This is a genomic window from Sphingorhabdus sp., assembly GCF_044338195.1.
GTDB lineage: Bacteria > Pseudomonadota > Alphaproteobacteria > Sphingomonadales > Sphingomonadaceae > Sphingorhabdus_B.
Genome location: NZ_JBIIMC010000015.1, coordinates 1 through 52,578, shown reverse-complemented (window position 1 = coordinate 52,578; position 52,578 = coordinate 1). Strand labels below are relative to the sequence as shown.

General features: G+C 55.4%; 51 protein-coding genes and 2 tRNA genes. 36 read left to right on the top strand and 17 right to left on the bottom strand.

Features of this window, described 5'->3' with window-relative positions:
- The first annotated feature begins 248 nt into the window (after window positions 1-248).
- Genes ACIQZK_RS06205 through ACIQZK_RS06190 form a run of 4 tightly spaced genes read left to right on the top strand, consistent with a single transcriptional unit; the run spans window position 249 to window position 3,090 of the window.
- Window positions 249-662, top strand: a complete 414-nt coding sequence (locus ACIQZK_RS06205; protein WP_397575370.1) for a ketosteroid isomerase-related protein — start codon at window positions 249-251, stop codon at window positions 660-662.
- On the top strand, window positions 659-1,249 hold the full coding sequence (locus ACIQZK_RS06200) for a GNAT family N-acetyltransferase (RefSeq protein WP_397575369.1): 591 nt from the start codon (window positions 659-661) through the stop codon (window positions 1,247-1,249). Before ACIQZK_RS06205 ends, ACIQZK_RS06200 begins: the two co-directional genes overlap by 4 nt.
- Window positions 1,246-2,151 (top strand): carbon-nitrogen hydrolase family protein, encoded by a 906-nt coding sequence (locus ACIQZK_RS06195; protein ID WP_397575368.1) that lies wholly within the window; start codon window positions 1,246-1,248, stop codon window positions 2,149-2,151. Before ACIQZK_RS06200 ends, ACIQZK_RS06195 begins: the two co-directional genes overlap by 4 nt.
- A gap of 39 nt (window positions 2,152-2,190) precedes the next feature.
- Entirely contained in the window at window positions 2,191-3,090 is a 900-nt protein-coding gene (locus ACIQZK_RS06190) for an EamA family transporter (RefSeq protein WP_397575367.1), read from the top strand.
- Here ACIQZK_RS06190 and ACIQZK_RS06185 read toward each other — a convergent pair.
- Window positions 3,066-3,530 carry a DUF3237 domain-containing protein gene (locus ACIQZK_RS06185; protein WP_397575366.1) on the bottom strand — a complete coding sequence of 155 codons (465 nt, stop codon included), beginning with the start codon at window positions 3,528-3,530 and terminating at the stop codon, window positions 3,066-3,068. The genes ACIQZK_RS06190 and ACIQZK_RS06185 overlap by 25 nt on opposite strands.
- Window positions 3,531-3,585: 55 nt before the next feature.
- Here ACIQZK_RS06185 and ACIQZK_RS06180 point away from each other — a divergent pair, with 55 nt between their 5' ends.
- Window positions 3,586-4,947 (top strand): SRPBCC family protein, encoded by a 1,362-nt coding sequence (locus ACIQZK_RS06180; protein WP_397575365.1) that lies wholly within the window; start codon window positions 3,586-3,588, stop codon window positions 4,945-4,947.
- A gap of 55 nt (window positions 4,948-5,002) precedes the next feature.
- Complete coding sequence (locus ACIQZK_RS06175; RefSeq protein ID WP_397575364.1) at window positions 5,003-6,565, top strand: sodium:solute symporter; 1,563 nt, start codon at window positions 5,003-5,005, stop codon at window positions 6,563-6,565.
- Here the strand turns inward: ACIQZK_RS06175 and ACIQZK_RS06170 are convergent.
- The 6 genes from ACIQZK_RS06170 to secE form a co-directional block, all read right to left on the bottom strand.
- Window positions 6,528-7,781 carry an exo-beta-N-acetylmuramidase NamZ domain-containing protein gene (locus ACIQZK_RS06170; protein WP_397575363.1) on the bottom strand — a complete coding sequence of 418 codons (1,254 nt, stop codon included), beginning with the start codon at window positions 7,779-7,781 and terminating at the stop codon, window positions 6,528-6,530. The two genes, ACIQZK_RS06175 and ACIQZK_RS06170, sit on opposite strands and share 38 nt — an antisense overlap.
- Before the next feature lie 103 nt (window positions 7,782-7,884).
- Window positions 7,885-8,580 carry a 50S ribosomal protein L1 gene (gene rplA, locus ACIQZK_RS06165; protein WP_183939706.1) on the bottom strand — a complete coding sequence of 232 codons (696 nt, stop codon included), beginning with the start codon at window positions 8,578-8,580 and terminating at the stop codon, window positions 7,885-7,887.
- Window positions 8,581-8,584: 4 nt separating this feature from the next.
- A complete protein-coding gene (gene rplK, locus ACIQZK_RS06160; RefSeq protein WP_397575362.1) occupies window positions 8,585-9,016 on the bottom strand; it encodes a 50S ribosomal protein L11 in 432 nt (143 codons plus the stop codon).
- A gap of 172 nt (window positions 9,017-9,188) precedes the next feature.
- Window positions 9,189-10,121, bottom strand: a complete 933-nt coding sequence (locus ACIQZK_RS06155; protein ID WP_397575361.1) for an acyl-CoA thioesterase — start codon at window positions 10,119-10,121, stop codon at window positions 9,189-9,191.
- A gap of 28 nt (window positions 10,122-10,149) precedes the next feature.
- A complete protein-coding gene (gene nusG / locus ACIQZK_RS06150) occupies window positions 10,150-10,686 on the bottom strand; it encodes a transcription termination/antitermination protein NusG (protein ID WP_183939713.1) in 537 nt (178 codons plus the stop codon).
- Between the two features lie 43 nt (window positions 10,687-10,729).
- A complete protein-coding gene (gene secE, locus ACIQZK_RS06145) occupies window positions 10,730-10,930 on the bottom strand; it encodes a preprotein translocase subunit SecE (protein ID WP_324479568.1) in 201 nt (66 codons plus the stop codon).
- Window positions 10,931-11,159: 229 nt separating this feature from the next.
- On the opposite strand from secE, the gene ACIQZK_RS06140 reads away from it, so the two are divergent.
- Both ACIQZK_RS06140 and ACIQZK_RS06135 read left to right on the top strand, forming a co-directional pair.
- Window positions 11,160-12,065: a DUF808 domain-containing protein gene (locus ACIQZK_RS06140; RefSeq protein WP_397575360.1), complete on the top strand. Its 906-nt coding sequence runs from the start codon at window positions 11,160-11,162 to the stop codon at window positions 12,063-12,065.
- A gap of 74 nt (window positions 12,066-12,139) precedes the next feature.
- On the top strand, window positions 12,140-12,526 hold the full coding sequence (locus ACIQZK_RS06135; protein ID WP_397575359.1) for a hypothetical protein: 387 nt from the start codon (window positions 12,140-12,142) through the stop codon (window positions 12,524-12,526).
- A 15-nt stretch (window positions 12,527-12,541) separates the two neighbouring features.
- Here ACIQZK_RS06135 and ACIQZK_RS06130 read toward each other — a convergent pair.
- The 3 genes from ACIQZK_RS06130 to ACIQZK_RS06120 all read right to left on the bottom strand — a co-directional run bounded on the left by ACIQZK_RS06130 (window position 12,542) and on the right by ACIQZK_RS06120 (window position 14,948).
- Window positions 12,542-12,617, bottom strand: a tRNA-Trp gene (locus tag ACIQZK_RS06130).
- 105 nt (window positions 12,618-12,722) lie between these two features.
- The gene (locus tag ACIQZK_RS06125) at window positions 12,723-14,096 is read right to left on the bottom strand and encodes a glutamate--cysteine ligase (RefSeq protein WP_397575358.1); all 1,374 of its coding nucleotides are present in this window, start codon (window positions 14,094-14,096) and stop codon (window positions 12,723-12,725) included.
- Between the two features lie 108 nt (window positions 14,097-14,204).
- Entirely contained in the window at window positions 14,205-14,948 is a 744-nt protein-coding gene (locus tag ACIQZK_RS06120) for a 16S rRNA (uracil(1498)-N(3))-methyltransferase (RefSeq protein ID WP_397575357.1), read from the bottom strand.
- An 84-nt stretch (window positions 14,949-15,032) separates the two neighbouring features.
- On the opposite strand from ACIQZK_RS06120, the gene ubiA reads away from it, so the two are divergent.
- Complete coding sequence (gene ubiA / locus ACIQZK_RS06115; RefSeq protein WP_397575356.1) at window positions 15,033-15,944, top strand: 4-hydroxybenzoate octaprenyltransferase; 912 nt, start codon at window positions 15,033-15,035, stop codon at window positions 15,942-15,944.
- Window positions 15,945-15,956: 12 nt separating this feature from the next.
- On the top strand, window positions 15,957-16,976 hold the full coding sequence (locus tag ACIQZK_RS06110) for an aldo/keto reductase (RefSeq protein WP_397575355.1): 1,020 nt from the start codon (window positions 15,957-15,959) through the stop codon (window positions 16,974-16,976).
- Between the two features lie 272 nt (window positions 16,977-17,248).
- Here ACIQZK_RS06110 and ACIQZK_RS06105 read toward each other — a convergent pair whose 3' ends face one another.
- The 4 genes from ACIQZK_RS06105 to ACIQZK_RS06090 all read right to left on the bottom strand — a co-directional run bounded on the left by ACIQZK_RS06105 (window position 17,249) and on the right by ACIQZK_RS06090 (window position 22,248).
- Window positions 17,249-17,536, bottom strand: coding sequence for a hypothetical protein (locus tag ACIQZK_RS06105; RefSeq protein ID WP_397575354.1), 288 nt, complete (start codon window positions 17,534-17,536; stop codon window positions 17,249-17,251).
- Between the two features lie 104 nt (window positions 17,537-17,640).
- Complete coding sequence (locus tag ACIQZK_RS06100; protein WP_397575353.1) at window positions 17,641-18,054, bottom strand: tol-pal system YbgF family protein; 414 nt, start codon at window positions 18,052-18,054, stop codon at window positions 17,641-17,643.
- 583 nt (window positions 18,055-18,637) lie between these two features.
- The gene (locus ACIQZK_RS06095; protein ID WP_397575352.1) at window positions 18,638-20,101 is read right to left on the bottom strand and encodes a Ppx/GppA family phosphatase; all 1,464 of its coding nucleotides are present in this window, start codon (window positions 20,099-20,101) and stop codon (window positions 18,638-18,640) included.
- A complete protein-coding gene (locus ACIQZK_RS06090; protein WP_397575351.1) occupies window positions 20,098-22,248 on the bottom strand; it encodes an RNA degradosome polyphosphate kinase in 2,151 nt (716 codons plus the stop codon). Before ACIQZK_RS06090 ends, ACIQZK_RS06095 begins: the two co-directional genes overlap by 4 nt.
- A 266-nt stretch (window positions 22,249-22,514) precedes the next feature.
- Between ACIQZK_RS06090 and ACIQZK_RS06085 the strand changes: the two genes are divergently transcribed.
- From ACIQZK_RS06085 to ACIQZK_RS06070, 4 genes are all read left to right on the top strand, one after another.
- Window positions 22,515-22,952, top strand: coding sequence for a hotdog fold thioesterase (locus tag ACIQZK_RS06085; RefSeq protein WP_183939740.1), 438 nt, complete (start codon window positions 22,515-22,517; stop codon window positions 22,950-22,952).
- Between the two features lie 78 nt (window positions 22,953-23,030).
- The gene (locus ACIQZK_RS06080) at window positions 23,031-24,266 is read left to right on the top strand and encodes an alpha/beta fold hydrolase (RefSeq protein WP_397575350.1); all 1,236 of its coding nucleotides are present in this window, start codon (window positions 23,031-23,033) and stop codon (window positions 24,264-24,266) included.
- Window positions 24,267-24,343: 77 nt separating this feature from the next.
- Window positions 24,344-25,432, top strand: coding sequence for a 4-hydroxyphenylpyruvate dioxygenase (hppD, locus tag ACIQZK_RS06075; protein ID WP_397575349.1), 1,089 nt, complete (start codon window positions 24,344-24,346; stop codon window positions 25,430-25,432).
- Complete coding sequence (locus ACIQZK_RS06070; protein ID WP_397575348.1) at window positions 25,429-25,980, top strand: VOC family protein; 552 nt, start codon at window positions 25,429-25,431, stop codon at window positions 25,978-25,980. Before hppD ends, ACIQZK_RS06070 begins: the two co-directional genes overlap by 4 nt.
- Window positions 25,981-26,031: 51 nt before the next feature.
- On the opposite strand, the gene ACIQZK_RS06065 is transcribed toward ACIQZK_RS06070, so the two are convergent.
- Window positions 26,032-26,118, bottom strand: a tRNA-Leu gene (locus ACIQZK_RS06065).
- A gap of 202 nt (window positions 26,119-26,320) precedes the next feature.
- Here ACIQZK_RS06065 and ACIQZK_RS06060 point away from each other — a divergent pair.
- The 3 genes from ACIQZK_RS06060 to ACIQZK_RS06050 all read left to right on the top strand — a co-directional run bounded on the left by ACIQZK_RS06060 (window position 26,321) and on the right by ACIQZK_RS06050 (window position 29,845).
- Window positions 26,321-26,797, top strand: coding sequence for a heme-binding protein (locus ACIQZK_RS06060; protein ID WP_397575347.1), 477 nt, complete (start codon window positions 26,321-26,323; stop codon window positions 26,795-26,797).
- A 751-nt stretch (window positions 26,798-27,548) separates the two neighbouring features.
- On the top strand, window positions 27,549-28,814 hold the full coding sequence (locus ACIQZK_RS06055) for a hypothetical protein (protein ID WP_397575346.1): 1,266 nt from the start codon (window positions 27,549-27,551) through the stop codon (window positions 28,812-28,814).
- A gap of 251 nt (window positions 28,815-29,065) precedes the next feature.
- On the top strand, window positions 29,066-29,845 hold the full coding sequence (locus tag ACIQZK_RS06050) for a metallophosphoesterase family protein (protein ID WP_397575345.1): 780 nt from the start codon (window positions 29,066-29,068) through the stop codon (window positions 29,843-29,845).
- Window positions 29,846-29,985: 140 nt separating this feature from the next.
- On the opposite strand, the gene ACIQZK_RS06045 is transcribed toward ACIQZK_RS06050, so the two are convergent.
- The gene (locus tag ACIQZK_RS06045) at window positions 29,986-30,234 is read right to left on the bottom strand and encodes a hypothetical protein (RefSeq protein ID WP_397575344.1); all 249 of its coding nucleotides are present in this window, start codon (window positions 30,232-30,234) and stop codon (window positions 29,986-29,988) included.
- A gap of 130 nt (window positions 30,235-30,364) precedes the next feature.
- Window positions 30,365-30,790 (bottom strand): hypothetical protein, encoded by a 426-nt coding sequence (locus ACIQZK_RS06040; RefSeq protein ID WP_397575343.1) that lies wholly within the window; start codon window positions 30,788-30,790, stop codon window positions 30,365-30,367.
- A 386-nt stretch (window positions 30,791-31,176) separates the two neighbouring features.
- Between ACIQZK_RS06040 and ACIQZK_RS06035 the strand changes: the two genes are divergently transcribed.
- From ACIQZK_RS06035 to ACIQZK_RS05945, 19 genes are all read left to right on the top strand, one after another.
- A complete protein-coding gene (locus ACIQZK_RS06035) occupies window positions 31,177-31,668 on the top strand; it encodes a transcription termination/antitermination protein NusG (protein ID WP_397575342.1) in 492 nt (163 codons plus the stop codon).
- Entirely contained in the window at window positions 31,665-32,771 is a 1,107-nt protein-coding gene (locus tag ACIQZK_RS06030) for a glycosyltransferase family 4 protein (protein ID WP_397575341.1), read from the top strand. Before ACIQZK_RS06035 ends, ACIQZK_RS06030 begins: the two co-directional genes overlap by 4 nt.
- Window positions 32,772-33,029: 258 nt before the next feature.
- Entirely contained in the window at window positions 33,030-34,481 is a 1,452-nt protein-coding gene (locus ACIQZK_RS06025; protein ID WP_397575340.1) for an O-antigen ligase family protein, read from the top strand.
- Window positions 34,482-34,571: 90 nt separating this feature from the next.
- A complete protein-coding gene (locus ACIQZK_RS06020; RefSeq protein WP_397575339.1) occupies window positions 34,572-35,312 on the top strand; it encodes a polysaccharide biosynthesis/export family protein in 741 nt (246 codons plus the stop codon).
- 17 nt (window positions 35,313-35,329) lie between these two features.
- Window positions 35,330-37,582, top strand: a complete 2,253-nt coding sequence (locus tag ACIQZK_RS06015; protein ID WP_397575338.1) for a GumC family protein — start codon at window positions 35,330-35,332, stop codon at window positions 37,580-37,582.
- Window positions 37,583-37,833: 251 nt separating this feature from the next.
- Complete coding sequence (locus tag ACIQZK_RS06010; RefSeq protein WP_397575337.1) at window positions 37,834-39,135, top strand: oligosaccharide flippase family protein; 1,302 nt, start codon at window positions 37,834-37,836, stop codon at window positions 39,133-39,135.
- Window positions 39,136-39,254: 119 nt separating this feature from the next.
- Entirely contained in the window at window positions 39,255-40,499 is a 1,245-nt protein-coding gene (locus ACIQZK_RS06005) for a glycosyltransferase family 4 protein (RefSeq protein ID WP_397575336.1), read from the top strand.
- The gene (locus ACIQZK_RS06000) at window positions 40,492-41,676 is read left to right on the top strand and encodes an O-antigen ligase family protein (RefSeq protein WP_397575335.1); all 1,185 of its coding nucleotides are present in this window, start codon (window positions 40,492-40,494) and stop codon (window positions 41,674-41,676) included. Before ACIQZK_RS06005 ends, ACIQZK_RS06000 begins: the two co-directional genes overlap by 8 nt.
- Window positions 41,677-42,621 (top strand): hypothetical protein, encoded by a 945-nt coding sequence (locus tag ACIQZK_RS05995; protein WP_397575334.1) that lies wholly within the window; start codon window positions 41,677-41,679, stop codon window positions 42,619-42,621.
- A 45-nt stretch (window positions 42,622-42,666) separates the two neighbouring features.
- Window positions 42,667-43,839 carry a glycosyltransferase family 4 protein gene (locus tag ACIQZK_RS05990; RefSeq protein ID WP_397575333.1) on the top strand — a complete coding sequence of 391 codons (1,173 nt, stop codon included), beginning with the start codon at window positions 42,667-42,669 and terminating at the stop codon, window positions 43,837-43,839.
- 314 nt (window positions 43,840-44,153) lie between these two features.
- A complete protein-coding gene (locus ACIQZK_RS05985) occupies window positions 44,154-45,326 on the top strand; it encodes a glycosyltransferase (RefSeq protein ID WP_397575332.1) in 1,173 nt (390 codons plus the stop codon).
- Between the two features lie 51 nt (window positions 45,327-45,377).
- Window positions 45,378-45,914 (top strand): WcaF family extracellular polysaccharide biosynthesis acetyltransferase, encoded by a 537-nt coding sequence (locus ACIQZK_RS05980; RefSeq protein ID WP_397575331.1) that lies wholly within the window; start codon window positions 45,378-45,380, stop codon window positions 45,912-45,914.
- Window positions 45,915-46,177: 263 nt separating this feature from the next.
- Window positions 46,178-46,924 (top strand): glycosyltransferase family 2 protein, encoded by a 747-nt coding sequence (locus ACIQZK_RS05975; protein ID WP_397575330.1) that lies wholly within the window; start codon window positions 46,178-46,180, stop codon window positions 46,922-46,924.
- A gap of 10 nt (window positions 46,925-46,934) precedes the next feature.
- Complete coding sequence (locus ACIQZK_RS05970; protein WP_397575329.1) at window positions 46,935-47,177, top strand: GDP-mannose 4,6-dehydratase; 243 nt, start codon at window positions 46,935-46,937, stop codon at window positions 47,175-47,177.
- A gap of 59 nt (window positions 47,178-47,236) precedes the next feature.
- Entirely contained in the window at window positions 47,237-48,085 is an 849-nt protein-coding gene (locus tag ACIQZK_RS05965; RefSeq protein WP_397575328.1) for a hypothetical protein, read from the top strand.
- Between the two features lie 518 nt (window positions 48,086-48,603).
- Window positions 48,604-49,482, top strand: coding sequence for an FkbM family methyltransferase (locus tag ACIQZK_RS05960; RefSeq protein ID WP_397575327.1), 879 nt, complete (start codon window positions 48,604-48,606; stop codon window positions 49,480-49,482).
- Between the two features lie 518 nt (window positions 49,483-50,000).
- Window positions 50,001-51,122 carry a GDP-mannose 4,6-dehydratase gene (gene gmd, locus ACIQZK_RS05955; RefSeq protein ID WP_397575371.1) on the top strand — a complete coding sequence of 374 codons (1,122 nt, stop codon included), beginning with the start codon at window positions 50,001-50,003 and terminating at the stop codon, window positions 51,120-51,122.
- Between the two features lie 5 nt (window positions 51,123-51,127).
- The gene (locus ACIQZK_RS05950; RefSeq protein ID WP_397575326.1) at window positions 51,128-52,084 is read left to right on the top strand and encodes a GDP-L-fucose synthase family protein; all 957 of its coding nucleotides are present in this window, start codon (window positions 51,128-51,130) and stop codon (window positions 52,082-52,084) included.
- An 89-nt stretch (window positions 52,085-52,173) separates the two neighbouring features.
- Window positions 52,174-52,578, top strand: a 405-nt coding sequence (locus ACIQZK_RS05945; protein WP_397575325.1) for a sugar phosphate nucleotidyltransferase, incomplete at its 3' end; no start/stop codon positions are given.

Below are 52,578 nucleotides of genomic sequence, written 5' to 3'. Positions count from 1 at the left end.
ATTAAGAACGGCAAATTCCGTTCACCAACTGTCTCGGACGGTTGCCGGTGGAGCCGTCGCCCCACCGAACGAGGCGGGCATTAGCAGGGTTGGGCGCAGAGTCAAGGGCGGCCGCCGCTTTGATCGCTGTCGGCCGGAACCGCGTTTCAAAATCCTATGAAAGTCTGGACAATTTATCTTACTGGACAATCCTTGCTGCGCTGACTTAATCGATATCCAATTCATCAGGTTAAAGGACACAATGATACATGCCCGACACGCGTGAAAAAACGGCGGCGCTGATTGGCGCATATTATGCTGCATTCAATGCCATGGATGTTGAAGGCATCTTGGCATGCCTGGATGACAATGTGGCGCATGATATCAATCAAGGGGACCGTGAAACCGGCAAGCTGGCCTTTCGCGCCTTTCTGGGTCGGATGGATCATGCCTATAGTGAACAGCTGCGTGACATTGTGATTATGACCAGCGAAGACGGCCGGCGCGCGGCGGCGGAATTCATCGTCGACGGCATTTACAAGGTTGCTGACGAAGGCTTTCCTGCAGCGCATGGCCAGAGCTACAGCTTGCCAGCGGGTGGTTTCTTTGAGGTTGCAGACGGAAAAATCACACGCGTCTCGGTTTACTATAATCTTGCCGACTGGATCGCGCAGGTTTCATGACCGTAGACGTCCGTTCCTTGACGGATCCCGAGCAGCGCTGGGCCGCCATTCCGGCGCTGTCTGATTTGCGGATTCAGGTTTTTCTTAGCTGGCCCTATCTCTATGACGGCAGCGCAGAGTATGAAGCCAGTTATCTGGCCGAATTTGTGCGCGAACCGGGATCGGTGCTTGTCGTCGCCCGGGACGGGGACTTAATCATCGGTGCGGCTACGGCGTCTCCATTGGCGGGACAAAAGCCGGACATCCAGAATCCCTTCTGTGACCAAGGAATGGATGTTGCGCAGATATTCTATTTCGGGGAATCGGTTCTGCTGCCGCAATATCAGGGGCAAGGCATTGGGCACCAGTTTTTCGACGCGCGTGAAGACGCAGCGCGCGCCGCAGGGGCGAGGCAAACCGCCTTTTGTGCGGTGATCCGTCCTGACAATCATCCGATGCGGCCCGACGCACCACGCGATTTGCACCCGTTCTGGCGTGCTCGTGGCTATGCACCGGTGCCCGGTTTGACCGGAACGCTTGAGTGGCAGGATCTGGGCGACGATTTCGAAAGCGCGCATACCATGCAATTCTGGATGCGTGACCTGTGACTGCGTCGGTCCGTATTGCGGCGGCCCAATATCCCATCGGAGAACCCGATAGCTTTGCCAGTTGGCAAGCGAAAGTCGGGCAGTGGGTGGGCGATGCCGCGGCGCAAGGCGCACAGATTTTGGTGTTTCCCGAATATGCGGCGATGGAATTGGCCGCAATCGACAAGGCGACCGCAAGCGATTTGCATGCTTCGTTGCGGGCCGTGGTTGCACTGGGGCCGCGAATTGACGCCCATTATGCGGATCTCGCCCGGCAATTTGGGGTTATCCTGCTCGGCGGAACCCGTCCCTTTGGCCAAGAAGATGGGCAGATTGTAAACAGGGCGACCCTCTATATGCCGGACGGGCAAACGGCGTATCAGGACAAGATTATGATGACCCGGTTCGAACGTGAATCCTGGGACATTAAAGGCGGAAAAAGCCTACGGGTTTTTCGCACATCTTTGGGAATGCTGGGCATTTCTACCTGCTATGATATCGAATTCCCGATGATCGCGCGTGCGCAGGCACAAGCTGGCGCGCAGGCCATTCTCTGCCCGTCGTGCACAGACAGCTTGCAAGGCTATCACCGCGTTCGGATTGGGGCACAGGCGCGGGCATTGGAAAACCAAATTTTTGTGGCGCAGGCACCGACCGTTGGCATGGCCCCATGGTCGCCGGCGCTGGACGAAAATTATGGTGCGGCAGCGCTGTTCGTTCCGCCTGATGGCGATAGTCCGGACGATGGCGTTGTGGCGATAGGGACCGAAGGGCAGGGGGCGTGGGTCGTTGCAGACGCTGATCTTGCGCGCGTGAACCGCTGGCGCACCGAAGGGGCCGTGCGTCCCTTTGCGCATTGGCCCGAACAATATTGCGGCGCAATTGCCAGCGATCTGCCGGTAGAAGTTGTGCCGCTGGATTAACTGTTCGCAAAAACGGGCTGAGCGGTTAGGGGGACTTTTATGCCACAAAACGCCGCCTTACCACGCCTGCACCTTCTGCTCGCGATCGCAGTGATGGCGGTGTGGGGAACGAATTTTGTCGTCATCAAATTGGCGTTGGCCCATTTGCCGCCTTTGTGGCTTGCGACACTGCGTTTTACGTGTGCATTTTTGCCTGCGGCATTCTTCCTAAAACGCCCTGCGGTGCCTTTGTCCAATCTTGCGGCCTACGGCGTATTGATCGGGGCCGGGCAGTTCGGCCTGCTGTTTTTGGCGATGAAAGGCGATATTACGCCGGGTCTCGCGTCGCTGGTCGTTCAGATCCAGGTCTTCTTTACCATTGCCCTATCCATGCGCCTGACGGGGGAGAGGGTGCGCACATTCCAATGGGCTGCACTTGTGTTAGCGACAAGCGGGCTGGCCGTCATTCTGACCCATTCGGATGGCAGCGCGACGCCATTGGGATTGATGCTCGTCGTAACGGCTGCGTTTTGCTGGTCGAGTGGCAATATGGTCTCGCGCGCCGCGGGTAAGGTCGACATGCTTGCTTATGTGGTCTGGGCCAGTATCTTTGCCGTGCCGCCACTGTTCACCCTCGCCTTGTTATTTGAAGGCCCGTCGGCCTTGATTGCGGGCGTGCATGCAGCAACGGCGACGACCTGGGCAGCGGTGGTCTGGCAAGCGGTTGGCAACACCATGTTCGGCTATGGGATTTGGGGATGGCTTTTGGCGCGGCATCCTGCGGCAACCGTTGCGCCTATGGCGTTGCTGGTACCAATATTCGGGATGGGGGCATCGGCCTTGTTCTTGAACGAGCCATTACAGAGCTGGAAATTGCTTGCCGCTGCGTTGGTCATGGGCGGGTTGGCGTTAAGCCTTTTATGGCCGAGATTTTTTCAACCTACTTCGAAAATCGAATAGACCGGACCCGCAGCGGTTTGTTCGCCGGTGCCGACCGCGATGACATTGTTAAGCCAGCTATAGCGGCTATCACCACATTCGAATTTTGCGACGACTGCCAGTGAATATTCGTGGCGCTCCAGCAATGCGCCTTTCCGGAACCGGGACATTGCTTCGGCTTCGGCCAGAAAACGGCCCTGATAATTGAGGTAAACCAAAGCCCCGTCGTTGGTTTGCAGCGTTAGGCGAACGTCGATTACCATCACGCCATCTTCGCGGTTGACGACCCAATCATTTCCGCCCGGCAGCACCGTGCCATTCAGCCGCTCGCCAGCAAAGTGACCGCCGGTGACGGGGGCAATGCGGCGCAGGCCGGCGGGGGTTTGGCCAATGCTGATCATCCCTGCAAAATCAACGGTCAGCGTCATGGTGATGAGGTGGTGGTGCGGTAAATTGTTCATTGCACAGTTGCTACCATGACGGCAGGATGGCGCAAGACATATAAGGGAGAGAGTTTTGGACAACATAATTGCGCGCCGCCCAGGTCCATCGGTTCAGCAAGTATTCGACAGCGACCGTAATCCAGCGCCTGCGGTCATGCGCGTGGAATCACCCGCCATTGGGCAAAGCAGTGATGATGTTTCTATTGCGCGTTACTTCGCCAAAGATTGGCATGATCGCGAAGTCGAGCAGGTTTGGCGCAAGACATGGCAACTGGCATGCAGGCTGGAGCATATCCCGAATGTTGGCGACCATATTGTGTATGACATCGTGCATGACTCGCTCATTGTCGTGCGAACAGGTCCTGACGAGATCAAAGCCTATATCAATTCATGCCTGCATCGCGGAACGATGCTCCGCACCGAAGGCGGGTGCGTTAAGCAGTTTCGTTGCCCCTTCCACGGCTGGACTTGGAAGCTGGATGGCGCATTATCTGTTATTCCGGGCCAATGGGACTTCCCGCATGTTGATAAGGACAAGATGAACCTTCCCGAAGCGCGCGTGGGCACATGGGGCGGATTTGTTTTCATTAATTTTGATGCCGATGCCGAACCACTTGAAACCTATCTCGAAAATCTGCCCGAGCATTTTGCCTCATTCAATCTGGAAGACCGCTATGTCGCGGCGCATGTTGCCAAGATTATGCCATGCAACTGGAAACTGGCGATGGAGGCTTTTGTCGAAGCGTACCATGTACCGTTCGCGCATGGACAGGTGCTGAGCTATTATGGGGACAGCAACACCCAATATGACGTTTGGCCCGGTGTGCGCCACGTCAGCCGGATGATCAGTGTTCAGGGCGTCGCCAGCCCATCAAAGCCCGCAACCACGGCTGAACAAACCATAGAGGAAATGCGCCGCGACGTGCCCTTTTTTGCGGGCAAGCCCATTGAAGTGGGCGCGGGTGAAACGGCGCGGGGCAAGCTTGCCGAACGTGCGCGCGAGAAGATTTCGCGCTCGATTGGCCGCGACATGTCCGCCCTATCGGACTCAGAATCGCTCGACCTGATCGAATATATGCTTTTCCCCAATATGGTGCCGTGGGGCGGGCAGGCGTTGCCCATCACCTACCGCTTTCGTCCTAACGGCGACGATCCCGAAAGCTCGATCATGGAAATCATGTTTCTGTTTTCCAAAGCCCCCGACGGATCGCATCCCGAACCTGCAAAAATGACCATGCTGGGACTGGATCAGAAATGGGCCGACGCACCGGAGCTTGGTTCGGCCGCGATGGTTGCTGATCAGGACACCGACAATCTGAAGCGGATCCAAAAAGGTCTGCGTGCGTCGAAGAAACCGGGTGTGACATTGGCGCGCTATCAGGAAAGCCGCATACGCCATTACCACGAAACGCTGGATGCATATATGGCGCGGTAGCGCATTTGAACAAACAGGCATGTTCCGCTAATGGCTCAGCCTTGGGGGAGCATTCATGCCATTAGCATTCACCGTTTATGACTGGGGCATATTGCTTGCCTATGTCGCATTGCTGGCATTTGCGGGCTATCAGGCGACACGGCGGACCAAAACGGCGGATGACTATTTTCTCGCCGGGCATCATGCGCCGGTCTGGCTGGTTGCGGTGTCCGTTCTGTCGACGATGCAGTCGGCGGCAACATTCCTCGGCGCCCCTGATAACAGCTATCGCGGCGATTATAGCTATCTCACAAGCAACTTCGCCGCGATCATCGCTGCCTTTATCGTCGCACGTTTCCTGATCCCGCGATTCTATGCAATCGGTGCGACCACGGTATATGAATTGCTGGAGGCCCGTTTCGACGCTACCGCAAGACGCGCGGCAGCGGGTATGTATCTCGTCGGCCGGATCTTGGCGAGCGGTGCGCGGTTGTATCTTGCCGCTATTGCGGTTTCGATGATCATCTTCCTTGATGTCGAGCCGCAACATATCGTTATCGCGTCGGCGGTCCTCGTCGTCTTCGGTGTTGTGTTCACACTGTTCGGCGGGCTGAATGCCGTTATCTGGAGCGACCTGGTGCAGGTCGTGCTCTACCTCGGCGGTGCGGTGCTGGTGCTCATCTTTTTGCTCGTGAAAATTCCCGCACCTGCCCCGGAAATTTGGGACGCGCTTCAATCTGCACCGGACGGAATGGACAAACTCCGTTTGTTTGACTGGTCGCTGGACTTTACCAAGCCGTTTACCGTGTGGGCGATCCTGACCGGGTTGGTGCTGCTCAATATCGGCAATGCTGGCCTCGATCAGGACACGACGCAGCGCTTTTTGGCATGCGAAAATGCACAATCGGGCAAACGCGCTTTGTATGCGAGCATGTGGGCGGCAATCCCTGTGGTGGCTTTATTCATGGCGATAGGGTCGCTGCTCCACATCTTCTACAACCGCCCCGACCTGATGGGCGTGAGCGTTGGCGCTACCAATGCGTTCGCAGGCGAAAAAATCACGGTCTTCATGTCGTTCATTCTGTCTGAAGTCCCACCCGGCTTGCGCGGGCTGGTAACCGTAGGCGTGATCGCGGCAGCGGCGATCAATTCCGGACTGATTTCGATGTCAGCGGTGGTTGTGAACGATTTTTATCGGCCTTGGCTGGAACGGCGTGGTGCACCGTCCAACGAGCAGCATTATGTCAACGCCGGCCGCGCGGCGATGATATTGCTCGCATGTGCGCTGTTCGCGATGTCGATATTGTGTTTCTATTGGCAGCATTACAGCGACACGCCTTTGCTCGAATTTGTACTCGGCGTGATGGTCTTTGCGTATTCGGGCTTGCTGGGCGTCTATGGCACCGTGGTGTTTACAACGCGTGGGGCGACATGGTCGGTGATCGCCGCGCTGCTGGCTGGCTTTGTCACGATCCTGCTGCAACAGCATTATGTTGTGGACAGTCTTGGTCTGCCAACGGCGTGGAAGGCGCTGGCCTTCCCATGGCAGCTATGTATCGGGACGGCGGTCGCATTTGCTGTTTGCTGCGCGGGCAGGGATATCAAGGATAGATCAGATACCGCGCCCGTAGCTGCATAAAAGCATCAAGCCCCGCCTGCCACTGAGCCTCAATCTCGCTGACGGCTTTTCCGTCCAAAATGCCTTTACGGACTGTGTCGGTTCCTGCCAGCTGATCAAAAAAGCTTGGAGTGCCGGAGCGGAATTCAAACGTGTCCGGGTACATGCCGTGGACTGCCTTCACCACAGCGATACCGGTGCGGAATGGCTGGAATGTTTTGCTGTTGGTGGGGATGACCCAAACGCCGTGACACTGCTGCCCGGCATATTTGGAAAAATCCGGCGTAAAGGAAATGGACGCGAAAGTGACCCCCGGCAATCCCATTGCATTTAATCGATCCGCCAGCGCCGCGCCATCGATGAAAGGCGCGCCGATATATTCGAACGGTTTTTCGCTGCCCCGTCCTTCGGAGATGTTGGTGCCCTCAAACAAGGCCGTGCCGGGATATACTGCGGCTGTTTGGGGTGTCCGCATATTGGGCGAAGGCGGCACCCAAGGCAAATCCCAAGCGACATAGGGCGCCAAGCCGCGATTCCAGCCGTGCATGGGAATAACGCGCAGGCGCGTGCGCAGCTTTTCTTCGCCGACGAACATCTGCGCGAGCTCACCGAATGTCATGCCGTGGCGAACCGGCATGGCAAAGCTTCCCACGAAAGAGGCAAATGCAGGTTCGAGGACTGGTCCCTCTATCATCACCCCGGCTTGCGGGTTGGGACGATCCAGCACGATGACTTCGGCTCCGGATTTCTCCGCGGCGCGCAGCATGAACAGCAATGTCGAGGAATATGTGTAAAAACGCGTGCCGACGTCCTGCAGATCGACCAGCACAATATCAATGCCGTGCATCATCTTGTCAGTCGGCATCTTGGTTTCGCCATAGAGGCTGTGGACCGGCAAGCCGGATTTGGGATCGATGCCCGAGGCCACCTTTTCACCGGCTTGCGCCTCGCCACGCACGCCATGTTCCGGGCTGAAAAGCGCGACGAGATTGATAGCGGGATGCGCGCGCAACAGATCGACGTCGCTGATGCCCTTGCGATCAACGCCGGTCTGGTTGGTCAACAGCGCGACCCGCTTTCCCTTGAGCAACGCCAGTTGGTCGGAAAGCAAAACTTCGATCCCGGGGGTGATATGCCTGATGGGAACGGCGATCGATTTGACGAGGCTTGGGGCTTTTGGCTGAACCGGCGCAGTCGCAACGGCGGCCAGTGGAAGCAACGCAATAATAAAGGTCAAAAATAATCGCATGATGAAGGCTATTGGATAACGGCATCAGCCGCAAAGAAAAAGGGCCGGAGGTTTCCCTCCAGCCCTTTTGATATTCGTTTGATGTCGTGGCTTAAGCGCCAGCGACGTCCGCCAGATTGATCTTGAGGCCTGGGCCCATTGACGAGCTGACCGCAACGCGGCGGACATATTTGCCCTTTGATCCGCTTGGCTTGTTCTTGATGACGGCGTCAATCAACGCATCGAAGTTCTTGCGCAGGTCAGCGTCGGAGAAGCTCTTCTTGCCGATGCCGCTGTGGATGATGCCCTGCTTTTCAACGCGGAACTCAACCTGACCGGCCTTTGCAGCCTTTACAGCTTCAGCAACGTCCATGGTGACTGTGCCGAGCTTCGGGTTTGGCATCAGGCCCTTTGGACCCAAGGTCTTACCCAAGCGGCCAACGATGCCCATCATGTCCGGCGTTGCGATAACGCGGTCATAATCAAGGTTACCGGCCAACATGTCTTCCATCAAGTCTTCGGCGCCGACTTTGTCTGCACCAGCAGCGGTTGCTGCAGTAGCCTTATCGCCACGAGCGAAGACGGCGACCTTCATTTCCTTGCCGGTACCGGCTGGAAGCGAAACCATGCCGCGAACCATTTGGTCAGCATGACGTGGGTCAACGCCCAGGTTCATGGCAACTTCGATGGTTTCGTCAAACTTGGCAGTTGCCAATTCCTTGATCAGCTTCAGCGCTTCATCAACGCCGTAGAGCTTGTCGGCATCCAAGTGCGCGAGCGATTTTGCTTTTTTGGTCAGCTTGGCCATCGGATCAGCCCTCCACTACTTCGAGGCCCATGGCGGTAGCCGAGCCTGCGATGATTTTTACTGCTGCGTCCATGTCGTTCGCATTGAGGTCGGCCATCTTGATGGTTGCGACTTCTTCCAACTGCGCACGTGTAATTTTACCAGCGCTGACCTTGCCTGGTTCTTTCGAACCTGACTTGAGGCCAAGAACCTTCTTGATGAGGTAGGTCGCTGGTGGCGACTTCATCGCAAAGGTGAAGCTCTTGTCTGCGAACACAGTGATCTTCGTTGGAATCGGTGTGCCCTTTTCCATGTCAGCGGTCGCAGCGTTGAACTGCTTGCAGAATTCCATGATGTTTACGCCGCGCTGACCCAATGCTGGGCCGATTGGCGGGGATGGGGTGGCTGAACCCGCAGGAACCTGCAGGCCGATATAGCCGTCAATTTTCTTTGCCATGAATGGCGTCCTTTCATTCTATCGCCGCACTGCCCTACAAGAGCGAAAACGGGTCAAATTAAGTGGTCCAACAGACATCAAATGATGTCCTCCCACACGGAATCACGTCGCTATTGCGCCGGGAAGCGGTGCCACTATCCGCAATGCGGGCATAATGCAAGCCTTTGCGCGGTTACGCCGGCGGTGTGAGCCGCAGCAGACCTTCCTGAACGACGGATGCGACCAACGTGCCATCCTCGCTATAAATCCAGCCATGGTTGATGCCGCGGCTGCCCCCGGTCCAGTCGCTGTCCATGACATACACGAACCACTGGTCGACCTGAACATCGTTATGGAACCACATGGCATGGTCCAGGCTGGTTGAAAACAGGCCGGGCGTCACCCAATGCAGTCCATGTGGGAGCATCGCGGATGACAGCAGCCCCATATCGGACGCAAATGATAGCAGTGCGCGGTGCATCAACTGGTCGCCCTCAATCGGCGCACGCAAGCGGAACCATTGATAATGGCTGGTGGCCTTGGCATCAGCGGCGGGCCGAAAGCTGCGGAGCTCAAATGGCCGCGGATGTGCCATGCGCTCAAGCATATTGTCCGGTATATCGGGATTGCGCGCCATGGCGTCCGAATAATCCCAACATTTTTCGGGTGGCAGCACGTCAGGCATCGGCACTTGATGTGAAAAGCCTGTTTCAGGCTTCTGGAAAGAGGCGGTCAGGTTGAAAATAACCTTGCCTTCTTGCCGGACGACGACCCGACGGTTGGAAAATGCGCGGCCATCAAAATCACGGTGGACGCGAAAATGCAGCGGCAGGGCTTCGCTGCCGCCACGCAAGAAATAGGCATGCAGCGAATGGACTTGTTTGTCCGGGTCCACGGTGCGCGCCGCGGCCATCATGGCTTGCGCAATGATCTGCCCGCCGAAAATGCGATCGCGCGATGCACGAGAGAATGCCGGAAAGGTGAATTCGTCGGGTTCGTCTGCGGCCGAAAAGTCGAACAAGCGCACAAGGCCACGAACCAGCTTGTCAGCAGGTATCGCGCCGAATGCCGCGTTCGCCTTTTCGATGCGTGCCTGTATCTGTTCAGGCGAGAGTGCGGCGGTCACAGGAAAGAAAGATAGCCAGCGAAGGCCATCACTTCATCAATTCGACTTCTTCGAAATCCAGTTCGACCGGTGTCGCGCGGCCAAAGATGCTGACGGATACCTTCACGCGGTTCTTGTCGAAATCGAGTTCTTCGACCGCACCGTTGAAGCTTGCGAATGGACCGCCCAGTACCTTGACCTGATCGCCGATTTCGTAGTCGACCGAAACGCGCTTCTTCGGCGCAGCTTCCATTTCCTGCTTCGTGTTCAAAATGCGCGCTGCTTCGGCTTCGCTGATTGGCTGCGGCTTGTTACCCGCGCCCAGAAAGCCCGTTACCTTGGCTGTGTTCTTGACCAAGTGATAAACGTCGTCGTTCATGTTCAGCTTGGCAAGGACATAACCCGGGAAGAACTTGCGTTCCGCCTTGATCTTCTTGCCACGGCGCACTTCAGTGACTTGCTCGGTCGGAACCTCGACAGCTTCTACGAGCTGGGAGAGGCCAATACGCTCCGCTTCAGCAAGGATCTGGTCGCGGACTTTGTTTTCAAAACCCGAATAAGCGTGAATGATGTACCAGCGTGCCATAATATCTCTTCTTTTCCTCAAAACTCTTTCGAGTGACCGCAGCTTAGCCTTCGGCTAGCGCGAGTAATCCCTTTACGATTGCGGCGAATACCGCGTCGACGCCCAAAAAGAAGACGGCCAAGATGATCGTCATGATCAATACCATGATCGCGGTCTGCACGGTTTCCTGCCTCGAGGGCCATACTACCTTGCCGATTTCGGTCCGTACCTGACGGATGAATTCACCGGGGCTTGTCTTTGCCATATCGTTTCTTCCTGTTCGATCCCGAGGATAGCCGCCAGCGCTCCGACCGGCGGGTCGAGAGCGATATAGGTTCCGATTTCGGAAAGACTAGGCCTTTAGCGATGGATTCGGTGCGAGGCAAGTCCGTTTAGGAAAGCGAAGGCGTCGGGCATAGGATATCAAACGGCCTTGAACTGTTAAGGTTTTTGGCTATCCCTCAACGCTTCATCACATCAGGGGATTTGTCCACATGCCATCCGGTCTTGCCGCCTTACTCGACGACATTGCGACAATTGCCAAAGTTGCGGCCGCATCTGTAGACGATGTCGCCGCTGCCGCTGGCAAGGCAGGCAGCAAGGCCGCGGGTGTGGTTATCGACGATACGGCGGTTACCCCGCAATATGTCACTGGGTTTACGCCGGACCGCGAACTGCCGATAATTTGGCGCATTGCGAAGGGGTCATTCTTCAACAAGCTAGTCATTATTTTGCCGGTTGCGTTGTTGTTAAGCCTGTTCCTGCCATGGGCCATTACGCCGATCCTCATGTTAGGTGGCGCGTATCTATGTTTCGAAGGCGCCGAAAAAGTTTGGGAAAAACTGGTTCCGCATGAGGAAGAGAGTTTGGTCGAAGAACTCGCTGAATTGACCAGCACCGAACATGAACAAAATATGGTGAAAGGCGCGGTGCGTACCGACTTCATTCTGTCAGCCGAAATCATGGCGATTGCGCTGAACGAAGTCAAAAGCATGGCCGAAACGTCGATCTGGCTTGAGGCTGGCGTTCTGGCCTTTGTCGCGATTGCCATCACGATTGCGGTGTACGGCGTCGTCGGCGTAATTGTGAAAATGGACGACATCGGCCTGCACATGGCGCAGCGTGAAAATGGCGGATCGCAGGCCATTGGCCGCGGCCTGGTGAAGGCGATGCCAAAGTTGCTCGCCGCCTTATCAACCATCGGCACCGCGGCAATGCTGTGGGTCGGCGGACAAATCATCGTCCACGGTTTTGGCGTGCACCCGGCGGAGTTTTTCGGCCTGCATGAAGGCGCTTTGGCATGGGTTGCGGATGCCGCATTATGCGGTGTCGTGGGGCTCGCCATTGGCGCCGTGATTGTCTTGGCCCATCACATGATCCCGAAGCGTAAGGCGCATTAAAGGCAGCGGATGCTTTGTCCATCACGCTTTGGCCATAACCTGTTGCTTTACGGATGATGACACGGAGGAAGTGTATGCAGTCTATCCACATCCAGCGCCTTATCGCTTTGCCCTATTTTGTTTTGGGCGGTTGGTGCTTGTTTGCACCGCATATGGTTGAACGGATGACAATCAATCCGGAGTACCAACATTTAAGCGCGACCAGCGCGCTCTTTATTGGCTGTTTCGGCGCACAAGCTGTTTTGGGCGGCCTGTTCATTTGGTTTAGCCGCTTTACCCGCGCAGCGTTTGTTGCTTACGCCATCGCGTTGCTGCCCTTCTTCGGCTTCAACTATTATTTTGTATATGAATTGCCCATTTTAAACCGCTGGATGGCATTGGATTTCGGATCGAATGCCGCGATGTTTATTTTGAGTATCTGGGGATGGCGGATGAAGATCCGCGAAGAGGCCAACGTATAGACGACGCCAATAAAATGGCAGGAGTTGGGGGACTCGAACCCACGACCCTCGGTTTTGGAGACCGATGCTCTACCAACTGAGCTAAACTCCTGCACCCCGCTTTTCAGCGAAGAGATGCGCCCTTAACGCCGATATGCGAACGGGGCAAGTCTGCTTTCGCACACCCGCCCCGTTCTTGCATGATATTGTCGGAAATTTAGAAGCTCATCTCGTCATACACGCGGGAAATGTCACCGGCCCATTCGCCGTGATATTTGTCGAGCATTTGTTCCGCCACGGTTTTGCCGCTGGCAACGATTTCACGCAGCGGGTCCAGAAAGCCGGTTTCATTGTCGCCACTGGCATTCAGGCAGTTGCGTGCAGCAAGCCCTGATGATGAGATATCAAGAATGCGTCCTGCCAAATCGAGCAACTTGCCACCGCCGGGTATCGCTGCGTTCAGGCCCTGCGCTGGCACTGCACTGCGCAGCGTTTCGCGTTCTTCCATCGTCCAGTGCTTTACCTCGTCCCAGGCAGCGTCAAGCGCGTCTTGATCGTAGAGCAAGCCGACCCAGAATGCGGGCAGCGCACAGATGCGGTTCCATGGACCACCATCCGCGCCGCGCATTTCCAGGAAGCTTTTCAAGCGCACTTCGGGGAAGGCGGTCGACATATGGTCTTCCCAATCGGAAACCGTCGGCTTTTCGCCCGGCAGTACCGAAAGTTCGCCCTTCAAAAAGTCGCGGAAATCGAGCCCCGATGCGTCGATATATTTGCCGTCGCGGTAGACGAAATACATCGGCACCTTCAGCATATAGTCGACATATTGTTCATATCCGAAGTTCTCATCGAATACGAACGGCAGCATGCCCGTGCGCTGGGGATCGGTGTCGGACCAGATGTGGCTGCGATAGGAGAGGAAGCCGTTTGGCTTGCCTTCCAAGAACGGCGAGTTTGCGAACAACGCGGTCGCCAGCGGCTGAAGCGCGAGCGAGGTGCGGAACTTGTGGGCCATGTCGGCTTCGCTTGAATAATCAAGATTGACCTGAATCGTGCAGGTGCGCAGCATCATGTCGAGGCCCATGCTGCCCACACGCGGCATATGGCGCAGCATGATGTCATAGCGACCTTTGGGCATGATCGGCAATTCCGCCCGCGTCTTGTCGGGCCAAAGCCCAAGGCCCAAGAAGCTGGTGTTGGTCTTGTCACCAATGGCTTTCACTTGCTTCAAATGGCGTCCGGTTTCCGCGCATGTTTGATGCAGGTTTTCAAGCGGGGCGCCTGACAGTTCCAGCTGCCCTGCGGGTTCAAGGCTGACGGCGCCATCGGTGCCGGTCATGGCGATAACCTTGCCGTTTTCGTAAACAGGTTCCCAGCCAAATTCGGTCATGGCCATCAACAAATCGCGAATGCCGCCTGGTTCGTCATAAGACGGCGCATGATGGTCCGTCCGGTTATAGACGAATTTTTCATGTTCGGTGCCAATGCGCCAGCGGTCCTTAGGCTTTTCGCCCTTGGCAATCGCGGCGATGAGTTGATCGCGCGTTTCAATGACGGGATCTTCGCGGTCCGAAACAGTTTTTGTGCTCATGCGCGCGGTTTAGAAATGTAGCGGCTATATTGCCAGAAAATTCCGTCAGCACGGTCACGGGGCATTGACGGTGATCGCAAAGCGTTACGCGTGCAGCATCACGGGCTATTAAGCCGTCCAATCGCCATTTTGGGACATCCACACAGAAATCGCGGCAACCGCGGCGGTATCGGCGCGCAGGATGCGCGGGCCCAATGACACTGGCCGCGCAGAAGGGTGCGCGCGAATTGCGGCATTCTCACTATCGGTAAATCCGCCCTCTGGTCCAATCAGGACAGCGCCGGGGCCGGGACGGATCGCGTCCGAAAACGGCTCACCGCCGCGCTCGTCGCAGAAATATAGGGTCCGGTCGGCTGGCCATTGGCCCAGCAGTGCGTCGATGCGCGCAAGCGGGTCAATTACGGGTAAGGCGGTCCGCTCGCATTGTTCTGCCGCCTCAATCATATGCGCGCGCAGGCGGTCTTCTTTCACCTTGTCGACAACACAGCGCGTCGTCAGCACAGGCACAAATCGGGCAACGCCAAGCTCGCAGGCTTTTTCGGCGATCCAGTCAAACCGGTCCTTTTTGATGAGCGCCTGACAAATCCAAAGGTCGGGGGTGAATTCGCGGTCGCGCAATTTGGCGTCCACGGTCAAAACAAGGTCGCGTTTGTGCGTTTCGGTGACGGTTGCCAAATATTCGCCCGAAACATCATCGAACAATTTGACGGGTGCGCCCTCTTTCAAACGCATCACGCCGATCAGATAATGGGCGCTGTTGCCGCTGATGTTTAAAGTCGCGCCTTCGGCCAACGGCTGTTCGACAAACAGCCGCGGCGTTGATTTTGGGGGCCAGGCGGGTGTTGCGGGCATGAAGTGTGCATAACCACAAAACTCCGCGCCGTCATCTGCCAACTTCCAGATGACGAACGGGATAAATTTTGGCAGGGCACTCCTATGACCACGCAACTTGTGCCCGACAGCGAATATACCGGCATTATGAATCTGCTCCCGGCAAAGCTGCGGGGCTTTGCGTTGCTGGCACGTTTTGACCGGCCGATCGGCTGGTGGCTATTATTTTGGCCATGCGTGTTTGGCTTGGCGCTATCGGGCGGGCTGATTGCGCGTTGGGATTTGGCGTTGTGGATGTTGCTTGGCGCAATTGCGATGCGCGGCGCGGGCTGCGTCTATAATGATATCATTGATCGTGACTTGGATGCGCAGGTTGCGCGCACGGCAAACCGCCCGCTGGCCAGCGGGTTGATTTCACGCAAGGCGGCATGGGCGTGGCTGATGATATTGGCGCTGGTGGGTTTGATTGTGCTGCTGCAGCTGAACCTGAATGCCCAGCTTTTGGCTTTGGGAAGCCTACTGCTGGTCGCGGCCTATCCATTTATGAAACGCATCACATGGTGGCCGCAGCTTTGGCTTGGGCTGGTGTTCAGCTGGGGCGCTTTGGTCGGCTGGGTCGCGATTGCGGGGCAGGCCGATGTAGCGATGTTCTGGCTGTACGCCGGCACGATATTCTGGGTTGTGGGCTATGACACGATCTATGCCATGCAGGACCGCGAAGATGACGCGCTGGTGGGGATTAAATCGAGCGCATTGCGCTTGGGTGGCAGCGTGCGGGCAGGCGTGGCCATATTCTATCTCCTTGCGCTTTTCGGCTGGGGCATGGCCATATGGAGCGTTCGGCCCGAAAAGCAGGCATTGATTGCGCTTGTTCCCGTCGCCTTTCATTTGGTTATGCAAGTGGTTTCATTGCAGGCCGATGGCAGCAATGCCCTTGGCCATTTCAGGTCGAACCGCATGACGGGTTTACTCGCGGCGCTGGCATTTTTGGTCGTGGGTGCGGCCGGACAATATTAGGGGGAGAAGAATATGGAACATCGTCGTATTGGTAAAAGTGCCGTTTACGTCTCGGATATCTGCATGGGGACGATGACATTCGGCTCGCAAACCGATGAAGCACAGGCGCACCGCATACTCGACCGCTGTTTGGACGCTGGCATCAACTTTTTCGACACCGCCGAAGGCTATCCCGTGCCGCCGGATATCAAATGGGTCGGCCGGACAGAGGACATTGTTGGCCGCTGGATGAAGGGTAAAAACCGCGACGCCATCATCATGGCAACGAAGGTTTCGGGCCCAAGCCATACATGGTTCAAATCGCCAAAGCGCGGCGGGATGACCGCGCTTGATCGCCACAACATCGTTACGGCGGTTGAGGAAAGCCTGCGCCGTTTGCAGACCGATTATATCGATTTGTACCAGACGCATTGGCCAGACCATGGCACCGCCTATGATGAAACGATGGAAGCCCTCGACGATCTGGTGCGCGCCGGAAAAGTTCGTGTTTTGGGTTGTTCGAACGAAACAAGCTATGGCCTCATGAAGTCGCTCGCGACATCGGAGCGTCTGGGCACGGCGCGCTATCACAGTATCCAGAACAACTTTTCCATCAACAACCGCCGGTTCGAAGATGAACTGAAACAAGTCTGCCGTCAGGAAGGCGTATCGCTGCTTCCCTATTCGCCATTGGGCGGCGGCGTCTTGTCGGGCAAATATCTCGATGGCGCGCGGCCAGAAGGCGCACGTTTCTCACGCTATCTGGAAATGGCGGGCGCGCGTCAGGCCGAAATGGCGCAACGCTTTGCCGGCCCCCGCGCGCTGGAAAGCACGATGCGGATCGTGGAAATTGCCAAGGAAGCGGGCATGTCGCCGGTGACGCTGGCGACCGCTTGGTCAAAGCAACATGACTTTGTCGCATCGACGATTGTGGGCGTCAGCACTGAGGATCAGCTGGACGATATTTTCGCGGCGATTGACCTGAAACTCAGCGACGACGTGATGACCGCCATTCACAAGGTGACGAAGGAAATACTTTACCCGATGGGGTGAGGGTAAGCCCGTCTGGCCATGTCTCAAACAAGCTTTCTTGAAGACCCTGTTCGCCGCCCTGAATGTGTTGGTCATCCTGAAAGTGTTCGTCATCCTGAACTTGTTTCAGGATAACACATCAACGTCGCATGTTATCCTGAAACAAGTTCAGGATGACGAGGGGGGGTGTTTGTTCGGGGATGACGCATGTGTCACCGTCATTCTGAAGGTGAACGTCATTGCCTACAGGGAATTCCCCACTGCAACTCCCAATTCGTCACCGAAGTGCCGGTTCATTTAACCGGTGCAATTTTTTCACTAACAACGACCCAGCCATTAGCCTTTTTAACGTAACATCTCTGAGATCCAGCGAATTCACTTCTTACAAGTATTATGCAAGTTTCTTCAAGACCTTCGAGTGTAACTGCGACTTGATAGGCTTTGACGTCCTCAATTGATGATCTTTCTGCGGCGGCTTGACGAGCAAAGGAGTCTTCAATGATTGTATCATATTTCGATAAATCCGTTTCGTCATTTCGGTGGCATGCGGTCAGGATTGACGTAGCGCTAACAATGCTCATTAATCTCAATAATTGAGATCTGTTGTATCGCATAGAAATTTCCCAAAAAATCAAAATCCTGCAATTTCGGTGCAATTACCGTAATTCCCAATCCTAATTCTGAATTATTCATCTAACAGATCAGCGATCGACATTGGACCAAGTCGTTTTCTTGCCTCGATTGCTTCGATATTAACTTCAGGGTTTTCCTCGATTGCTCTGCCAAACCAATAGCGCGCCACGTCAAGATCGTCGAGATTCTCATAGCACTGAGCTAAGCGAATGCCAAGATAGCCCGCGTCAAGCGATGGGTCTCCATCTGCCATGAACAAGTAAATTCGAATGGCATCTTTTGTTCTACCATCTTTAATTAGCATGGATGCTAACACTTCGAGTCTGTTAAAATCATACATATTGTCGCTCATGGTTTTATCGGAACATGAATATTTGGATCGATGCTGCCTGGAGCATTCTCTAGGAATTACGGTGACCGGCACCACTGCTTGCGAGACGACTTCGTAATTTACGGGCTTTTTCATTTATCGGCGCTTCCGCAATTCCTGTATAATCAGCGCAAAGCAGAGAGGTAGTCCAATACCCGAAATAACAAGAGCGCCCATTAAAATAGGTATCAATGGAGGATGTAACGAAATCTTATCTGAAAAAAAGCTTATAGAACAGAGGCATATGATCAAAACTGTCAAAAATGCCACAGCTGCTATTCTAAGTTTTTTCATCGAATTACGGTGACAGTGCACTTAATTTTCCCCCCGCCGCGCCATCATGCCGCCGTCCTCGCTTGAACAAAGCGGAATCCCCGTTCCAATCGGGTGTCTGGTTGATTTCCAGCAATGTCCTGCATAACCACCCGACGCCTCCATTCCTGAAAAATCCACGACGGCGTGTTTTCTGCGCAGTTCGCGTGATCGTGGTTTAGCCGAGCGTAAAATTAAAGATGAAGGCGTTAATATTGCTTTAAAAATGCCCCGTTCGATACGGTTCAGGATGACCAGTCAGGCTTACCCTTCTTCGTGCATTTGTGGCTTTGTGCGAGATACATTGGCGCAGCGTTTGGTTTTGGCGGGGCGTTGCGCTCGCGCGCTAGCGGCGAGGGGGCATCCCCTAACCCAAAATCTCCGCCTGCGCGTAGCCCAAAGCTTCCCCCAGTGCCTGCAACCGGCGCTGGACGCTGTTGGACTGAAGCCGCACGGCGGAGCCGGTCAGGTGCAGGCGTAATGTCGCGCCGTCGCCGTCAATCCGGCTGTCGGCCAGCGCGCCGCCGGTGCCGCCATCAAGCCGGTGCGCGAGACGGATGGCGAGGCCCCAGATCACCGCTTGTGCGAGTGCGCCGGGTGTGGCCAAGGCCGTGAGCATTTCGGGCAAGGTCCGCTTTCCGGCATGTACCGTCCACAGCGCCGCGGCTATCACCGCGCGGTCGCTTGCGTTCACGCCGGGCCAGCTGCCGTCCAGTGCCAGATCGAGCGCATGGTCCGCGCGATATTCGGGGTTTACGTTCCACACGCTGTCGGACAGCAAACAGGCCGCCCGGCACAGCCGCGCATCATTGGGGCTTTGTCCGGCGAACACAGGTGCCATCCATTGCGCCAACGCGTCACCATGAAAGGGAAAGCGGCCCAGCCGTTCGCCTTCAAACTGCGCGGCGGCGATCAGCGGGTCGGCTTGGCGCTCGGCTGGGGTCAGCTGTTCAAACAACAATCCCTCACGCAGGCCATAGATGCTGGTGATAAGCGTGCTGGGTTTCAGCAGGCCCGATATGCCGGCGAGCAACGCATTCGCCCCCGGCAGCGCAGAAATACGGCCTGCGGCAACAACATTGGAGCGGGTTAACGCGTCTTTGTCGTTCACCATCGCCATCATCATTTCGGGTGCGTCGGCGGGCATTTCATAATTGGACAGGATGGTGAGCGGATATGCGGTCTGGTGCATGTGCAGCCGCGCGAATGTCCGCCACGATCCACCGATCATGTAAAATGGCAGGCCGGTTTCGATGGGGAAATTCCCTTTGCCCATCGCTTTGGCAATATCATCGCGCAGCATCTGGCTAATCTGCTTGGTCGTTTTGCCCTGCAATATGCCATGCCGCAATGTGCCCAATGGCAGGGAGATGCGTGTGCCCAGTTTTCCGTCGGATATGCGAATAAGCTCAAGGCTGCCACCGCCAAGATCGCCGACATAGCCATTGGCATGTGGGTTGTCGCTTAATATGCCGAGCCCGGCGGCGGTTGCCTCTGCATCGCCATCCAGCACATCGACGTGAATGCCGAGCGCCGCTGCCTTTTCCACCAGCTCATGGCCATTCTTGGCTTCCCGCGTTGCGGCGGTGGCGACCACGCGCATAGTGTCGACCTGCATCGCCCTTGCCAGCGTTTCAAAGCGCGCCAAGGCGGCCAGCGCCTTTTTCATCGTGGCTTTATCGATGATGCCATCACCGGCGAGGCAGGCGCCAAGTTTTACGCGGCTTTTCTCGTTATAAATCGGCAATGGCGCACGCGGCAACCCGGCGTAAACGACCAGTCGTACGGTGTTGGAGCCAATATCAATGACGGCCTGACGCACCGCCTTCATCTTTGTCGGATGAGGCGCAGCGTTGGAACCTTCTTGTCATCCGCAAGCGCGCCCCCGCGTCCTGACAGTGACGCGTTTGTCATGAAATAATGGTGCAAATTGAAAGGCATCGTTCCTGCTTTGACTCGCTCATATCGGCCGTCTGACCGCAGCATCCAGCTTTGCTGGTTGTCGAGCAGGTTTGCAACCATAACCTGATCCAGAATCTGGTCGTGCACCGTCGGATTTTCGATCGGCAGCATATATTCGACACGGCGGTCAAAATTACGCGACATCCAGTCCGCCGACGACATAAACACCTTTGCGTCCGGATTGGGAAGGTCCGCGCCATTGCCCATCGCCCAAATACGGCTGTGTTCCAAGAAACGTCCAACGACAGACTTTACGCGGATGCGCGAAGACATGCCCTTCACCCCGGGACGCAGGCAGCAAATGCCGCGCACAATCAGGTCAATCTCGACGCCCGCTTCGCTCGCTTCGTACAATTTGTCGATCACGGCCTTGTCGACCAACGAGTTCACCTTTGCCCAGACAGCACCCGACCGTCCCGCTGCCACATGTGCGATTTCATCATCAATCAGCGACATGATTTTTTCGCGCAGGCCAAGCGGGCTCATCGTCAAAAGCTTAAGTTCCGTCGGCGGGATATAGCCGGTGATATAATTGAAGATCTGCCCAGCATCATGCCCGACGCGCGGGTCGGCGGTGAAGAAGCTGATGTCGGTATACACCTTCGCCGTGATGGGGTGGTAATTGCCCGTGCCCAAGTGGCAATAGGTCCGAAATCCGTCCGCCTCGCGCCGCACGACCAGCGAAATTTTGGCGTGGGTTTTCATGTCGACAAAGCCGTAGACGACCTGAACACCGGAATTTTCGAGCTGCGAAGCCCAGTGCAGGTTTTGCTCTTCGTCAAATCGCGCCTTTAGCTCGACGATAGCGGTTACAGATTTCCCCGCATCGGCGGCCTCGCACAAAGCGCGAATGACTGCGGACTGCTTACCTGCGCGATACAATGTCTGCTTGATCGCAACGACATCCGGATCAACCGCCGCTTGCTGCAAAAATGCAAGGACGGCGTCAAAGCTTTCATAGGGGTGATGGACGACGATATCTTTTTGGCGGATCGCCGCAAAGCAGTCGCCGTCATGTTCCAAAATGCGTTCGGGAAAGCGTGGCGAATAAGGCGGGAATTTCAACGTTGGCCGATCTTCGTCCACCAATTGTCCAAGGTCCCCGATGCCCAAGAAACCCACGGTTTCGACAACGATGGATGCGCCAGCGCCAAGTTCTGACCGGATTAAGGTCGCCAATTCCGCGGGCAGTCCTTTTTCCAGCTTCAGCCGGATAATCCGGCCACGGCGGCGGCGTTTGATAGCGCTGCGGAAATAGCGCACAAGATCTTCGGCCTCTTCCTCCACCTCAATGTCGCTGTCACGGATAATGCGGAAGGCACCCGCTGCGACCAGCAGATAGTCCGGAAACATCTGCCCGACGAAATGCTTAATCAACGCCTCAATCGTGACAAAGCGCGTGCCGGGGCCCGGCAACCGGATGAAACGCGCCAGCGATTGCGGGATCATCACCAATTGGCGCACGACTTCGCCATCATTTTTACGGCGCATGTCGAAAATCAGGCTGAGGCCCTGATTGGGGATGAACGGAAACGGGTGGGCGGGATCCAGCGCTTGCGGCGTTAGGACCGGAAGAATCTGTTCTTCGAAATATGTGCCGACCGCAGCTTGCAGATTTTTGCCAAGGGCGGACGGTTGAACAATCTTAATGCCCTCTGCCGATAACTCGCGCATCAATTTGCGCCACAGCTTTTGCTGCTGGATCATGAGGCGGTCCGCCGCGGCAACCGTTGCGGTCAATTGCTCAGACGGGGTGCGGCCGTCGATCGACAGTTCTTCAATTTTGCGTTGCTGTTGACCACGCAAGCCAGCGACGCGGACCATGAAAAATTCGTCGAGGTTTGTGCCGGAAATCGACAAAAAGCGCAGCCGTTCAAGCAGCGGGTGCGCCGGATTCGACGCCTCTTCCAACACGCGTTCATTGAATTTCAGCCAGGATAATTCGCGGTTAAAATAGCGTGCGTCCTCAGGCGTTTTCAAGGGCTTCACTTTGCTTGAACCGGGCGCGGGCTTCACGAAAAATCATCCTTTTTAAATGGCTCATGCGGCGTGCCACGAAAACATTACATATTTACGGCAAGCGTTTCGCGGCGTGTAACAGCATTGCCGCCGAAACATCATCGTCCATATGCTGGTGCGGCACAACCCCCGCCAAACGGTTCGCCAACCCATAACGCATATTGGGGGGAAATATATGCAGCTGCGGGTGTGATTTGCAGGTGGGCCTTTGGGTAGGCAAAAGACTAGGTTGCAATAGTCGTCTGTCGGGTTAATTGCGGGCTATGGCAAAAATCTGGTTTGACGACGCACTTGATCTCAATTCGCTCACCGAAAATGGTGACGATTGCATGCCCGGCTATGTCGGCATCCGGTTCATTGATTATGGCGATGATTGGATCAAGGCCAGCATGCCCGTCAATGAACGCACAAAGCAACCTTATGGCCGGCTGCATGGCGGCGCGTCTGTTGTGCTTGCCGAAACGGTCGGATCGGTGGGCGCGGCGATGACTGTGGATCGCAGCAAATTTGCGACCGTGGGCATGGAAATCAACGCGAACCATATTCGTCCGGCAAAGGACGGTCTGGTTTTTGCAACGGGGAAAGCCGAATCCATCGGCCGGACAACACAAATCTGGTCGATCCGCATTGAGGACGAAGCCGGAAAGCTGGTGTGCATTTCGCGGATTACCATGGCCGTCATTTCCACCGAACGCGCCTAAAATCTTGCGTTTCGGGGCGTTAACGTCCACGGGTAAAAGATAGATGACACCGTTAGACAGAATTTGGGGTGCAGGCGAATGTCGCTTCGATATGTAAGAGAATTTAAGGGCTTTGCCGGGGTCAGACTTGAAGCGGATGATATCGGTTCCGCCGATGAACCCTCGATCGTCCTGCTGCACGGCTTCGGCCAAACGCGTAAAGTGTGGGAAGATGTCGCCGTCGGCCTTGAACAGGCTGGGCGGCATGTCATCAATGTTGACCTGCGCGGTCATGGCGGCAGCGATTGGCCGTCCGATGGCCGTTATGACATCGACGCTTTTGTAGACGATTTGCGCGCGGTTCTGGGGCAGATGCGGACGCGGCCAGTGGTGGTGGCGGCAACGCACAGTGCATGGATCGCAACGATGGCGCTTGCCGAGGATGCAGCGACATTGGCGTCCGGGCTTATCCTCCTCGACCCGCCTGCACATACCGATGCGCAAGCGGTCAAGGTGTCGGCCGAGAAACTGTCTGCGGCCTTGGGGCAGGGGCTTGCGCCATCCGAATATGACAGCAAACTTTTCGCGTCATTCGGCACCGACGGTGTGGATGCCCGGCTGGAGCAAGCCGCGCCACAGATCAACATTCCCGTATTGGTGGTGCGCGGTGCGCTTGGCGCGTCGGATGGTGTTGACGCGCAAACGGGCTTTGCCTCCACTTTTCCCAATGTCGAAGCGATTGATGTCGATGGCGGCGGGCTGCTGATCGTCGCCGAACGAACCGAAGCGTTCAACGGCTTGCTGATCGATTTTCTGGAGCGCAAGCAACCGCGCTTCATTCCGGAATATCGCTCCGGTTCCGATGCGCGCACGTTGCGCGATGCAATGGGCTGCTTTGCAACGGGCGTGACCATCATCACCGCCCATGCGCCCGACGGCCGGCCCGTCGGCCTGACTGCGAACAGCTTTACCAGCGTGTCGCTCGATCCGCCATTGCTGCTCGTCTGCATCGCCAACAATTCGGGCAGTGCAGAGGTTTTGCGCGGGATCGATGACTTCGCGGTCAACGTATTGCAGATTGGTCAGCAGCCGGTGTCCAACCTGTTCGCGGGAAAAAGCGAAGATCGCTTCTCCGGAACGCGGTGGGAAGTCGGCGAATATGGCGCGCCTATTTTGCCCAGCTCGCTCGGTATCTTTGAATGCAAACGGCATACGCTGCACGAGGCGGGCGACCATTTCATCCTTGTCGGGCGCGTCGAAAAAGCCAGCTTTGAACCGCGCCGCGATCCTTTATTATATTTCCGTGGCAAATACCGGCGCCTGCACTTCACATAACGCCCGCTCGCATTGACTCCTGAAGAGTGATGCCGTAAATTGGTTGCAAATGTAACCAGTTTCGCAGGAGCAGTAGCATGGCCGATTTGTTCGAAAACCCGTTGGGTTTGGACGGGTTCGAATTCATCGAATTTTCCGCACCGGAAAAAGGCCTGCTCGAACCTGTGTTCGAGCGCATGGGTTTTACGCGCATTGCCCGGCACCGGTCGAAAGATGTCGACCTGTGGCGTCAGGGTGAAATCAACCTGATCGCCAATTACGAACCCAAAAGCCCGGCTGCTTATTTTGCCGCAGAACATGGTCCGTCGGCGTGCGGCATGGCCTTTCGCGTGAAAAATGCGCGGGTCGCTTATGACGAAGCGATTGCCCGTGGCGCGGAGCCCGTTGAGACACGTACAGGGCCAATGGAGCTTCGGCTACCCGCCATTCGCGGCATTGGCGGGGCGATGATTTACCTTGTCGATCGCTATGGTGACGCATTGTCGATTTACGATATCGATTTCGATTATCTGCCCGGCGTGGATCGCAACCCTGTGGGTGCCGGCTTCAAGATTATCGACCACCTGACGCACAATGTATATGGCGGGCGCATGGCGCATTGGGGCAGCTTTTATGAGCGCGTCTTCAATTTCCGTGAAATCCGCTATTTCGATATCAAGGGCGAATATACCGGCCTCACCAGCCGCGCGATGACGGCGCCGGATGGCAAAATCCGCATTCCGTTGAACGAAGAGGGCAAAGCCGGCGGCGGGCAGATTGAGGAATATCTGCGTGCGTATAATGGCGAAGGCATTCAGCATATCGCCTTTTCCTGTGACGACCTGCCGGCGTGCTGGGACCGGTTGAAAGCGCTGGGCACGCCATTCGCGCCGCCACCGCCGAAAGCCTATTATGATATGCTGGAGGAGCGCTTGCCGGGCCATGGCGAGCCGGTCGACGAACTGCAATCACGCGGTATCTTGCTCGATGGTTCCACCGAAGATGGTGACCCGCGTTTGCTGCTGCAGATATTCTCGCAGACGATGATTGGACCGGTGTTCTTCGAATTTATCCAACGCAAGAAAGATGAAGGCTTTGGCGAAGGGAACTTCACCGCCTTGTTCAAAAGCATTGAGCGCGACCAGATTGAGCGCGGTGCGCTGACGGTACAAGAGGCCGCATTATGACCGCGCCCATCGCGCTCAGCCGCATTCACCATGTGGCCTATCGCTGCAAGGATGCAAAGGCGACGGCGGACTGGTACGCGAAAGTCTTGGGCATGGAATTCACCACGGCCTTTGCCGAGGATCATGTTCCGTCGACGGGGGAATATGACCCCTATATGCACATCTTCCTCGATTGCGGCGGCGGCAATGTCATCGCGTTTTTCGAACTGCCGAACCAACCCGAAATGGGCAAAGACCCCAATACCCCGGCATGGGTCCAGCATATCGCGTTCGAAGTCAGTGACCTCGACGCCCTTCTTGCCGCAAAAGCGCATATCGAGGCGCAGGGCATTGATGTGGTCGGGCCGACATATCACGGTATCTTCCGGTCGATCTATTTCTTTGATCCCAACGGCCACCGGCTGGAGCTTGCATGCAACATCGGCACGCCCGAACAATATGCCGAATTAAAACGCGTCGCGCCGTTGATGCTTGCAGAATGGAGCGAAACCAAAAAAGCCCCGCGCCATGCCGATTGGCTGCACATTGATCCGGACAAGCAAGCTTAGGCCTTAAGCGGCCACGCAATCAGACATTGCGCCTCATTCACTTTTGGTAATTGGTGCCCGGAAGAGGACTCGAACCTCCACGCCGTTACCAGCGCCAGCACCTGAAGCTGGTGCGTCTACCAATTCCGCCATCCGGGCACAGGGTAGGGGGCGCGCTTAGCGGCATTTGAAGGGCTGTGTCAATGCAAAGGCGGGGGAGACGGCATAATATTTGCCGGCACAATGCGACCTTCATTGTCGGCTGGGTAAACGCCACAGGAAGGTTGAGACTTTACCGATGGCGCACCGGCAAAATATCTGACAATTAACAGGCTTGATAAAAGGCTGCAGAGGGTAGGTCATGATGAGGCGGATGTTTTTAGGTGCGGTTGCGGCAATTGTTTTGACCGCCGCTGCAGGCGCGCAACAGTTGCCATTGCCTTACGGCAGCCCGGTCACGCTAGCGCAGGCAAAAAAGATTGTAGCCGCCGCCGAACAGTCCGCGCAGTCGCGCAATTTCACGATGGCCTTCGCCGTCGTCGAACCAAGTGGCGAGCTTGTGCTGTTCCACAAGATGGACGGCACACAATATGGATCCGATCTGGTGGCCCGCGAAAAGGCGCGCACCGCGGCGCGCTTCAAGCGGAGCACGAAGGCGTTTTTCGATTCCATCGCCGGCGGACGCAACGCCGTGCTTAGCCTGCCGGGTGTGGTTGCCATTGAAGGCGGCACGCCGATTGTCATCAACGGCCAAATCGTCGGCGCAATTGGCGTCAGCGGCGGAAGTTCCGAGCAGGATGGCGAAGTCGCCGCTGCGGCTCTGCTCGGAGTGAAATAAGCCCAAATACATCCCATCGAGCAGTCCAATGAGGAACCGGCGCTGAACGAACGTTTCGTGGCGTTTCTTTGTATGACGGCACTTTTTGCTCGAAAGCAAAGATCGAGCAACGGGATTAGGAGAACGCCGTTTCAATGTGACAGCTTGGAATGTCCCTTTATTGCCGGGCAAGCATTCGGTTCAACAAACCGTCCGGATACTACATTATCGTGAAATGCTCCAATCGGAGACATGACCTTGCAAGAAGCTGTCTTAACTGGCCAAGTTCACAATCGTGCGGTAGCGCGGCTTCTAAATGTGCGTATGGCCGCCGCTGTCTAAATAGCGCGACGGGCACATTATTCCCACATCACTAGTAATAGAATGTCGAGAATGCGTCGCAAATTCCCAGAAAAAATTCGTTCACTTCACCCATAAATCGCAAAATAACCAACTTGGCGGCAAATTAGCTGGCGGGGCTTCATTGGCGGCTCTGGCGGCAGGGTGGCGGCACTGCCGACCGAAAGGATTATTACGTCAATCTCTACAAACTCACATTCACTTGAATTTCAGGACGCTGAGCCGCGGCCGGCATTGAAGATTAACGGCAAATATTGCGGGCATAAATTGCCGCCGAACTAAGTATGCACATGTGATCCCGTTCAATAGAAGAAATTTATAAACAATCCCACAATGCTGACTTAAGTTATTATTTTTACATAATTTAAGTTCATGAATGAGGCTCTTATCCTAAAGTGAAACGCGGGAACTGATGTCGATAGAACGTAAAGTCCCGTCGCGATTTGCGACACTGGGCGCGAGGCCACCGTCATTCTGGATAAAATTTGTCGCCATACTAGTTGCGGCCACCTATCTCGCCTGGCTTTCGTTCATTAACGCGGTCGCCAATACAACCTGGGAGCGAAGCCCCGACACCGCGCTATACTATGTGCCGGATCACCCATTGGCACTGTCACGCAAGGCGGACGAACTATTCGCGCAAAGGCAAGATCCCGCAACGCTCGCCAAGGTTGAGGCCATGGCGAAACAGTCGTTGCGTGGCGGTGCCCTAAACCCCGTAGCCATTCGATTGCTGGGCTATGTTGCAGACGCGCGCGGCGACACCAAGAAGGCACGGGACTTGATGCTTCTGTCGCAGAAGGTGTCGCGGCGGGACTTGGGCACGCAATTGTGGCTGATTGAGGATGCCGTCGCCCGCAACGACAAGCGTGCCGCGCTAAATCATTACGACATTGCAATGCGGGCAACACCGAGTAGCTTCCCGATATTGTTTCCGACACTGACTGGGGCACTGGGTGACCCCGACGTGCGCATTGCGTTGGCGCCTATTGTCCGACAGGCGCCCGTGTGGCTGCCTGCATATCTTGGTGACGCCATAAACGGCATCGAAAATCCGGCAAATTTGGCTGACGTATTGGTGAAGGCTGGCCGCCTGCCCGACGAAGAAAATTATCGGAACATTTCGAACGCTCTGCTGGGGCAGTTGGCGGCGAAGAATAAATTCCCCGCCTTCCGGCAATATTATCTGAGCCTGAAGGGTGGCAATAAAGCCGCATTCCAATCTGCATCACTGACCAGGGCGACAGTTAATCTCGCGCATCCCGCCGCGGGCTGGCAGGCGATTGAAAATGTAGGCGTCGGCGGTGTGTTTTCGCAGCCAGACGCCGGGGGCCGGTTTTCGCTCGCGGCATTTGCCGGGTCTGGGGAGCGTGGCGAAGTTATGCGTAAATTGCTTTTCCTTGAGCCCGGAAGTTATCGCTTTCAGGCACAATACGCGGCACTGGATGCCGTGTCCGACGCCGAAATCCGTTGGGACATGCAGTGCATTACGCCGGCGGGGAACGTCGGCAAGTGGTTTGCCGCCACCTCCGTGCGCGCGGGCGATTTTGCGCACATGCAAGATTTTACTGTCGGCAGTGACTGCCGCACGCAGCTGCTGATTTTGCAGGCGGCGGGCGGAAGCAGTCAACTTGGCGCTAAGTTCACCTTACGCTCGGTGGATGTAGTACCCAAGTGACTGTGCACGGGCTTGGCAAGAATACCGGCCAAGCCCTTCGGGGTGGGCGACCTCATACAGTAAGGGGCTGGCCAATGTGCATGTTATTTGACACCATGACTTTGCGACGCGCCTGGCGAGAAACTGCCCAGAGGCGGAAGCCTGTTTGAGGTCCTCAAAAAAAAGCCTCCAGACGTGCCTCAACGCCGCCTCACCTGTCCGGCCCGCGCATCTTGTAGGATGAGCAATTGCCTCTATATCGACTGTCACCTATGCGAACCTTCTTCCGAAAATTACTCTCCCCGACGCCGTATCGGGCGCCGACGCGCGTGCCCGACGGGCGGCGCGTGTATGCGGTGGGCGACATTCACGGATGCGCCGACCTCTTTGGGGACATTATTTCCGCCATTGAGGCAGACGACGACGCGCGGGGCGCGGCTGAGACGACCGTCATTTTGCTGGGAGACTTGGTGGATCGTGGCCCCGACAGCCGCGGCGTGATCGACGCCGCGCGCGACTGGAGCCGGAGGCGGGCAGTGCGCATTCTCTTGGGCAACCACGAGGAAATGTTCCTGAAGTCCCTCGAAGATGAGGGCGTCCTGCGCCAATTCATTCGCTTCGGCGGACGGGAGACCATCCTATCCTACGGCGTCACGCCCGACGAGTATAGGGAGATGACGTTCGAGGAGTTGCGGGCGTCGATGGCGGCTATCATTCCGTCCGAAGACCTCGACTTCATTCGCGGCTTTGAGGACATGATTGTCATTGGCGACTATGTATTCGTGCACGCCGGCATTCGGCCCGGCGTCGAACTCGGCAGCCAGGCGCCCGCCGACTTGCGCTGGATACGCGAGCCGTTTCTGAGCCACGTGTCACACGACCGGGCGTGCGTCGTGCACGGCCACACAATCACCGACGCGCCTGAAGTGCTGCCGGGTCGCGTCGGCATCGACACGGGCGCCTACGCCTCCGGTCGGCTGACGGCCATCGGCCTGGAGGGTGCGGAGAGGTGGCTTTTAGAGGCGCAGCGAGGCGAGCGGTCCACCGCATAATCTGCAAGTGAACCTGGCGGGCTTGGCTGCGCCACTCCTGCCACCGGGCACTGAGCGCGAAGGCAAGCCGAATGTGACACACGCATAAAAAAAGGCGACCCAAAGGCCGCCTCCCTAGACTTGGATAGCGTGCCGCGCGGTTAGGGGCTCGCGGGCTTATCCTTATCAGACAACAAGGCGATGGCGCCGCCAATCGAGGCCACGGCTGCAATGGCGCCGTAGACCACGCCTGAGGGGCGCTTGCGTTTGCCCTCGGCCTTTGAGCCGGCGCGCTTGACGCTCTCATTTCCGACGGCACTCGCTGAGGGGGAGAGACTTTCCGCCATTACTGGCCCGCTAACGAGCGAGGCGGCGGCAAGTGCGGCCAGGCTAATTTTGGTGAGTTTCATTGTGACATCCTGTCTGGCTATGATAATTATTATGGCAACAAAAAATAATTAAGGCAAGCTCTACGAAGTATATGTTAAAAAATGATAATTTTTATCAAAATTAAATTAATAGTATTTTGAAATAAATTACTTATTTTTGAGCAGAATTTTCAATAGTTTCTGATAATTTTTCTCTATTCAACTTAACTATAGCGCGCCGCCCGTCCAGCGGGTCGTTGGTTTTCTCAACTACGCCCAGCATCTCCAGGAACCGCAATTGCTCGAAGCAGGTTCGGAACGACACGCCCGCGAGGTGTGGGATGTCCTTCACTGACAGCCTGTCATGCCGCAGCATCGCCGCAACAATTTTTCCCTTGGACGAGAGTAATTCCAACCCGCCATCCCCGGCGCCGCATTCGTGGAGTTTCTCGAAGCTGTCCAATACTGCGTCGTACGTGGGCATTCCTTTAATTCTCTCTAAAATCTTAACTACCTGAAACACCAAAAGATCATTTTTGCCAAGTATATTTGCCGGCATTTTTTGCCGGTAGATATAACCGGCAATTTCCGCCGCCAATCATGTTATTAAAAAATTATTTTCATATCTATAGTTTTATAGTTTCTCGGTTTTTAAATTATTTATTTTTTAATTGATTTAGAAATATTTATTTAATGATAGTTATTTTATGAATAAATCAGTATATATTAAAAATAAAATTATTAATAAAAAAGAATTGCAAAAAATAATTTCAGTATTGAAAGTATTTTTACACCTCCCTTGGACGCCTCCGGCCGGTGGGTGTGCGCGACATGTATGAAGATCGCCCGCAGGGCGCCGGCTCACCGTCAAAGACGCAAGAACTTGTGCCCGCGTCACCCGACGCGGCAGTCGGGCGCACATCGGCCCCGCGACGCCGTCCGGCGCCTCGCCCGCGGGCGGCTGCCGCGGGCGGGAATTGGTATGTGGCGCAGGTTCTGTCGCAGAAGGAAGGCTACGCGGCAGAGCATTTGGCGCGCCAGGGCTTCCAGACTTTCTGCCCGCGCCTGTATCGGACGCGCAGCCACGCCCGGAGGCGCGACACCGTCCTAGTGCCGCTGTTTCCCGGATACATATTCGTAAAATTCGACATCGAGGCGGACCGCTGGCTGTCCGTCAACTCCACGCAGGGCGTCATCCGCCTCGTCGGGCCGCGGCTGAGCGCGCCGTCGGCCGTAAGCCCAGAATTGATCGACCTCCTAATGTCTCGGTGCAGCGCCGGCGTGCTCACCAAGTTGCCGGAATACATACAGCCCGGCCACCGCATCCAGATTACGGCGGGCGCACTGGCCGGCCAAATTGCCACAATTGAGGCCCTAGATGACCGCGGGCGCGTCAGGGTATTGCTGAGCCTCTTGGGCGCCGAACACAACGTGGCTGTCCGCGCCGACCAGCTCGCGCCCGTGGCCGCCACGTGACTTACCTTAGCGCCGCGACACTGCCCGACGCGAGTGTGGCGGCCTACGTGACCGCGGCAGGATTGCTCAGCCTTATTTTGTGCTACCTCGCCCCCCTGATTGGCCCCGCCCTCGGGCTCGTGGACGATCCCAGGGCCAAGGCGCACAGCCTCCACGCGAGGCCCACGCCCCTCGTCGGTGGCCTGGCCGTGCTGCTGCCCTCGCTGGTGCTGGCGGGCGCCGACGCGCTCTTGGCGGGCCTCTCGCCCGCGGCCAACGCCGCCGCGCCCTCCAATGCGTGGGTCTCCCTACTCGTCGTGGCCATCATGCTCGTCGGCGCCATTGACGACCGCCTCCACCTGTCGGCGCGCCTGCGGCTCGCGATTACGGCGCCGATGTTTACACTCTTCACCTACCTAAATCCCGCCTTCAGTGTCGAGTACCTCAACGCGCCCGCCTTCGGCATCTCTGTCCCCCTGGGTCACCTGGCCGCGCCATTCTCTGCCCTGTGCCTCCTGGCATTTACCAATGCCGTGAACATGGCCGACGGGCGCAATGGCTTGGTGATTGGCCTCAGCCTAATCTGGTGCCTGACGCTCAGCCTCTATGTGCCCGCGCACATACAGATACTGCTACTTGGGGTCGCGGTAAGCCTGCTCGTGACGGGATACTATAATCTGCGGGGCAGGCTGTTTTTGGGTGACAGCGGCACATACGGCCTGGCGGCATTTATTGGCCTCGCCGGCCTGTACGCCCATGGCCTCACGCCGCAGGCGGGCGGAATTTCCTCGACCCAGCTGGCGGCGGTGTTCGCGATGCCCGGCCTCGACATGTTCCGGCTAATAGTCGAGCGCGCGGCGCGCGGCGCCTCACCGATGTCGAGTGACCACGACCACCTCCACCACCGCCTGGAGCGCTTCATGGGATGGCGCTTGGGGCTGCCCGCGTATCTCGCGCTGGCGGGCGTGCCGATCCTGATCGCCTGCAGCGCGCCCGACATGGGCACGCCCGGCCTCCTCCTCGCCGTGTGGAACTACGGCGCGGCGTGGCTTGTGACGCGCAGGCACCGCCAGCAGTCGGGCGACCGCCGGCCGGGCGCGGCGCGCGGCCGGCCGGGGACTTGAGTAATTCCGGCAATTTATGCCGGCGAATATTGTGCCTGGGCGGTTACGCTTCCGCCGCCAGTGGGCTATGACTTTTCGGCTGGCGCCACCCGGTGCGCGCCACGACGCCAGGGCGGTGGGTTTTCACCCGCCGTGCGGTAGCTATTCTGGATGCCGCCATGCCGCCCTGACCACGTCTCAGGGGCGTCGACTGAGGCCCCGCCGACAGCAGTCTCGGCGGCACAAAATGCCGGCGCGGACGTATAAAAATTATTTGAAATGCAACTCCATCTGACACCACACACGCCGCGCGGCGCACTGGCCTGGGCCAAGAGCCTGGCGGGCGCCACGCGACCGGGCGGCACGCTCGTCCTGGCCGGCCTAATTGTCGCCGGCGCATTTGCCTTGGGCGGCAGCGCGCGGCCCGATGTCGCCTCCCTCGAAATTCTGCGCCCCCTGGCCGCCGCGGCGCTGGGGATTGCGTTACTTAGCGTTCGGCGGGCGCACCTCCGCAGCTACCGCGCGCCCCTCGCCATTGCCCTGGCCTGCGTGGCGCTGGCCATTTTGCAACTCGCGCCGCTGCCGGGTGGCGCGGCGAGTGCCCTCCCCGGGCGCGGCCTCGTGGCCGAGATTGACGCCGCGGCGGGACTGGCATCGGCGTGGCGCCCCGCCTCGCTGTGGCCGCCCGCGACGCAAAATGCACTCTGGGCGCTGCTCGTGCCGCTGTCGCTGCTGTTGACTTGCATCCAGCTGTCGGCGAGAGATCAGGCGAGACTGCTTGCCGTGGTGTTGGCGGCGGGCGGCGTGAGTGCCCTAGTCGCCCTCCTGCAGACTATCGGAGACCCGCAGGGCGCCCTGTATTTCTACGACGTCACAAATTTTGGCTCGGCCGTCGGCCTATTCGCCAACCGCAACCACCAGGCGGCACTCCTCGCCTGCCTGATACCCCTGGCGTTTGCCGCCGCGCGGCTGCGCGAGGGCAATGCAGACACGCCAGGCCGCCGCGGCAGGAAATTCGACCCGCGCCTCGCCGCCGCAATTGCCGCGACCGCATTCCTCGTGCCCCTCATTCTGGTAACCGGCTCGCGCACGGGCCTGCTGCTTGGCGCCGTCGGCCTCCTGAGTGTCGCGGCCGTGGCGCCCGCCGGCGGTAGATTTTTGGCCGGCGACGGATTTTGGGCCACGCGCAAGGCCAAGATCGCCCTCGGGGTCGCCGCCACCGCCGCCCTCGTCTCACTCACCGTGTACCTCCAGCGCGATCTCGCGATCGACCGCCTAATTGAGGCCGAGGCCGGCGAGGGCATGCGCGCCCTCATTCTACCCACGTCGCGCGACATGCTGGCGGCCTACTGGCCGTGGGGCACTGGCGCCGGCGCATTCCGGGAAGTCTACGAGGCCCACGAGCCCACAGGACTGTTAATGGGAGTTTACATGAACCAGGCACACAATGACTGGCTGGATGCCGCCCTGACGGGCGGCCTGCCGGGGCTGGCCATTGCCGCTGTGGCAATTGGCGCGTGGCTTGTTAGGGCGAGGCAAGTCCTCGCGGGCCACTGCAAGGATGAGTTTCACGCCCTGCGCGCGGCGGGCCTCGCGGTCTTGCTGATACTGGCCCTGGCCTCCCTGTCCGACTACCCGGCGAGGACGCCGGCCCTGGCCTGCCTCCTCGCACTCGCCTCAGTTTGGGCGGCGCTGCCAACGCGGCGCCGCCCCGGCGGGGCAGTAAAGTGAGACCGCCGCCCCCCGACCCTTCAGAGGCCGCCGTCGAGCGAGACTGCCCCGCCCAAAAAAATTTTGACGCCCAAGGACACTGACGCCCCAATGAACTTTAAATCTCTCACCCACTCGGCCACTATTGCCGTCGGCGCGCTGCTGCTGCTGAGCGCCTGCGCCACAACGCCGCGCCTCGGCGGCGACCCCGGCCTCACCGTCCTGCCGACCCGCGAGCTGCCCGCGCCCGGCGCGGGCGACTACCTCTCGGGCACCCGCCCCTACTTGGTGGGGCCGCTGGACCGCCTCGTCGTCGACGTCTTCAACGTGACCGGCCTCGCGGACCGTGAAATCCAAGTCGACGCCGCCGGCAAGATGTCCTTCCCGCTCGCCGGCGTGCTTGACGTCGCGGGCCGCACGCCGGGCGAGGTGGAGGCGCTCATTGCCGAGCGCCTGCGCGCGACGTACATTAAAAACCCGCAGGTGACGGTAAACGTCAAGGAGGCCGTCAGCCAGATCGTCACGGTCGAGGGGCAGGTCAAGAAGCCCGGCCTGTATCCCGTCGTCGGGCGCATGACGCTCCTGCAGGTGATGGCTGTCGCGGAAGGGCCCGGCGACTTTGCCAATCTCGAGAATGTCATTGTCTACCGCAAGGTAAACGGCCAGCGCTTCGCGGCCATACACGACATCGACAGCATAAGGCAGGGCGCGTACGCCGACCCCGAAATCTACCCCAACGACCTCGTCATGGTCGGCGACGACGAGGCGAAGCGCCTCACGAAGGACTTACTGACGACCTTCTCCCTCTTGAGCGGGCCACTGGTCATCTCCCTCGACCGGCTCGTGAAGTAAATAAAATGAGTATCCAAATGAACACCCGCGACAATTTAGATAATATGCCCGCCGACCCGCGCGCGGCCATCTCCCCGCAGGAGACGCGCCTGCTGCTGGCGCAGGGCGACGACGACCGCCTCCTGCCTCCCGAGATCCTCCAATACTGGCAGGTCGTGCTGCGCTGGCGCTGGGTCATTGCCGGCATCATCGCCGCCAGCCTCGCGATTGGCTTAGTTGTGACGCTGCTGATGGCGCCCCTGTACACGGCGCGCTCGCAAATCGAGATCTCGCGCGAGCAGAAGAACGTCACCAACGTCGAGGGCATCGACCGCGCCTCCGAGGCGCGCGACATGGAGTTCTACGACACGCAGTACACTCTGCTGAAGGCCGAATCTCTGGCCGAGCGCGTGGGCATGTCCCTCAAGCTGCACGAGCAGGAGGCATTCTTTGAGGCACACGGCGTAGACGGCGCCGAGCGACCAGAGGTCCGCAAGCGGCAGGTCATGAGCCTCCTGCTGAAGAACGTCACCATCGAGCCCGTCAAGAAGTCAAAGCTCGTCAACGTGAAGTACACGAGCCGCTCGCCCGAGTTATCGTCGCGCATTGCCGACGCGTGGGTGCGCGAGTTCATCGGCGCCAGCATGGACCGGCAGTTCTCCTCCAACGCCGACGCGCGGCGCTTCCTCGAGCAGCGCCTGAGTGAGCTGCGCGCCAGGCTCGAGAAGTCCGAGCGCGAGATGGTCACCTACGCCAGCGAGAGGGGCATCGTCGAATTGAGCACGACGCGCGACGCCGACGGCAAGACCCAGACGCAGCAGACCCTCGCCTCGGCCGACCTCGAGGGCGTCAACGCCGCCCTCATTGCCGCCCGCACGGACCGCATCGCCGCGCAGAGTAAGGCAGGCTCGGGTTCGGCCGAGAACTCCGCCGAGGCAGTCGCCAACAACACAATCTCGAACCTGCGCCAGCGCCGCGGCGAGCTGTCCGCCGACTACGCGCGCCTGCTGGCGCAATTCGAGCCGCAATACCCCGAGGCCGTGGCCATTAGGCAGCAAATCGACGCCCTGGACGCGGCCATTTCCCGCGAGGCGGCGCGCGTCGGCGCCAGCCGCCGGCAGGGATACGCCGAGGCGCGCGCGCGCGAGCAGGCACTCGAGGCCCAGGTCGGCGAACTGAAGGCGGGCCTCGACCGCCAGCAGCGCGATAAAATTCAATATCAGGTTCTCGTGCGCGACGCCGACACGAACCGCCAGCTTTACGACGCCCTCCTGCAGCGCTACAAGGAAATCGGCATCGCGGGCGCCATCGGCACGAGCAACATTTCAATTGTCGACCAGGCCAAGGTTCCGCGCACGCCCTCGGCGCCGAGCCTGCCGCTGAACCTCGCCGTCGCCCTGCTGGTCGGGATGGGCGCCTCGCTCCTGGCCCTGTTTGCCCTCGAGCAAATGAACCAGGGCATCCACGCGCCCGAGGACGTGCCCAATTTGCTGGGCCACCCCCTGCTGGGCAACGTGCCGCTGACGGACGGCGACCCGGCCGACGCGCTGCGCGACCCCAAGTCCTATCTGTCTGAGGCCTACTTCGCCATCCGCTCCGCCCTCGCGTTTGCCACCACGCACGGCGTCCCGCGCTCGCTGGCCCTGACCAGCACCAAGCCCGCCGAGGGCAAGTCCACGTCCGCCCTCGCCCTGGCGGAAATCATTGCCCGCACCGGAAAGTCTGTCCTGCTGGTCGACGCCGACCTGCGCTCGCCCTCCATGCACAAGATGTTCGGCTTCAAGAATGCGCGCGGCTTCAGTAACGCGCTCACGGGCGAAGACGACTTCGGCGGCCTGGTGCACGAGACGGGCTCGGCGGGCCTGAGCGTCATGACGTCGGGCCCCAAGCCGCCCAACCCCTCCGAGCTCCTGAGTAGCGACCGCCTCGGCCACGTGCTGCGGATGCTCGAGGCCCGCTACGACCACGTCATTGTCGACTGCCCGCCCATCCTCGGCCTGTCCGACGCGCCGCTGCTGGGCCAGGCCGTCGAGGGCCTCGTATATGTGGTCGAGCCCGAGGGCGCGCCCGTGCGGGCCATTCGCTCGTCGATTGACCGCGTGTCGATGCTCGGCGGCAACATACTGGGCGTCATTGTGACGAAGATCGACCCCAGCAAGAATAGCTACGGATACGGATACGGCTACGGATATGGCTACGGCTACGGCTACGGCTACGGATACGGCGCCTACGGCTACGGAAGTGAGCCCGAGGGCGAGGCCGGCACTGAACGGAGCGGCAGGCGCGCCTGACGTGGGTGTCGCGGCGACAGCCTTTACGGACGCCTTGCGTTATCGGCAGTTTGGGGGGGCGTGATTTCTCGTTGATTGGTCTAGAAACATAGCCATGCATAGAGTGTCGGGATGAACTTATGGCGGAGCTTGTCAGCACTTGGAGATTTGAGGCTTGAACGCGGGCACTCCTTCCTGGCCAGCCTAGTTAAGCAGGGCGGGCTATTTTTAGTCGCTTTCATCAACAGCATGAGACACGGTGTTGCCGCGGCATGACAGGCTTGCTTAACAAAGCCCATATGCAGCTCGCTTCGGGCATGTTTTGGTCTACAGTCGGCGCTGTCGTTTCGCGGCTAGTGAACTTCGCCCTAATGATCTGGGTTGCCCGCGAATTGGGCTCTGGGCGGTTTGGTCAATTGGGCGCGGTCCAGTCATCGGTCGGTCTGTTTGGACTCTTTGCTGGCGCTGCTTTAGGCAACGCTGCTACTCGGTTCGTAGCAAAAAGCTTGAATATCGCACCGCGAGATACTCATGGCTATCTGTCACTAATCCGTCGTTTCTCATTCACTGTGATTGCGCTAATCACTGCTTTGTTCCTTGGCAGCGCAAGTTTTATCGGCACGGTCATTTTTCGTAATGAGTCCATCGCCAGTGCTTTACTCGTCGGCGCGGCGCTGATGGTCGCAACTGTGCTTAAGGGTGTTCAGATGGGCGTCCTAGCCGGTTTTGGGCGCTTCCGAGCGATTGCCACCGTACATGTGGTAGAAGCAATTTTGGCTGTGCCCCTGGTATTTGTATTAGCACGCGCAGCTGGAGTGAATGGCGTAATCGGCGGCCTAACCGTTGCGGCGGCAGTTGCTTATTCCCTCGCCCTTCTACTCGGCCGGAGGGACTTGGCAGGCGCTAAGCAGGCAAGCAATGGCGCCTTGGGTCGGGACAAAGCAAAAGATCTCTTATCCTACACAGTGCCTACTTTTCTTGGTGATTTAGTAGCTACGCCAACGCTCTGGTTTTGCGTGGCCTTGCTTGCCCGCTCTGAGCATGGTCTAGAAGGTCTAGGGCAATATAATGCTGCATATCAATGGCATGGCCCGCTAATGTTCATTCCGGCCACAATGATGTCAGCAGCTACTCCTACATTGGTGCAGCAATGGGAGTTGGGTAACAGCCGTGAGTTTATGCGGATCACCGGCCTTCTCTGTGTCGCAATGATCCTAATTTCACTGCCGCCGCTACTCGTTGCCATAATGTTCAAGGAACAGATCAACCTCTTTTATGGACCGAGTTATGACGGTATTGGACTCATGGTGGTGCTGCTTATATTAGCGGCGCCGTTGCACGGAATTTCAAAGGTAGCGGCTACTTCCCTACAAGCTATGGGTAGATCTTGGTATCTGCTGAGCACCAACTTCCTGTACTCGATGACTGTTGGAGTGGTCGCTTTCAGCGCAATACCCGCTCTCGGGGGCTTAGGCTTGTGCATTGCATTGGTAGCTGCCTATTTTTTTAATGCATCTCTCAATGTCGTGGGTGTGCTCAAGGCCGCAGGGCATAATAATAGGTCGCAAATTTAGGAACCTGACGCGGTGCTTTTAGAAAAGTTTCAATACGCTGGACTATGTTGGGACCTTTCGGACTGACACTTTTATCCACCACTAATTCTAGCGACAGAAGTCAACGAATGGAATGCACGATGAATGCCAAACCTAAGGTTTGCGTTGCGATGATAGGTGCCCGAATGCACTATGCGGTACCTCGTTTATTACACGAAGCTGGATTGCTGGATCGTTTCTTTACCGACGGATATATTGGCAACAAGCCTTGGCTTGAAACGGCACTACGTGCCGTGCCGGACGTTTTTCGCTTAGAATGGTTCCAGCGATGGCTGGGTCGCAAGGACGCCAAACTTCCATCCAAACGGGTAACAAGCTTCGATTTGCTCGGCCTCCGTATCGCCCTTGCTCTTCGGAATGTTCGCACGGACGCTGATCGCGAGCGAATATTCGCAGAGACCAACGGACAGTTTGCGAAGTCCGTACTGCGCCATGGCTTTGGTTTCGCAAACACAGTGTGGGGGTTCAATACCGCATCGCTCGAGCTTTTCAGAGCGGCAAAGGCAAGAGGTCTTCGCTGTATCCTAGAACAAACTATATTACCGCGGACGCTCGAGCGTCAACTTTTAGCGCAGGTAGGAGCAGAATGGCCAGATTGGCAGCCCGGGTTTCACGAAGGGATCGGGCAGGGGCGACTGGCCGAAAGGGAAAAGGCAGAATGGGAGTTGGCAGACCAAATTGTCGCTGGATCAGATTTTGTCATGCAGGGACTAATTCAATGTGGAGTGCCAAAAGAGAAGATCCATGTTATTCCATACGGTGTCGATCAATCTAGATTTGGTCCTACTAGGGGTAATACGGGAGGCGATGGGCCGCTGCGCGTGCTTTTTGTCGGCGAGGTTGGTTTGCGCAAGGGCGCCCCGTATTTGCTCGAGGCGCTCAGGCGCATCGGCCGTGATCAAGTCGAGGCCCGCTTTGTTGGGCGGATAGCACTCGACCCTTCGAAGTTAGCAACCTACTCTGGCATAGCGCAATTTGTTGGGCCCGTTCCACGGACAGAAATGCCAGAGCAGTACCGATGGGCGCAACTTTTCGTACTTCCGTCAATTGTTGAAGGTTCGGCTGTAGCAACCTACGAAGCACTTATGAGTGGGTTGCCAGTTGTTGCTACACCCAATACGGGAACTATTGTCACACATGGACAAAATGGAATAATCGTCCCGGCCAGAGATATCGACGCCCTTACTTCTGCAATAAAAATGTATTGCCGAGACCGTGTGCTTTTAGAAATAAATAAAAAATTCTCCAAGGAGAATTTTTATAAAATTGACGTAAAGCGCTACGGGCATGATATCTGTAAATTAATAAATATTGATAATGATTAAAAAAAATAAATATCAAAAAAGTATTTATTCTTACAGAGGATATTATTTTTATTCTATTATTGCTGTTTTTACGGCTACTTTGGGAATTTCATCTGTATCACAGCTGGTTGGGCCGTTATCAATTCCGTATTATATAATCGCATCTATATCGGGTATTTCTGCTGCTTTTGCCATTTATGCGAGCCCTGATAATAAATTAATTTATAGATTCGCGCTCATGGCATCTATAATAATCTTATTATGGTTTGTTCAATCAATCGCTTACTCAAGTGGTATTTATGAATACGAATTAACTGACGCGCTCCTGTTCTACGTAGCGATTATTATATTATTAGCACTTTGCTTTTCTGTAGTTCACATCGACGATGTGCTGTTTTCATTATTGATGAAATATATATCTGTAGGACTGATTATACTAACTATATATGGGTTATCTTCTGGTCAAGCTTCCACGGATTCTATTGGTGACGATAGATTTTCGGGAGGAGGTTTTCGTGACGCTATATGGGGTGAAACTGCTTTAGGATTGTTTCTCGCAGCGGTTCTAAGTAAAAATAGATATCTAGTATTATTGAGCTTGATTTTAGGATTATTTATTTCTCTATTAACTCAAGTTAGAGCTACTGGTTTGATAATTTTAATAGGATTTTTAACATATATTTGTTTTAATATGTTTATTAAAAGGCAAATAATAGTTTTATTTTTTATTTTATTATCTTTAGTTACTATATCTGCATTTTTTATTGAAGCAATATCACAATATTTGAGTGATTTATTTCTGCTAGACAACATGCATCGAGGTGTTGATTCTGGATTTTCAGGAAGAACTGAAAATGTTTCGGATGCATTTTATAGATTTTTGGAAAGTCCATTTATTGGAGTAGGGCCCCTTGATACGGTAGCATCTTGGGCTCACAATGGATTTGTAAAAATGTTCGCCCAGTGCGGCATTATTTTGGGATTAGCTTTTACTTATTTTATATTATTTTCTATCGTAAAATCGTTTAAAAAAAGAGAATTAGAGTTATTTGTATGTTGCTTATCTTTATTAATATTTTATTTATTGCAGCCAAGAAATTTAAATTTTCAAATAATGCCTTTGGTTGGTTTATTGGGAGCATCTAGAGCTTGGAGATATTCATTTAATTCCAAATTGAAATCGAAAGCGAACGCTTAAATGCATTTTTATGGATTATTATATTTTGGCGGAAATTCAGAATTATATGCAAATCTCAAAGTGCCGGGCGGCATTGATCCGCGCGACATTTATATAGAAAACGCAGTTTTATGCCGCGCGTCGCTAGCGCATTTTGGTATTCCTTTCACTGTTATCACCAACGACATCGCTGCAATCCAGCGACGTATGGAAATATTAGGTATTGAAGATCTTGATGTGCGTGAACAAAGTTTTACTTTGCAAGTTCCTATTGGTATTTCTTTTTACTCGGCCCATTTCAAAATTGAATTAATAGAAGCTTTCGGAACAGGAGTTTATGGCGACTATGTAGGCCTCATAGATCTCGACACTGTTTTGTGTAGACCGTTTGACCCACTCCCACGAAAGGGACTAAGTGTCTACGATATCTCCGAGCAAGTTCTTCCAGCTTATGGGATCAATCGCGTGTTCGACGACCTTGCATGTATCGCAGGACGAAAACTCGTTAATCCTCGATGGTATGGCGGAGAGTTCATCTCTGGAGACGCAGCCAGTTTTTATCACCTTTCGCGCTACATCAAAGAGTGTTGGCCTCGTTACGTTAATGCCATCGGTAGCTTGCATCATTTAGGTGATGAGGCAGTTGTGTCAGCGGCACTAAACGTCATGGCAGAGGATGAGGGGCGGGACCACAGATTGTCGGATGACCCCGGTGGTGTTTGCCGCTGGTGGTCGATTCGCACAAAACACCCCCAGGCGCGCCTAGAAGCAGTATTGAATTGCAGTCTTCTACACTTGCCTGCGGACAAGCAATTTCTAGCGAGGCTGAGTAGGGTGCCGTTTGCCCCCGATAGGTTCCGTGCAGCACTAAAGCGCCACGTACGTGCGCGCATGTTGCCACAGACGCTTATGTGGATAAGTGACATACTACGCGGCAAACCACCGACGTGGATGCCCCGCATGTAAGCTGCTATGGTCAGTAAGATGAATTTGAATACAATAGGGAGGCCCATGAATAATCACAAAAAATCAGTCGCAGTGGTACATAATATTTTATGGTCTTCTTACAAAGGTGAAGTTTTTACCAAATTACATTCGCTTGTCCGTAAAAATTATTACAGGACAAACATTTATTTCTTTCAGATAGCTGAAACAGATGATCAAAGAACATCACTTCGTGGCGTTGAATTATCGCACCATAAATACCCTTATAAATTAATTATTTCGGGTGACTACAAATCAGTTAACGCATTTTATAGATCCTGGAAGTTATTAAAAGCTGTGTCTGATAAAAAACCGGACGCATTAATAATTCCTGGATACTATGAAATTGATTACTGGATTCTTTTAATTTACTGTAAATTTACAGGAAAACAAGCGGGTGTATTTTGTGACAGCACTCTTCATGATAAGCCGAAATCTAACTGGTTTAAGCGCTTAGCTAAGCGATATTTTTTAAGCCAAATGCAGATTGTGCTTACCTATGGCAAGCGAAGTGAGCTTTATGCAGTCAGTTGTGGCGCAAAGCCTGATGCAATCATCCATAGATGCCAAGCCGCAGCGCTACCAGAACAATACTCGCCTGAAAGAAGCTTGCTTTTAAGGAGCCCCTCGATAACACCCAGATACTTGTATGTCGGAAGGCTGGCCATCGAAAAAAATATCGATGCAATGTTGTATGCCTTCCAAAAAGTTCACACTGAGCTAAGCGACGCAGAACTGATAATTGTAGGGACAGGGCCCGAAGAGCCGCGCCTCAGGTCGATGGTCGCAGATCTAAACTTATCTGCATCCGTAAAATTCTCTGGTGCGTTAAGAGGCAAAGATCTTTTTGATCAATACAGCAATGCAACATGTCTAGTTCTACCAAGTAAAAGTGAGCCATGGGGTTTAGTGGTTAACGAAAGCCTGCATTATGGTTGCCCAGTTATTGTTAGTGAATATTGTGGCTGCGTTCCCGAGCTTGTGGTCCATGGTGAAACTGGATATGTTTTCAATCCCGATGACTCTGCAGAATTAGCGAAAAGAATGTTGGATATTCTGGATTGGTCCAATTCTAAGAGCACTGCGTTACGCTGCATTTCCCTGATGGAAGATTATACACCAGAGCACGCGGCGCAGTCGATTTATGAAGGAATCAAAAGGCTGCTAAAAATGGGCGAGCCGGACAAAAAGCATGCCTGATACGAGCTTGTACCGTTACCTATCCGAGAGATCGTGTGCTTTATAGGATCAAATGCGCGAGTAGGGCACGCTATCAAAGTTTCGACTTCGGGTTATAAAGGCCAAGATTTCGCTACCTAGCTTTGTTCCTGCGCTGACCAGCGCCCCAGCTGTGCTAAGCCGGATGCACCGCAAAAATAGAGCGATCCCCTTAGGATGCGTGCTCTATGTTTTAGTCTTCATTCAAACCCTGTCGTGACTGATTTCTCGTCTTTAAATGGTTCAAAAGCCTTTAAAACAATAGGGCTTGATCGAAATATCTTTGAAATGGGGTCATGATGTTGAAGGTTAGCATGCTCACACACTCGGCATCCCGGCGAGGCGGTGGCCTTTTTAGCGCCATTTCTGCTATGGCTACCGCACTGGTAGATCAACGTGTGAGGGTAGATGTTTTCTCGGGAGAAGAGGAAATCTCAGACGAAGACGCAAAAGCTTGGGGCGGAGCCTCATTGCGCCTTGGAACCATTAGAGGTCCGCGCTCTTTTGGGTATCATCCTCGCCTGATCAAAACTCTGCGCCAAAGCGCCCCGGACGTAATTCACACGCATGGGCTCTGGACATATTCCTCGGTAGCGAGTTTGCAGACAAATAGACTTAAGTGCAGCAAGATTATTTCGCCTCACGGTATGCTCGATCCTTGGGCCCTGAAGCACTCACGTTGGAAAAAGATTGTCGCGAGAAATTTGTTTGAAGATGCCAATCTCGCGAGAGCCCACTGCATCCATGCGCTTTGTGAAAGCGAACTGCATTCAATTAGGGCTCTAGGAATTACAGGCCCTGTAGCGACTATACCGAACGGTGTTGATTTATACATCCCTGAACTTAGCCGTCCGCCCGCATGGAAAATGAAAATCCCATCTGGCGCCAAGACATTGCTTTTTCTTGGAAGGATTCATCCTAAAAAAGGATTGTCCAATCTCATTAAAGCTTTGAAGCTAACTCGGGATAATAAAAGGTTTCAAGAGTGGCATTTGGTTATAGCGGGCTGGGACGATGGAGGGCACTTGGCTGCGCTTCAGGAACTTGTTGATAGCTATGCACTTTCAGAATGCGTTCACTTTGTCGGCCCGCAGTTTGGTGACTATAAATCAGCCACACTTTTCAGTGCTGACGCGTTTATACTTCCTTCGTTTAGTGAAGGCTTGCCTATGGCAGTTTTAGAAGCATGGGCTTTTAGTAAGCCTGTACTGATGACCGACGCGTGCAACTTACCGGAAGGCTTTGCTTTTGGCGCCGCCGCTAATCTGGACACAGATCCACACATCATGGCGCAGCAGTTGTGTGCTTTTGGCGAACGTACAGACGCCGACATTATAGAGATGGGAAGATGTGGCAGAAGTCTCGTCGAGGCGACTTTTAGTTGGCAAACCGTCGCTGAAAAGATGGTGCGATTGTATGAGTGGAGCCTTGCAGGTGGGCCCGCCCCTGAATTTGTCTCTTTCGCTTAGCTCAAGCAAAATTTAACCGGGAAAGCCGGTGTATTCCAGCGAGATTTCTAAATGAGGCTTGATCAGTATAACGCTAATGAATTTGACCGTGGAGAAACCATTGTACTTGAAAGTTTATGGTATGTACTCGGCGTTTTGCTAGCCTCGCCTATTCCAGGGTCACGCTGGCGAGTAGCACTGCTTCGTGCCTTTCGGGCCCGAATTGGCAGTGGCTGCGTTATTAAGCCCGGTGTCCGGGTCAAGTTCCCGTGGCGCTTGGACGTGGGCGACTACTGTTGGATCGGCGAATGCGTGTGGATCGACAACCTAGCTAAAGTCTCTATTGGCAATAACGTTTGTATTTCCCAAGGAGCCTATCTTTGTACAGGAAGCCATGATTGGCAAAAGTCGAGTTTCGACTTGCTGACGGCTCCGATCATTATTAAGGACCACGCTTGGCTCTGTGCCAAGGTCACTGTTGCCCCCGGGACCAAGATCCAAAGCGGCGCCGTGCTTGGTCTAGGTTCTGTTGGCGGCGGTGTTTTGAATGAATGGACGATTTACAAGGGTAATCCGGCCATATCCGTTAAGAAACGTGAACGCGAATGAAGCGTCGAGCGAGTATTTATTGTAAAATAATGTTACCATCCGTTCATCTGGTTTGATGTTGCTAAAAAAATTTTACCGATGTCATGTCAAGGATTATGGCATCGTCTTTGAGAGTGTAGCGTATAAAATCGGTTGCGTTTATGGAGGCTTTGCGGGCGTAATGCCTCGATTGCAGCCGTCCGCGCTGATTAGTCTCAAGGCATTTTGGCAACTTGCAGTATCGAGGCACGCACGCCGGGACTACACCCGGGCCAGGAGATCTTTTGAAAATATCCATCGTCACTGCCGTTTACAATAGAGTCGCCACTATCCGTGAAACAATCGAGAGCGTAGCAGCGCAGTCTTACCATTCAATTGAACATATCGTACAGGATGGCTGCTCAACAGATGGCACATTGGATGCTATTCAGATAACAGCTAATCACAGGGTTAACTTAGTTTCTGAGCCAGACAGCGGTATTTATGACGGGATAAATCGTGGCATCAAGCGCGCCAATGGTGATGTGATTGGCCTAATGCATTCTGATGACTTATTTGCGCACGAGGGCGTCCTGATGATGATTGCTGATGCCCTAAGCGATTTACGGATCGACGGTGTATATGGCGACCTTCAGTATGTCGCTGCGGACAACCCAATGCATGTTGTCCGCCACTGGCAAGCAGGTAAATACCAGCCAATCAAACTTAAACGGGGCTGGATGCCGCCGCACCCGACGCTTTATTTGCGTCGCGAAATTTTCGACCAGTGGGGTCTTTACGACACCAGTTATCAGATTGCGGCAGACTACGATGCAATGCTGCGATATCTGGTGAAGGGCCAGATCAAGCTCGCCTACATTCCCGAGGTTCTTGTGAAGATGCGGGTGGGTGGTGAGAGCAACCGATCGCTGGGCCGCGTTCTGCTTAAAAGCCGCGAGGACCTCCAAGCTGTTCGCCAGAACAGCGTGGGCGGGATGGTAACAGTTGCATATAAAAACCTCAGTAAACTCCCACAGTTCTTTAAACGGTGACAACACAATTATGGATAAGTCAGCACTGACCTTCGGCATTAGCGGTCACGACGGAAGCTTTCTTGGGGAGTTTCTTCTCGAGAAGGGCTATGCGGTCCCAGGCATCACGCGTCGAGCTTCATCGTTCAACACGCAGCGTATCGACCACATCTACCAAGCTATGTACGCGACGCCCCCTCGGCTGAAACACTATTATGGCGGCCTTACCGATGCCTCGAGCCTAACACGGATCCCTGGTTGGAGGCCGACATGAGGTCGTGTGTATGGCGTAGGAGCATTATTCTTTCCGTTGGTGTCATATTGGTTTGCGTCATGGCTACCGAAATATTCGCGCGTGTGGTCCTGGGGCTTGGTGACCCGCCACTGACCATCCGTGATCCGCAAATCGAGTACATGTTCAAGCCCGGCATCTATCAACGGTTTGGCAACGCAATCGTATACAACGAATATTCTATGCGCTCCCTAACTCCGCCGAGAGGAAACGTCGACGGAGACATTGTGTTGGTTCTAGGTGACAGTGTCGTCAACGGTGGGGCACAGACGGATCAAAGCGACCTAGCTTCTGAAATCTTGCGGAGATCGCTTACTGCGGGATCCTGGGTAGGTAATGTTTCGGCTGGCAGTTGGGGCCCCGCAAATATGGCGGCCTACCTAAATAGGTTTGGTACGTTTGGCGCAGATCACATTCTGTTGGTTCTCAGCAGTCACGACCTGCATGATGTACCCACGTTTCGAAAAGATCTTGGCGAAGATTTTCCACAGGTACGGCCAAGCTTTGCCGTAAAGGAAGCGTTGACGCGCTATCTACCTCGCTACCTGCCTTCATGGTTATCCCCATTAGAGGTGCCAAGCCAGGACGTGTCCGAAGTTGTGACAAAGGGCGATCGCGACGTCAGAAATTTGATTGCACTCCTGAAAACATCTGGAGCGCATTTCGCGGTGTTTCTGCACCCTACCGTAAGCGAGATAGGGTCGGGTCCAAATCAGGACGGAAAAAGTTTGAGGCACCTGCTCGAGACTATGGATGTTAAATATATCGATATGAGACGGGAACTGTTACCGTCCGATTATCGGGATACAATTCATTTGAACCCCGTTGGGCAGAAGAAATACGCGCGCCGATTTTTGGAGGTAATTAAAATCCATCACAACATAATCTGAGGCTAGGAATTCTAGAACGGGTGACTGTAAGGCAAGAAATTTTTTCGGCAAGATTTAGCCTCAGTTCATGCTCTGGGCGCTTTGCAAGTCAAGAGTTAGAGCCTCCGATAATGCCGTGGCGGAGCGGTGTGGTGTTTCCGTGATATCTCTGGAACCTAATGAGGCACTCTCATCGCCCTAACTTAATAATCGCGTCAAACTGGACTTGTAACCGTTTCGAGCCGGTCACTTGAGAGTTAAACACTGATACAAGGAGATCGAAGAGATGATGAAGCATACAGAAGATTTCAAGCAAGAGGCCGTCCGGATTGCTTTGATCAGCGGATTGTCACGGCGGCGGTAACCTATTTGGCGTCCATCCTCGCGCTCTGGTTAGCAGTTGGCCGGCCCACAGGACCGGAAAACAAAGCCGTTGAAGTCTTGGCGAAGAAGCTTCATCGCTGATCGGACTGCAAACACGTACGTATGGAGAGGTTAAAAAAGTCTGTCGAATGCTGAGGACTGGAGATATTACCAATATGAATTTTCAAATTGTTCGATCGGTTCTGGCAGCATATCCCTTCCCGATTGGTCATGGGCGCATTTCGCAACTGGGTATCCTTGCTCAGGTTCTTCCTCCAGAGGGACTGCTGCAGACGAAACTCGCGTCAGGCGAAGTCATATTCTTAGATACGCGGGACCACCTGCACAGAATTATCGCATTCTTCGGTTTTCAGGACAAGAAGATAGCAAAGCTCCTGCCAGCTTTACTAAGAAGCGGAAATTGCTTTGTGGATGTGGGTGCGAATTGCGGGGCAATGTCGTTAGCGGCGGCCTCACTAGTCGGGCCCTCCGGTAGGGTGGTTGCCTTCGAGCCTAATCCGAAGCAAGCTGCGCTGCTGGAAAAATCCTCGAAAGTTAATGGGTTTGAGATCGAAATCAAGCGGATCGGGCTGTCGGATTCCTCAGGCTCGGTCGAGATGATAATCCCAAAAAGCAGTTCCGGGTACGGAGCGATAGCGCACGGTAAGACCGCGAGTGAACATGACGAGGTGATCGAGATTCAGGTCTGCGCCTCTGGCGAGGCCATGGTCACCTGCGGATTGGCGCAAATAGACCTGCTCAAAGTCGACATTGAGGGTCACGAAGAGATCTTCTTCAGAGGCGGAAATGAATTTCTATCGAAGCATCCGCCAGTTCATATCTTGTGCGAACTCAGCGGCAAAGAGCCTTTCTGGGATCGCGCCTCAGTCCAGTTCCTGCACCTGATGGGTTATGAGTTTTACGGGATCCCACACGGAATGAGTTCTTCGCTTCTTAAGAAATTGCATTACGGCAGTCATGTTACATTTGAGACTACGCGAGACTTCATTGCGACGCGGGTTCCTGCCATTTGCGATGCCCTTTGCCGCAGCTAGAACTTAACAGGCAATCGGCTGGAACTTAATGCCCCGATCTTGTCGAGTTGAATTTTCCTAAGTGCCCCCCGTCAGCATTCAATAGACACACTGGCTGCATAAAATAGGAGAGTGTTTTTGGGTTCATAGTAGTGAATGTAAGGAACGAAGATGAACACGAAACACTCAAAGCCGTCCGCGTAAGCGGTTGTAAAAAACCTTCGCCGTGCCAAGTGCAAGCAATATCGCGCGGAAGAGAAGTGGGATCAGGTTTTGGTTGTCCCGTGATAAAATCGCCGCTTATTACGACGCGATGTTACGCTATTTGGTGCGGGGGCAAATTAAGCTCGCTTGCATTCCCGAGGTTCTTGTGAAGATGCGGATCGGTGGCGAAAGCAACCGATCGCTTAGTCGAATTCTCCTTAAATGCCGCGAGGACCTCCAGGCTATCCGCCGGAACGGCGTCGGTGGGCTGGAAACCCTTGCGTGCAAAAACCTCCGCAAAGTACCGCAGTTTTTTCAAAGGTGAAAAACTAACTATGACCAAACGTGCATTAATTACAGGCATCACAGGGCAGGATGGGAGCTACCTTGCAGAGTTCCTGCTGGATAAAGGGTACCAGGTTCACGGCATTAAGCGTCGAGCATCATCGTTCAACACGCAGCGTATTGACCACATCTACCAAGATATACACGCGCCAGCTGCTCGATTAAAACTGCATTATGGCGACCTTACAGATACCTCTAACCTGACGCGCATTCTGCGTGAGGTTGAACCCGACGAGATTTACAATCTGGGTGCGCAAAGCCATGTGGCCGTCAGTTTCGAGGCGCCCGAATATACTGCTGATGTTGATGCCATGGGAACACTTCGCCTTTTGGAGGCTGTGCGCTTTTTAGGTCTTGAGAAAAAATCTCGTTTCTATCAGGCATCGACCTCGGAGCTCTATGGGCTGGTTCAAGAGACACCGCAGCGCGAGACGACGCCTTTTTATCCACGCTCGCCCTATGCCGTAGCCAAGCTTTATGCATATTGGATGACCGTCAATTACCGCGAAGCTTATGGGATGTATGCTTGCAACGGTATCCTCTTCAATCACGAGAGCCCAAGACGCGGCGAGACCTTCGTGACCCGCAAAATCACACGTGGGTTGGCAAACATTAGTCAGGGCCTCGAAGGCTGCCTTTACATGGGCAACATCGATTCCCTTAGGGACTGGGGCCACGCCAAAGATTATGTCCGTATGCAGTGGATGATGCTACAGCAAGACACGCCAGATGATTTTGTCATCGCAACAGGGACACAGCATTCCGTTCGACAATTTATAATCTGGGCTGCAGAGGACTTGGGCATCTCGATCAAGTTCCAAGGTGATGGCGTTGATGAAGTCGGCGTTGTAGATGGCGTGAGTGGCAATATTGCGACGGGCGTTAAGGAAGGTGATATCATCGTCCGCATCGACCCCCGTTACTTCCGACCCGCTGAGGTGGAGACGCTACTGGGCGATCCCACCAAGGCCCGCGAAAAGCTTGGCTGGGTTCCGGAGATCACTGCACGCGAAATGTGCGCTGAAATGGTAGCCTCTGATCTGAACGACGCACGCCGTCACGCACTGTTGAAGGCGAACGGCTTCGACACACCGATCTCGCAAGAGGATTGAGGCAGATGCGCGCATATGTGGCAGGTCATCGCGGCATGGTTGGCAGTGCGATCGCACGCAGCTTGGAAAGCGACGGGGCGGAGATCGTAACTGCCACGCGGTCGGAACTCGATCTTGCCAACCAGTTTGCAGTTAGGAGCTTTCTAGAAAAGGAGCGCCCCGACACGGTAATCGTGGCAGCAGCAAAGGTCGGCGGCATCCATGCCAACAACACGCTGCCGGCTGAATTCATTTACGAAAACCTGATGATCGAGTGCAATCTCATCGATAGCGCTTTTCGTGCAGGAGTAGAGCGCCTTCTCTTTTTAGGATCGTCCTGCATCTACCCGCGCAATGCGCCGCAGCCGATGCCCGAGGAGTCTCTCCTCACAGGCAGGCTCGAGCCCACGAACGAGCCTTACGCCATTGCCAAGATTGCGGGCATCAAGCTGTGCGAGAGTTATAACAGGCAGTATGGGACTGACTATCGTTCGGCCATGCCCACGAACCTGTATGGACCCGGCGACAACTTCCACGAAACAAACTCGCACGTCCTTCCGGCCCTGCTGCGCCGCTTCCACGAGGCCAAGCAAGCCGGTTCTGAAGAGGTCGTCATTTGGGGTACGGGAACGCCGAAGCGCGAGTTCCTGCACGTTGATGACATGGCGGAGGCCTGTGCATTTCTGCTGAACCTTCCGAAAGATGTTTATGCAGAAAATACCGAGCCAATGTTGAGCCACATCAACGTCGGGACGGGCAGTGACGTCTCGATTGCGGATCTTGCGCGGGCCATCGCGCAGGTCACCGGCTTTGCGGGCCGCATTTCGTTCGATGCGACAAAGCCGGATGGCACGCCGCGCAAGCTACTTGACGTGTCGCGCCTCACGAACATGGGCTGGACGGCCGGCGTCCCGCTCGAGGAAGGCATCCGCCAGACTTACGATTGGTATTTGGCGAACGAAGGCTCTCTGAGAACGGCGTAAGGCTGCGAGAACCTAAATCTTAGACCCATTATTTGCATTGCATGGCCTCAGGCTCGGCGCATCGAATTTCTAAACCAAGGAAAATCTAAATGACATCGCATCCGCGTGTCGTCCCCGTAATTCTATGCGGTGGCGCAGGGACCCGTTTGTGGCCCGTTTCCCGAAAGTCTTCGCCCAAGCAATTCAAGCCGCTTTTGGGCGAGACTAGCCTGCTCCAAGATGCGGCGCTGCGTGTGCGAGGGGACGGCTTTGACAGTCCACTCGTCGTCACCGCAGAGCCATTTCGCTTCCTCGTCTCTGAGCAGCTCGAGGGCGTCGGGATTACCCTCGGGGATCTTCTAGTCGAGCCGGAGCCACGCAACACTGCGCCGGCTGTCCTCGCGGCGGCCCTTTGGTGCGCCGCGCGGGACCCCGACGCGCTAATGCTTGTGATGCCGTCGGACCACCAGATCCCCGACGGGGAGGCGTTTAGAAATAGCGTCGCCTCGGCCATT

What these genes read in the sequence shown, in the direction of transcription:
- ACIQZK_RS05950 (WP_397575326.1), top strand. Translation starts at nt 51,128, where the DNA reads ATGCGCGCATATGTGGCAGGTCATCGCGGCATGGTTGGCAGTGCGATC.
- rplK (WP_397575362.1), bottom strand. Translation starts at nt 9,016, where the DNA reads ATGGCAAAGAAAATTGACGGCTATATCGGCCTGCAGGTTCCTGCGGGT.
- ACIQZK_RS06140 (WP_397575360.1), top strand. Translation starts at nt 11,160, where the DNA reads ATGCCATCCGGTCTTGCCGCCTTACTCGACGACATTGCGACAATTGCC.
- ACIQZK_RS05970 (WP_397575329.1), top strand. Translation starts at nt 46,935, where the DNA reads ATGGATAAGTCAGCACTGACCTTCGGCATTAGCGGTCACGACGGAAGC.
- ACIQZK_RS06050 (WP_397575345.1), top strand. Translation starts at nt 29,066, where the DNA reads ATGCGAACCTTCTTCCGAAAATTACTCTCCCCGACGCCGTATCGGGCG.
- ACIQZK_RS05995 (WP_397575334.1), top strand. Translation starts at nt 41,677, where the DNA reads ATGCATTTTTATGGATTATTATATTTTGGCGGAAATTCAGAATTATAT.
- ACIQZK_RS06095 (WP_397575352.1), bottom strand. Translation starts at nt 20,101, where the DNA reads ATGAAGGCGGTGCGTCAGGCCGTCATTGATATTGGCTCCAACACCGTA.
- ACIQZK_RS06135 (WP_397575359.1), top strand. Translation starts at nt 12,140, where the DNA reads ATGCAGTCTATCCACATCCAGCGCCTTATCGCTTTGCCCTATTTTGTT.
- ACIQZK_RS05990 (WP_397575333.1), top strand. Translation starts at nt 42,667, where the DNA reads ATGAATAATCACAAAAAATCAGTCGCAGTGGTACATAATATTTTATGG.
- ACIQZK_RS06120 (WP_397575357.1), bottom strand. Translation starts at nt 14,948, where the DNA reads ATGCCCGCAACACCCGCCTGGCCCCCAAAATCAACGCCGCGGCTGTTT.
- ACIQZK_RS05965 (WP_397575328.1), top strand. Translation starts at nt 47,237, where the DNA reads ATGGCTACCGAAATATTCGCGCGTGTGGTCCTGGGGCTTGGTGACCCG.
- secE (WP_324479568.1), bottom strand. Translation starts at nt 10,930, where the DNA reads ATGGCAAAGACAAGCCCCGGTGAATTCATCCGTCAGGTACGGACCGAA.
- ACIQZK_RS05960 (WP_397575327.1), top strand. Translation starts at nt 48,604, where the DNA reads ATGAATTTTCAAATTGTTCGATCGGTTCTGGCAGCATATCCCTTCCCG.
- ACIQZK_RS06045 (WP_397575344.1), bottom strand. Translation starts at nt 30,234, where the DNA reads ATGAAACTCACCAAAATTAGCCTGGCCGCACTTGCCGCCGCCTCGCTC.
- ACIQZK_RS06200 (WP_397575369.1), top strand. Translation starts at nt 659, where the DNA reads ATGACCGTAGACGTCCGTTCCTTGACGGATCCCGAGCAGCGCTGGGCC.
- ACIQZK_RS06190 (WP_397575367.1), top strand. Translation starts at nt 2,191, where the DNA reads ATGCCACAAAACGCCGCCTTACCACGCCTGCACCTTCTGCTCGCGATC.
- ACIQZK_RS06010 (WP_397575337.1), top strand. Translation starts at nt 37,834, where the DNA reads ATGACAGGCTTGCTTAACAAAGCCCATATGCAGCTCGCTTCGGGCATG.
- ACIQZK_RS06005 (WP_397575336.1), top strand. Translation starts at nt 39,255, where the DNA reads ATGAATGCCAAACCTAAGGTTTGCGTTGCGATGATAGGTGCCCGAATG.
- nusG (WP_183939713.1), bottom strand. Translation starts at nt 10,686, where the DNA reads ATGGCACGCTGGTACATCATTCACGCTTATTCGGGTTTTGAAAACAAA.
- ACIQZK_RS06055 (WP_397575346.1), top strand. Translation starts at nt 27,549, where the DNA reads ATGTCGATAGAACGTAAAGTCCCGTCGCGATTTGCGACACTGGGCGCG.
- ACIQZK_RS06100 (WP_397575353.1), bottom strand. Translation starts at nt 18,054, where the DNA reads ATGAAAAAGCCCGTAAATTACGAAGTCGTCTCGCAAGCAGTGGTGCCG.
- ACIQZK_RS06080 (WP_397575350.1), top strand. Translation starts at nt 23,031, where the DNA reads ATGTCGCTTCGATATGTAAGAGAATTTAAGGGCTTTGCCGGGGTCAGA.
- ACIQZK_RS06175 (WP_397575364.1), top strand. Translation starts at nt 5,003, where the DNA reads ATGCCATTAGCATTCACCGTTTATGACTGGGGCATATTGCTTGCCTAT.
- ACIQZK_RS05985 (WP_397575332.1), top strand. Translation starts at nt 44,154, where the DNA reads ATGATGTTGAAGGTTAGCATGCTCACACACTCGGCATCCCGGCGAGGC.
- ACIQZK_RS06185 (WP_397575366.1), bottom strand. Translation starts at nt 3,530, where the DNA reads ATGAACAATTTACCGCACCACCACCTCATCACCATGACGCTGACCGTT.
- hppD (WP_397575349.1), top strand. Translation starts at nt 24,344, where the DNA reads ATGGCCGATTTGTTCGAAAACCCGTTGGGTTTGGACGGGTTCGAATTC.
- ACIQZK_RS06125 (WP_397575358.1), bottom strand. Translation starts at nt 14,096, where the DNA reads ATGAGCACAAAAACTGTTTCGGACCGCGAAGATCCCGTCATTGAAACG.
- ACIQZK_RS06025 (WP_397575340.1), top strand. Translation starts at nt 33,030, where the DNA reads ATGCAACTCCATCTGACACCACACACGCCGCGCGGCGCACTGGCCTGG.
- ACIQZK_RS06205 (WP_397575370.1), top strand. Translation starts at nt 249, where the DNA reads ATGCCCGACACGCGTGAAAAAACGGCGGCGCTGATTGGCGCATATTAT.
- ACIQZK_RS06015 (WP_397575338.1), top strand. Translation starts at nt 35,330, where the DNA reads ATGAACACCCGCGACAATTTAGATAATATGCCCGCCGACCCGCGCGCG.
- gmd (WP_397575371.1), top strand. Translation starts at nt 50,001, where the DNA reads ATGACCAAACGTGCATTAATTACAGGCATCACAGGGCAGGATGGGAGC.
- ACIQZK_RS06110 (WP_397575355.1), top strand. Translation starts at nt 15,957, where the DNA reads ATGGAACATCGTCGTATTGGTAAAAGTGCCGTTTACGTCTCGGATATC.
- ACIQZK_RS06020 (WP_397575339.1), top strand. Translation starts at nt 34,572, where the DNA reads ATGAACTTTAAATCTCTCACCCACTCGGCCACTATTGCCGTCGGCGCG.
- ACIQZK_RS05980 (WP_397575331.1), top strand. Translation starts at nt 45,378, where the DNA reads ATGAGGCTTGATCAGTATAACGCTAATGAATTTGACCGTGGAGAAACC.
- ACIQZK_RS06085 (WP_183939740.1), top strand. Translation starts at nt 22,515, where the DNA reads ATGGCAAAAATCTGGTTTGACGACGCACTTGATCTCAATTCGCTCACC.
- ACIQZK_RS06000 (WP_397575335.1), top strand. Translation starts at nt 40,492, where the DNA reads ATGATTAAAAAAAATAAATATCAAAAAAGTATTTATTCTTACAGAGGA.
- ubiA (WP_397575356.1), top strand. Translation starts at nt 15,033, where the DNA reads ATGACCACGCAACTTGTGCCCGACAGCGAATATACCGGCATTATGAAT.
- ACIQZK_RS06105 (WP_397575354.1), bottom strand. Translation starts at nt 17,536, where the DNA reads ATGAGCATTGTTAGCGCTACGTCAATCCTGACCGCATGCCACCGAAAT.
- ACIQZK_RS06060 (WP_397575347.1), top strand. Translation starts at nt 26,321, where the DNA reads ATGATGAGGCGGATGTTTTTAGGTGCGGTTGCGGCAATTGTTTTGACC.
- rplA (WP_183939706.1), bottom strand. Translation starts at nt 8,580, where the DNA reads ATGGCCAAGCTGACCAAAAAAGCAAAATCGCTCGCGCACTTGGATGCC.
- ACIQZK_RS06070 (WP_397575348.1), top strand. Translation starts at nt 25,429, where the DNA reads ATGACCGCGCCCATCGCGCTCAGCCGCATTCACCATGTGGCCTATCGC.